The following is a 52,756-nucleotide window of genomic DNA, read 5'->3' as shown; positions in this document are numbered from 1 at the left end:
CGCCGGCGCCGGCCAGCCCGCCCCGCGCCGCTTCGGTGCCCCCGGCCGCCCCGGCGGCCCCCGCTGGAGGAGCCCGCTGATGGTGGTGGTCGCCCGTTCGCGCAACGGCTGGTTCGTCTGGTTCACCCTGCTGCTCGGCCTGCTGCTCAGCGTGGCGCCGATGCCCGAGTTCATGCAGGTCGGCCGGCCGCTGTGGATCGGCCTGCTGGTGGCCTACTGGTCGCTGGCGGCGCCGCAGCGCATCGGCATGACCCGCCTGTGGCTGCTCGGCCTGGCCGCCGACGTGCTCTATGGCACGCCCTTGGGGCAGAATGCCCTGGTGCTGGCGCTGATCGTGTTCATGCTGATGTCGCTGCACCAGCGCCTGCGCATGTTCCCGGTCTGGCAGCAGAGCCTGGTGCTGCTGGTGGTGTTCGGCCTGGTCCAGCTGGTCCAGTTGTGGCTCAACACCCTGACCGGCAACCGGCCGCCGACCCTGCTGTTCCTGTTTCCCGCGCTGGTCAGCGCGCTGCTCTGGCCCTGGGTGTTCACCGTCATGCGCTGGTTCAGCGTGCGTCTGCACATCCACTGAGGCCGGCCGGGCGCCCATCCGCCACGCTCCCGGAGGATTTCGCACGTGAGCCAGCTCCATCTCGCTTCCGCCTCGCCGCGCCGCCGCGAACTGCTGCTGCAGATCGGCGTTCCCCACCGCCGCGTCGACGCGCCCGTCGACGAAAGCGTGCTGCCCGGCGAAGCGCCGACCGCCTATGTCGAGCGCCTGGCGCGGGCCAAGGCCGCCGCCGGCCTGGCCGCGCTGGACGGCCAGGGCTGCGTGCTGGGCGCCGATACCGCGGTGGTGCTCGACGGACGCATCCTCGGCAAGCCGGCGGACCGCGCCGACGCCCTGGCCATGCTCGCCGCGCTGTCCGGGCGCAGCCACGAGGTGCTCACCGCCGTGGCGGTGGCCGACGCGACCCGCTGCCTGGCCCGGGTGGTGAGCAGCCGTGTGCACTTTCGCCCAATCACCGCCGGCGAAGGCGATGCATACTGGAATACCGGCGAGCCGCAGGACAAGGCCGGCGGCTACGCGATCCAGGGCCTGGCGGCGATCTTCGTCGAGCGCCTGGAGGGCAGCTATTCGGCCGTGGTCGGCCTGCCGCTGGCCGAGAGCGCGGCGCTGCTCGCCGAGTTCGGCATCGCCTGCTGGCAGTCCGCCGCCGACGCGTGAGCCGCCGACCGCTCCCCTTTCCCGCCACGAGAACGACAACTACATGAGCGAAGAGATCCTGATCAACATCACCCCGATGGAGTCCCGCGTGGCGGTGGTGGAAAACGGTGTGCTGCAGGAAGTGCACGTCGAGCGCACCCAGCGCCGCGGCATCGTCGGCAACATCTACAAGGGCAAGGTGGTGCGCGTGCTGCCGGGCATGCAGGCGGCCTTCGTCGACATCGGCCTGGAGCGCGCCGCCTTCATCCACGCCTCGGAAATCTCCAGCCGCGAGGGCCATGCGGTGGAGAGCATCAGCGCCCTGGTCCACGAGGGGCAGAGCCTGGTGGTGCAGGTGACCAAGGACCCGATCGGCACCAAGGGCGCGCGGCTGACCACCCAGCTGTCGATCCCCTCGCGCTACCTGGTGTACATGCCGCGCACCAGCCACGTCGGCATCTCGCTGAAGATCGAGGGCGAGGCCGAGCGTGAGCGGCTCAAGCAGGTGGTGGCCAGCTGCGTGGCCGCCGAGGGTATCGAGGAACAGGGTGGTTTCATCCTGCGCACCGCCGCCGAGGGCGCCGGCTACGACGAGATCCTCGCCGACATCCGCTACCTGCGCCGCCTGTGGGAGCAGATTTCCAGCCAGATGCAGAGCGCCGGCGCGCCCTCGGTGATCTACGAGGACCTGTCGCTGGCCCTGCGCACCCTGCGCGATCTGGTCAGCCCGCGCACCGAGAAGATCCGCATCGACTCGCGGGAGACCTTCCAGAAGGTCGGCCTGTTCGTCGGCGAGCTGATGCCGGAGGTGGCCGACCGCCTCGAGCACTATCCCGGCGAGCGGCCGATCTTCGACCTGTACGGCGTCGAGGACGAGATCCAGAAGGCGCTGGAGCGCAAGGTGCTGCTCAAGTCCGGCGGCTACCTGATCATCGACCCGGCCGAGGCGATGACCACCATCGACGTCAACACCGGCGCCTTCGTCGGCCATCGCAACCTCGAGGAAACCATCTTCAAGACCAACCTCGAGGCGGCCACCGCCATCGCCCGCCAGCTGCGCCTGCGCAACCTCGGCGGGATCATCATCATCGACTTCATCGACATGGAAGACGAGGAGCACCGCCGCCAGGTGCTGCGCACCCTGGAGAAGATGCTCGAGCGCGACCATGCCAAGACCAACATCATCGGCATCACCGAGCTGGGCCTGGTGCAGATGACCCGCAAGCGCACCCGCGAGAGCCTGCAGCAGGTGCTCTGCGAGCCCTGCCCGAGCTGCCAGGGACGCGGCCAGCTGAAGACCGCGGAGACCGTGTGCTACGAGATCTTCCGCGAGATCCTGCGCGAGGCGCGCGCCTACCAGGCCGAAGGCTACCTGGTGCTGGCCAACGACAAGGTGGTGGGCCGCCTGCTCGACGAGGAGTCGGGTAACGTCGCCGATCTGGAGGCCTTCATCGGCCGGCCGATCCGCTTCCAGGTGGAAAGCGAGTATTCCCAGGAGCAGTTCGATGTGGTGCTGCTCTGAGGGGAACACCTGACATGTCCGTCGGCGGCCGCTGGCTGGCCCGGCTGCTCGACGCCCTGTTCGTCGGCGTGGCGCTGGCGCTGCTGCTGACCGCGCTCTACGTCAGCCTCGGCCGCGCGCTGGTGCCGCTGGTGGCCGAATACCGCGGCGAGCTGGAGCGCCGGGCCGGCGCCGCGCTCGGCCAGCCGCTGCACGTCGGCGCCCTCGAGGGCCGCTGGCAGGGACTGGCGCCGCTGCTGGTGCTGCGCGACCTGCAGCTGCAACTGGACGGCGAGGCGCTGCACCTCGACCAGCTGCGCGTGGTGCCGGACGTGCTGGCCAGCCTGCGCACGCGCAGCCTGCGCATCGCCCGCCTGGAGCTGGAGGGGCTGCAGCTCGGCCTGCAGGAGCAGGCCGACGGCCGCTGGCGGCTCAAGGGGCTGCGCCCGCTCGATCCGGCGGCGCCGCCGCTCGATCCGGCGAAGATCCTCGCCCTGCTGCTGGCGCCGGGCGAGGTGCGCCTGCTCGACAGCCGGCTGAGCATCGAGACCCGCCGCGGCGGGGTGCTCGCCCTCAACTACCTCGGCTTCACTCTCGAGAACCGGGGCAGCGCCCAGCGGCTCGACGGCCGCCTGCTGCTGCCCGACGGCCAGCCGCTGAGCTGGCGACTGCACAGCCGCCTGCGCGCCGAGGACTGGCGCGCGGCCTCCGCGCAGCTCTACCTCAGCCTGCCGCAGAGCGACTGGGCGCCCTGGCTGGCCGAGCGCCTGCCCGCCGGCTGGCAGCTGCCGCGCCTGCAGCTCGGCGGCGAGCTGTGGCTGGACTGGGCCGCCGGCCAGGCCCAGCGCGCCGCGCTGCGCTTGCATGCCCCGCAGCTCGACGTGCGGCCTGCGCAGCGCAGCCTGGCCGAATTCCGCGACCTGGCGCTGACCGCCCACTTCGCGCGCGAGGCGCAGGGCTGGCGCCTGCTGGTCGAGGAGCTGGCCGGCAGTTTCGCCGGCGAGCGGCTCAATCCCGGCCAGCTGCAGCTGCGTCGTCTCGCGGCGGACGATACCTGGCTGCTGCAGGCCGAGCGGCTCAACCTCGCGCCGCTGGCCAGCCTGGTCCGCGGCCTGGCGCCGCTGCCGGACAAGGCGGTGGAGATCCTCGCCAGTCTGGCGCCGCACGGCCGGCTGCGCGACCTGCGCGCCGAAGTTCGCCCGCGGGGCGAGGGTCTGCCGGAGGTCGAGTACGACCTGCGCCTGGACCGGGTCGGTGTCAGCGCCTGGCATGGCGTGCCGGCGCTGGAAAACGTCAGCGGCAGCCTCAGTGGCAGTCTCGCCGGGGGCGAGCTGCGCCTGGACGCCAACGACTTCATGCTGCACCTCGACACCCTGTTCCCCGAGCCCTGGCGCTACCGGCGAGCCCGGGCGCGGCTGGAGTGGCGCCTGGATGCCGAGGCCTTCACCCTGTCCAGCGCGCTGATGCGCCTGTCGGGCGAGGAGGGCGAGCTGGCCGGCAACATGCTGATCCGTCTGCGCCGCGACCCGGCCGCCGAGGACTACATGGACCTGCAGGTCGGTCTGCGCCAGGGCGATGCGCGCTACACCGGGCGCTACCTGCCGACCCGCTCGCCGGGCCTGAGTGCGCCGCTGGCCGAGTGGCTGCAGACGGCGATCAAGGGCGGGGCGATCGAGCAGGGGCTGTTCGTCTACCAGGGCTCGCTGAACAAGGGCGCCTCGCCGCAGGCGCGCGCGCTGGGTCTGTACTTCCAGGTGCGCGATGCCGAGCTGGCCTACCAGCCCGCCTGGCCGCCGCTGCGCCAGCTCGACGGCGAGGTGTTCGTCGAGGACAGCGGCGTGCGCGTGCGTGCACCGACCGCGCGGGTGCTCGACAGTCGGCTGCGCGACGTGCAGGCGCAGGTGAAGCTGGGCAGCCGGCGCGGGCCGCGCCTGACGGTCGACGGCCAGGTGCACGCCAGCCTCGGCGATGGCCTGAAGATCCTCCAGGACACCCCGCTGGGCGAGCGGCAGACCTTCGCCGGCTGGCAGGGCGAGGGCCCGCTGGACGGCCGCCTGCAGCTGGACATCCCGCTGGCGCGCCAGGCCGGCGCCCTGCGTGCGGTGGTCGACTTCGCCACCGAGAATGCGCGCCTGCAGCTGCCGCAGCCGGCGCTGGAGCTGCAGCAGCTTCGCGGCAGCTTCCGCTACGACACGGCCCGCGGCCTGAGCGCGGCGGATATCCGCGGCCGCGCCTTCGACCGCCCGCTGCGGGCGGCGATCGAGGCGCGCGGCCAGCCCGGCAAGCCGCTGTCACGGCTGGACGTGCGCAGCAGCATCGCCGTCGAGCGTCTGGCCAGTTGGCTGGGCGCTGCGCCGGCGGAGGTTCCCGCCAGTGGCGAGCTGCCCTATCGGCTGTGGCTGGATCTCGATTTCGGCGAAGCCAGCCAGTTGCGGGTCAGCTCCGACCTGCGCGGCACCCGCATCGATCTGCCGGCGCCGCTGGGCAAGCCGGCCGAGGAGACGCGCAGCGCCAGCTGGAGCATGACCCTGGGCGGCGCCGAGCGCCGCTACGAGCTGAGCTACGCGGGACTGGCCAGCCTCGCCCTGGTCGCGCCGCCCGGCCGGCTGGCCGGTGGGCGTGGCGAGCTGCGTCTGGGCGGCGAGGCCGCGCAGATCCCCCGCGAGCTGGGCCTGCACGTCCGCGGCCGGCTGAGCGAATTCGACTGGCCGGCCTGGCAGGCGCTGCAGGCGCGCCGGGGCGGCGGGCCGGCGGGCGAGCTGCTGCAGTCGGCCGAGCTGGAACTGGCGCGCTTCACGGCCGGCAGCCTGAGCCTCGAGCTGCTCAGGGTCGGCCTGCGGCGCGGCGGACGCAACTGGCGTCTGCGTCTGGAGAATCCGCAGCTGCTCGGCGAGGTGGTGATTCCGCCGGCCGCCAGCGCGCCGCTGCGCATCGAGCTGCAGCGCCTGCGCCTGCCGGCGCGCGAGTCGGCGGTGGAGAGGGCCAGGCGCGAGGCGGCCGGTATCGCCGCCAGCGACCCGCTGGTCGCGCTCGACCCGCGCAGCCTGCCGGCGATGGACGTGAGCATCCAGGCCCTCTACCTCGGTGAGGAGCGCCTCGGCCGCTGGCATTTCCGCAGCCGCCCGAGCGGCAGCGGCGCGCGCTTCGACCAGCTCGACCTCGATCTCAAGGGCCTGCGCCTGGACGGCAGCCTCGACTGGCAGGGCACGGGCATGGCCAGCCGCACCGCGTATCGCGGTTGTCTGAGCGGCGGCGACCTGAGCGACGTGCTGCTGGCCTGGGGGTATGCGCCGAGCATCACCAGTCGCGACTTCCAGGTCGACATCGACGGCAGTTGGCCGGGCTCGCCGGCCATGGCCGGGCTCAGGCACTTCAGCGGCAGCCTGGCGGCGCAGGCGCGCCAGGGCCAGTTGCTCGAGGTGGAGGGCGGTGCCGCGGCGCTGCGGGTGTTCGGTCTGCTCAACTTCAACGCCCTCGGCCGGCGCCTGCGCCTGGACTTCTCCGACCTGCTCGGCCGCGGGCTGGCCTACGATCGCATCGGGGGGAGTCTGGCGGGCAGCGACGGCGTGCTGCTGACCCGCGAGCCGCTGGTGCTCGACGGGCCGTCGACCCGCCTGGAGCTGGACGGCCAGCTGGACATGGCCCAGGACCGCATCGCTGCCAAGTTGCGGGTGACCCTGCCGCTGTCCAACAACCTGCCGCTGGCCGCGCTGCTGGCTGGCGCGGCGCCGGTGGCCGGCGCGCTGTTCATCGTCGACCAGCTGGTCGGCGACCGCCTATCCCGGGTGGCCAGCGTCGACTACCGGGTCGACGGCCCCTGGCAGGACCCGCAGATCAGCCTGTTCGGCAGGCCGGCGAGGGACGCACGTTGAGGCGAATCCGGGTTAGGATGAAATCATGAGGCAGCAGGAGACGAGCATGGGCCGGGTGGCAGTCATCCAGATGGTCAGTCAGGCCGACGTGGCGAGCAATCTGGCGCGCGCCCGGGTGCTGCTCGAGCAGGCGGCGCAGGAGGGGGCGCGGCTGGCCGTGCTGCCGGAGAACTTCGCCGCCATGGGCCGGCGCGATCTGGCCGAACTCGGCCGCGCCGAGGCCGCCGGCGAGGGGCCGCTGCTGCCCTGGCTCGCGGCCTGCGCCCGCGAGCTGGGCCTGTGGCTGGTGGCCGGCACCCTGCCGCTGCTGCCGGAAGGGCAGCGCGACGGCAAGCCGCACGCCTGCTCGCTGCTGATCGACAGCGACGGCCAGGTCGCCGCGCGCTACGACAAGCTGCACCTGTTCGACGTCGAGGTGGCCGACAGCCGCGGCAGCTACCGCGAGTCCGACGACTTCGCCCACGGCGAGCGCCTGGTGCTGGCCGACACCCCGGTGGGGCGCCTGGGCCTGACCGTGTGCTACGACCTGCGCTTTCCCGAACTGTACGGCGCCCTGCGCGCGGCCGGCGCCGAGCTGATCAGCGCGCCCTCGGCGTTCACCGCGGTGACCGGCGCGGCGCACTGGGAGATCCTCGTGCGCGCGCGGGCCATCGAAACCCAGTGCTACCTGCTGGCTGCCAACCAGGGTGGCCTGCACCCGGGGCCGCGGGAAACCTTCGGCCATTCGCTGATCGTCGATCCCTGGGGCGAGCCCCTGGCCCGCCAGCCGCGCGGCGAGGCGGTGCTGCTGGCCGATCTCGACCGCCCGGCGCAGGCGGCCATCCGCCGGCGCATGCCGGTGCATGCCCATCGCCGCCTGCATCCCGGGGCGCTGCAAACCAAGACCAAGGAGTCCCCATGAACACCCTGTCCTCCGTCAGCGCCCAGCTGCTGACTCCCGGTGGCCTCGATCTCGAGCGCCTGCCGGTGCTGCTCGGCGAGCTGGCCGGCCCCGGCATCGATGCCGCCGACCTGTACTTCCAGAGCCAGGTGTCCGAGTCATGGCTGCTCGAGGACGGCATCGTCAAGGAAGGCAGCTTCCACCTCGACCAGGGCGTCGGCGTGCGCGCCCAGTCCGGCGAGAAGACCGGTTTCGCCTACAGCAACAGCATCGAGGAGCACGCCCTGCGCCAGGCCATCGGCGCCGCCCGCTCGATCGCCCGCGCCGGCCAGCAGGGCCGCGTGCACACGCCGGCAGTGCAGGTGCCGCCGCGCCTGTACGGCGCCGACAACCCGCTGGAAGTGCTCAGCCGCGCCGAGAAGGTCGAGCTGCTCAAGCGCGTCGACCAGGCCACCCGCGCCCTCGATCCGCGCATCTCGCGGGTCACCGTCAGCCTGGCCGGCACCTGGGAGCAGGTGCTGGTGGCGGCGACCGACGGCAGCCTGGGCGCCGACGTGCGCCCGCTGGTGCGCTTCAACGTCAGTGTGATCGTCGAGCAGGGTGGCCGCCGCGAGCGCGGCGCCCACGGCGGCGGCGGGCGTACCGACTACCGCTACTTCCTCGAGCACGACCGCGCCATGGACTACGCCCGCGAGGCGGTGCGCCAGGCGCTGCTCAACCTCGAGGCGATCCCGGCGCCGGCCGGCAGCCTGCCGGTGGTGCTCGGCAACGGCTGGAGCGGCGTGCTGCTGCACGAGGCGGTCGGCCACGGCCTGGAAGGCGACTTCAACCGCAAGGGCAGTTCGGCCTACAGCGGCCGGGTCGGCCAGTCGGTGGCCTCGAGCCTGTGCACCATCGTCGACGACGGCACCCTGGCGGGCCGTCGCGGCTCGCTGAGCCTCGACGACGAGGGCACGCCGACCCAGTGCACCACGCTGATCGAGAACGGCGTGCTCAAGGGCTACATGCAGGACAAGCTCAATGCCCGCCTGATGGGCGTGAAGCCCACCGGCAACGGCCGGCGCGAATCCTACGCGCACCTGCCGATGCCGCGCATGACCAACACCTACATGCTGGCCGGACAGAGCGAGCCGGAAGAGATCATCCGTTCGGTGAAGCGCGGCCTGTACTGCGCCAGCCTCGGCGGCGGCCAGGTGGACATCACCAGCGGCAAGTTCGTGTTCTCCACCAGCGAGGCCTACCTGATCGAGGACGGCCGCATCACCGCACCGGTCAAGGGCGCGACCCTGATCGGCAACGGTCCGGAGGCGATGAGCCGGGTGTCGATGGTCGGCAACGACCTGGCGCTGGACAGCGGCGTCGGCACCTGCGGCAAGGACGGCCAGTCGGTGCCGGTGGGCGTCGGCCAGCCGACTCTGAAGATCGAGGCGATCACCGTCGGCGGCACCGGCGGCTGACACGTGGGGTGGGCAACTCGCGCAGCGATTGCCCAGCGGATGGGGCGGTGGAAGATCGCTGCGCGAGTCTTCCACCCTGCGATGTGACTGGGGGCGGTGCTCAGCGCAGGCCGCGCTTGACCTCGTCGAGGTCGCGCAGGTACTTGAACACCTTGCGCGCCGCCGCCGGCGGCTTGTTGTGCGCCGCCTCGTGCTGGGCGTGGCGGATCAGCTGGCGCAGGTGCTGGACGTCGGCCTCGGGATATTCGCCGAGCAGCGCCTCGAGGTCGCTGTCGCCACCGCCGACCAGACGGTCGCGCCAGCGCTCGAGGGCGTGGAAGCGCTCGTTGTACTGGCGGGTGGAGGCGTCCATCTGGTCGAGCAGACCGGTGATGGCTTCGAGGTCCTGGCTGCGCATCAGCTTGCCGATGTACTGGATGTGGCGTTTGCGCGCGGCGTGGGCCTTGTGCTTGGGCGCCTCGAGCAGTGCCTTGAGCAGCATGTCGGAGAGCGGCAGGCGCTCGAGCTGCTCGGGCTTGAGGGTGGTCAGGCGCACGCCGAGGTCCTGCAGCGCATGCAGTTCGCGCTTGACCTGGGTTTTGCTCTTCTCTCCGGAGAAGTCGTCGTCGAATTGTTCAGACATGGGGCGGGTCCGCTGGGAAACGCCGCCATGATAACCACTCAAGGGGCCGCTTGTCCGGCCCGGCCGGCACGCCGGCGGGAAAACAGGAGCAGGACATGAATTCAGCCGTGGAAAGCGTGGGGCCGCAGGCCCTGCCGGGATTGCAGGAGCAGGTCGAGGCGATCCTCGCCGAGGCGCGCCGCCAGGGCGCCAGCGCCTGCGAGGTGGCGGTGTCGCTGGAGCAGGGGCTGTCCACCAGCGTGCGCCAGGGCGAGGTGGAGACGGTCGAATTCAACCGCGACCGTGGCTTCGGCATCACCCTCTACCTCGGCCAGCGCAAGGGTTCGGCGAGCACCTCGGCGCAGGGCGAGAGCGCGATCCGCGAGACCGTGGCGGCGGCGCTGGCCATCGCCCGTCACGCTTCCGAGGACGACTGCGCAGGCCTTGCCGACGCCGCACTGATGGCCCGCGAACTGCCCGATCTCGATCTGTACCATCCCTGGGCGATCGACCCGGAGCAGGCCATCGAGCAGGCGCTGGCCTGCGAGGCGGCGGCCTTCGCCGCCGATCCCAGGGTCACCCGCGCCGACGGTACCACCCTCAACACCCACCTGGGCTGCCGGGTGTACGGCAACAGCCACGGCTTCGTCGGCGGCTACGCCTCCAGCCGGCACAGCCTGAGCTGCGTGATGATCGCCGAGGGCGAAGGGCAGATGCAGCGCGACTACTGGTACGACGTCAGCCGCATCGGTGGCGAACTGGCCAGCGCCGAGTCGATCGGCCGGCGCGCCGCCGAGCGCGCGGTGGCGCGCCTTGGCGCACGGCCGGTGCCGACCTGCGAGGTGCCGGTGCTGTTCGCCGCCGAACTGGCCACCGGGCTGTTCGGCCACTTCCTCGCGGCGATCTCCGGCGGCAGCCTGTACCGCAAGGCCTCCTTCCTCGAGGGCGCGCTGGGCCAGACGCTGTTCCCCGACTGGCTGAGCCTCGACGAGCGTCCGCACCTGTCGCGCGGCATGGGCAGCGCCAGCTTCGACGGCGACGGCCTGGCCACCTATGCCAAGCCCTTCGTCGAAGGCGGCAAGCTGGTCTCCTATGCCCTCGGCACCTATTCCGGACGCAAGCTGGGCATGCCGAGCACCGCCAACGCCGGCGGCGTGCACAACCTGTTCGTCAGCCACGGCAGCGAGGATCAGGCGGCGCTGATCCGCCGCATGGATCGCGGCCTGCTGGTCACCGAGCTGATGGGGCAGGGCCTCAACCTGGTCACCGGCGACTACTCGCGCGGTGCGGCGGGCTTCTGGGTGGAGAACGGGGTGATCCAGTTCCCGGTGCAGGAGGTGACCGTCGCCGGCAACCTGCGCGACATGTTCAGGGGCATCGTGGCGGTCGGCAGCGACCTGGAGACGCGCGGCAACGTGCGCAGCGGCTCGGTGCTGATCGGGAAGATGACCGTCGGTGGCAGCTGAGGCCGTTGTGGGTTAGGGCGGCGTTCGTAGGGTGGATGGCCACCCCGTGGAAGACTCGCGCAGCGATCTTCCACCTCGGGCTTCGCACACGTTAGACAAGTCTGAGCCGTTGCTTGGTCTGCGCAGTCAGGCTGATCGATACACGCGTAGGGTACGCCGTGCGCACCGGTTGCTGGTGCGCACGGCGCACCCTACGAGACTCACTCGCCTTCGTCGAAGTAGTTGTCGATCAGGGCGACCAGCGCCTGCAGGGCTTCGTCTTCCTGCTCGCCTTCGGTGTGCAGGTGGATCGGGGTGCCCTTGCCGGCGGCCAGCATCATCACCGACATGATGCTCTTGCCGTCCACCAGGCTGTCCGCCGAGCGACCGACCCGCACCTGGCAGGGGAAGCGCCCGGCCACGCCGACGAACTTGGCGGCGGCGCGGGCATGCAGGCCGAGCTTGTTGATGATGGTGACGTCGCAGGCTGGCATCGGGCGGGAAGTGTCCTGGTTACTTGAGGTCGCGGTGACGGATCTGCAGGTTGCCCAGGCTGTCGCGCAGCGCGGCGCCCAGGCGCTCGGCGAGGTACACCGAGCGGTGGTGGCCGCCGGTGCAGCCGATGGCCACGGTGACGTAGGCGCGGTTGCTGGCGGCGAAGCGCGGCAGCCACTTGCTGAGGTAGGCGAGCAGGTCCTGGTACATCTCCTCGACGTCCGGCTGGGCGTCCAGGTAGTCGCGCACCACCGCCTCGAGGCCGCTGTACTCGCGCAGGTCCGGCTTCCAGTAGGGATTGGGCAGGCAGCGCACGTCGAACACCAGGTCGGCGTCCACCGGCATGCCGCGCTTGAAGCCGAACGACTCGATCAGGAAGGCGGTGCCCGGCTGCGGCTTGTCCAGCAGGCGCAGCTTGAGGGTATCGCTGAGCTGGTAGAGGTTGAGGTTGGCGGTGTCGATCTTCAGGTCGGCCAGGTCGGCGATCGGCGCCAGCAGCTGGCGTTCGTCGTCGATCGCCTCGCTCAGCGAGCGCTCATCGCTGGTCAGCGGGTGGCGCCGGCGGGTTTCCGAGAAGCGCTTGAGCAGGGTGGCGTTGTCGGCGTCCAGGTACAGCACGTCGCACTGGATGTTGCGCTGGCGCAGCTGGTCGAGCAGCTCTGGGAAACGGCGGAGCTGGCTGGGCAGGTTGCGTGCGTCGATGGATACCGCGACCTTGGGCTGCAGCAGTTCGGTCTGCAGCAGGGCGCGCTCGCCGAGGTCGGGCAGCAGGCTGGCGGGCAGGTTGTCGATGCAGTAGAAGCCGTTGTCCTCGAGTACGGCCAGGGCAGTGCTCTTGCCCGAGCCGGAGCGGCCGCTGACGATCACCAGGCGCATGGCTCAGCGTCCGTCCACGGTATCGAGCACCACCTGGTAGAGGTCGAATCCATCCCTGGCCTGGCGCAGGCGCTCGCGCACGTCGGCACGGTCGAGCAGGCCGGCGATCTGGCGCAGCAGCTCGAGGTGTTCCTCGGTGGCGGTTTCCGGCACCAGGAGGACGAACAGCAGGTCCACCGGCGCGCCGTCGAGGGCGTCGAAGTCCACCGGGGCATCCAGGCGCAGCAGGGCGCTGACCGGCACCGAGCAGCCGGCCAGGCGGCAGTGGGGGATGGCGATGCCATTGCCGAAGCCGGTGGAGCCGAGCTTCTCGCGGGCCACCAGGCTTTCGAAGATGTCATGTGCGTCGAGCCCGGGAATGTCCCGGGCTACGAGGTTGGCGATCTGCTCGAGAACGCGCTTCTTGCTGCCTCCCGGCACGTTCACCTGGGAACGGCCGGGGGTCAGGATGTGCTCTAGTCGAATCATCGGGGAATGATCAGCGGGCAGCGGCGCCCTGTTCGCGTTCGATCTGTTTTTCCTTGTGCTTGATCAGCTGGCGGTCCAGCTTGTCGGCCAGCAGGTCGATGGCGGCGTACATGTCCTCGTGCTCGGCATTGGCGACCACTTCGCCGCCGGCAATATGCAGGGTCGCTTCGATCTTCTGCTTCAGTTTCTCCACCTGCATGATCACCTGGACGTTGGTGATCTTGTCGAAATGGCGCGCCAGGCGCTCGAATTTCTCGTTGACGTAGTCACGCAGAGTGTCGGTCACTTCCAGGTGTTGGCCACTGATATTGACTTGCATACCGCTTCTCCTTATTACCTACGTTGCTGGCGGGATGTTCCCCGCCACCTGAATTCTGCTGCTCGAACGCTACACCAGTCGCTTGCGCTCGCTGGAGGGTGCAATGCCGAGGGACTCCCGGTATTTGGCGATGGTCCGGCGGGCCACTTGAATCCCCTGCTCTTCCAGTAAACCAGCGATCTTGCTGTCACTCAATGGCTTTTTCGGGTTTTCCGCCGCCACCAGTTTCTTGATGATGGCGCGGATCGCCGTCGACGAGCATTCGCCGCCCTCGGCGGTGCTGACGTGGCTGGAGAAAAAGTACTTGAGTTCGTAGATGCCGCGCGGGGTGTGCATGTACTTCTGCGTGGTGACCCGCGAGATGGTCGACTCGTGCATGCCCACCGCCTCGGCGATGTCGTGCAGCACCAGCGGCTTCATCGCCTCCTCGCCGTACTCGAGAAAGCCGCGCTGCTGCTCGACGATCTGGGTGGCGACCTTCATCAGCGTCTCGTTGCGGCTGAGCAGGCTCTTGATGAACCAGCGCGCTTCCTGCAGCTGGTTGCGCATGTAGGTGTTGTCGGCGCTGGAGTCGGCGCGGCGTACCAGGCCGGCATAGTGCGGGTTGACCCGCAGGCGCGGCATGGCGTCGGGGTTGAGCTCGACCAGCCAGCGCTCGTTGTCCTTGCGCACGATCACGTCGGGGACCACGTACTCGGCCTCGCCGGCCTCGATCTGGGCGCCGGGACGCGGGTTGAGGCGCTGGATCAGCTCGACCACCTGGCGCAGCTCGTCCTCCTTCAGGCGCAGGCGCCGCATCAGCTGGGCGTAGTCGCGGCTGCCGAGCAGGTCGAGGTGGTCGCGGGCGACGCGGCGCGCCTCGTCCAGCCAGGGGGTGTCGGCCGGCAGCTGCTTCAGCTGCAGCAGCAGGCACTCGCTGAGGTCGCGTGCGCCGATGCCCAGCGGCTCGAACTGCTGCACGCGGTGCAGGACCATTTCCACCTCGTCCAGCTCGATGCCCAGCTCAGGGTCGAGGGAGTCGAGGATCTCCTCGAGGCTTTCCTCGAGATAGCCGTCGTTGTTGATGGCGTCGATGATCGACATGGCGATCAGCCGGTCGCTGTCGCTCATCGGCGCCAGGTTGAGCTGCCAGAGCAGGTGGCTGTGCAGGCTCTCGCCGGAGGAGGTGCGGGCGGTGAAGTCCCACTCGTCGTCCTCGCTGCTCGGCAGGCTGCTGGCGCTGGTCTGGTAGATGTCCTCCCAGGCGGTATCCACCGGCAGCTCGCTGGGGATGCGCTCCTCCCACTGGCCCTCGTCGAGACTGTCGGGGTCGCGCTCGGTGGTGGCGACCGTGCTGTCGTGGCTGGCGCCGGAGGAGGGGCCTTCGCTCTCTGCCAGCGGGTCGCTGCTGTCGAAGTCGTCGCCGTCTTCCTGTCGCTCGAGCATCGGGTTGGAGTCGAGGGCTTCCTGGATTTCCTGCTGCAGGTCGAGGGTCGACAGCTGGAGCAGACGAATGGCTTGTTGCAGCTGCGGTGTCATCGTCAGCTGCTGGCCCATCTTGAGGACTAGCGAGTGTTTCATGGCTTGGGAGTTGGCACCTTGGGTCTGCCAGCGCCTGCGCGCTGTCCACTGCTGGGCGCCGGGGCGCCGCGGTTAGCAAATTATATGCCCGATATTTGCGGCTTTGCCTAGGCTTGACAGTCGCCCGAAAAGGCGCAGTCGGGTGGGGGCGCCCGGCAGAGGGCGGGCGCGGACGGGGTGCGCTGCCGGCGGCCTACAGGCGGAACTCGTGGCCCAGGTAGACGTCCTTGACCAGCTGGTTGGCGAGGATGCTCTCGGCATCGCCTTCGGCGATCAGCTGGCCGGCATTGACGATGTAGGCGGTCTCGCAGATGTCCAGGGTCTCGCGCACGTTGTGATCGGTGATCAGCACGCCGATGCCGCGTTCCTTGAGGTGGTGGATGATCTGCTTGATGTCGCCCACCGAGATCGGGTCGACCCCGGCGAAGGGTTCGTCGAGGAGGATGAACTTGGGATCGCTGGCCAGGGCGCGGGCGATCTCCACCCGGCGGCGTTCGCCGCCGGACAGGCTCATGCCCAGGCTGTCGCGGATGTGGCTGATGTGGAACTCCTGCAGCAGGCTTTCCAGCGCCTCGCGCCGTGCGGCGCGGTCGAGGTCCTTGCGCGTCTCGAGGATGGCCATGATGTTGTCGGCCACCGTCAGCTTGCGGAAGATCGACGCCTCCTGCGGCAGGTAGCCGATGCCGGCGCGGGCGCGGCCGTGCATCGGCAGGTGGGTGACGTCCTGCTCGTCGATCAGCACGCGACCCTGGTCGGCATGCACCAGGCCGACGATCATGTAGAAGCAGGTGGTCTTGCCGGCGCCGTTGGGTCCGAGCAGGCCGACGATCTGCCCGCTGTCGATCGACAGGCTGACGTCGCGCACCACGGCGCGTCCCTTGTAGCTCTTGGCCAGGTGCTGGGCGATCAGGGTGCTCATGGGGTGTTCTGCTCCGGCTCGGCCTTCTTGCGCGGCTGGATGACCATGTCGATGCGCGCGCGCGGCGTGGTCACCTTGCTGCCGGTGGCGCGCCCGGCGTTGACGATCTGGCGCTGGGTGTCGTAGACGATCTTCTCGCCTTCGAAGGTGTTGCCTTCCTGGACCACCTTGGCCTGGTCGATCAGCACGATGCGCTCGTTGGCGGCGAAGTACTGGATGGTCAGGCCGTAGGCCTTGACCAGCGGCTTGTCGGCGGCCGGCTGCTGCTCGTAGTAGGCCGGCTTGCCGGTCGCGGTGAACACCTCGATGTCGCCGCTCTTGTCCTGGGTGATGGTCACGGTGTCGCCGGTGATCTTCAGGCTGCCCTGGGTGATCACCACGCCGCCGCGGTACACGGCGACGCCCTGGGCGTCGTCCAGCTCGGCGCTGTCGGCCTGCACGCGGATCGGCTGGTTGCGGTCGCTCGGCAGGGACCAGGCCGGCGCGCCGGCCAGCAGGATGCCCAGACCGAAGAGGAGGGGAAGGGGGTTAGCGAACCTCATGCTGTCCTCGCACATTGGATTTCAGGAGCATCCGGCTTTCGTTGAGATAGGCCTGCAGGCCGGAGGCGGTGGTCACGCCGTTGGCGGCCTCGATACGCACCGGCTGGGACGTCTCGGCGTACTCCCGCTCGGGAAACACGCTCAGACGGGATGTGGTGAGCAGGATGGGGCGGCCCTTGGCGTCGCTGCGCTCCACGCGCACGCCGTCGAGCAGGTCGACCTGCACGCCGCCGGGCGACACCTCGCCGCGCTCGCTCAGCACGTGCCAGGGGTAGGCACTGCCGCGGTACAGGCGCAGTTCCGGGCGGGTCAGGCGGGTGACGTCGCTGCTCTGCAGGTGTTCCAGGTGCTCGGCGCTCAGGCGGTAGTGCAGGGCGCCGTCGGCCTGGAACTGCACGCTGCGGGCGTTCTCCGCATAGAAGTCGATGGCGTCCTCGGCCGGCGCGGGGACGCTGCGGGTCATGAAGCTTTCCGGGCGGATGTTCCAGTAGCCGATGGCCGCCAGCAGGGCGGCCAGCAGGGCGAACGGCAGGAAGGTGCGCAGGGTGGGATTCATCGGGGATCCGTCACAGGTAGGCGGCCTGGGCCGCCTCCAGCGTGCCCTGGGCGCGCATGATCAGTTCGCAGAACTCGCGGGCGGCTCCTTCGCCGCCGCGGGCCTGGGTCACCGCCGCCGCATGCTGGCGGACGAAGGCGTCGGCGCTGGCCACCGCCATGCCGAGGCCGACCCGGCGGATCACCGGCAGGTCGGGCAGGTCGTCGCCCAGATAGGCGACCTGCTCGTATGAGAGTCCCAGTTCGGCCAGCAGTTCATCGAGTACCACCAGCTTGTCCTCGCGGCCCTGCACCAGGTGCTGGATGCCGAGGTTCTTCGCCCGCCGCTCGACCACCGGAGCGGTACGGCCGCTGATGATGGCGGTGCGCACCCCGGAGTTGATCAGCATCTTGATGCCGTGGCCGTCGAGGGTGTTGAAGGTCTTGAACTCGCCGCCCTCGGGCAGGAAGTACAGCTTGCCGTCGGTCAGCACACCGTCGACGTCGAAGATCGCCAGGCGGATGGCGCGGGCGCGTTGCAGCAGTTCGTCGTTCATCACATCACTCCGGCGCGCAGCAGGTCGTGCATGTTCAGGGCGCCGACGGCGCGCTGGTCCGCGTCCACCGCCACCAGGGCGCTGATGCGGTTGTCCTCCATGATCTTCAGCGCCTCGGCGGCGAGCATGTCCGGGCGCACGGTCTTGCCGCCGGCGGTCATCAGTTCGTCGATCGACGCCTGGCGCACGTCGACGCCGCGGTCCAGGGCGCGGCGCAGGTCGCCGTCGGTGAAGATCCCGGCCAGGCGGCCGTCGGGCTCGGTGATCACCGTCATGCCCAGGCCCTTGCGGGTCATCTCCAGCAGTGCCTCGCGCAGCGGCGTGCCGCGCGGCACGCAGGGCAGGCGGTCGCCGTCGTGCATGATGTTCTCCACCTTGAGCAGCAGGCGGCGGCCCAGGGCGCCACCCGGATGGGAGAAGGCGAAGTCCTCGGCGGTGAAGCCGCGCGCTTCCAGCAGGGCGATGGCCAGGGCGTCGCCGAGCACCAGCGAGACGGTGGTCGAGGAGGTCGGCGCCAGGTTCAGCGGGCAGGCCTCCTGGGCCACGCCGGCATCCAGGTTGACCGCCGCGGCCTGGGCCAGCGGCGAGTCGGGGTTGCCGGTCATGCTGATCAGGGTGATGCCCAGGCGCTTGATCAGCGGCAGCAGGGTGACGATCTCGGCGGTGCTGCCCGAGTTGGACAGCGCCAGCACCACGTCGTCGCGGGTGATCATGCCCATGTCGCCGTGGCTGGCCTCGGCGGGGTGGACGAAGAAGGCGGTGGTGCCGGTGCTGGCCAGGGTCGCGGCGATCTTGCGGCCGATGTGGCCGGACTTGCCCATGCCGACCACCACTACGCGGCCCTTGCAGGCCAGCAGCAGTTCGCAGGCGCGCACGAAGTCGCCGTTGATCCGCGCAAGCAGGTCGTTCACGGCGTCCAGCTCCATACGGATGGTGCGCTGGGCGGATTGGATGAAGGACGGCGTCTGGGGCATGGGCGCAGGCACGGTTGGCTGATCAAGCGGACGATTATACCGACAAACCGGCGACCGCTCATCATCTGCCGTTGCCTCGGCGGCGCGGTGCTTGGGCGCGTCCGGCCGGCGGTGTATAGTGCGCGCCTATTCGGCCAGCGGCTGCCGGATGTCCCTGCCTAGGGTTCGGGCGTCTGCACGGAAGGCCGGCACGCAAGGAGTTCCGATGACTAGCGACAACGCGTATGCCGTCGAGCTGAAGGGGGTGACCTTCAGGCGCGGCACGCGCACCATCTTCGATAATGTGAACCTGAGCATCCCGCGCGGCAAGGTCACCGGCATCATGGGCCCCTCCGGCTGCGGCAAGACCACCCTGCTGCGCCTGATCGGCGCCCAGCTGCGCCCGGCCAGCGGCCAGGTGATCGTCAACGGCCACAATCTGCCGCAGCTGTCGCGCCGCGAACTGTTCGACATGCGCAAGCAGATGGGCGTGCTGTTCCAGAGCGGCGCGCTGTTCACCGATCTCGACGTGTTCGAGAACGTCGCCTTCCCGCTGCGCGTGCACACCCGCCTCCCCGAGGAGATGATCCGCGACATCGTGCTGATGAAGCTGCAGGCGGTCGGCCTGCGCGGCGCCATCGAACTGATGCCCGACGAGCTGTCCGGCGGCATGAAGCGCCGCGTGGCGCTGGCGCGGGCGATCGCCCTGGACCCGCAGATCCTCATGTACGACGAGCCCTTCGTCGGCCAGGATCCCATCGCCATGGGGGTGCTGGTGCGCCTGATCCGCCAGCTCAACGATGCCCTCGGGCTGACCAGTATCGTGGTGTCCCACGACCTGGCCGAGACCGCCAGCATCGCCGACTACCTGTACGTGGTCGGCGACAGCCAGGTGCTCGGCCAGGGCACTCCGGCCGAACTCATGGAGTCCGATAACCCGCGCATCCGCCAGTTCATGCAGGGCATCGCCGACGGGCCGGTACCCTTCCACTATCCCGCGGCCGACTACCGCCGCGACCTGCTGGGAGAGCCCTGATGCGCAGGACTCCGTTGATCGAGCGCGTGCGCCTGCTCGGTCGCTCCGGCCTCGACGTGCTCGAGGCCCTCGGCCGCTCGACCCTGTTCCTCGGCCATGCCCTGTTCGGCCGCAACGGCGCCGGCAGTTTCCTGCAGCTGCTGGTCAAGCAGCTGTATGCGGTCGGCGTGCTGTCGCTGGCGATCATCATCGTCTCCGGCATCTTCATCGGCATGGTGCTGGCCCTGCAGGGCTACAACATCCTGGTGGACTTCGCCTCCGAGGAGGCGGTCGGCCAGATGGTCGCCCTGACCCTGCTGCGCGAGCTGGGCCCGGTGGTCACCGCGCTGCTGTTCGCCGGGCGTGCCGGCTCGGCGCTGACCGCCGAAATCGGCAACATGAAGTCCACCGAGCAGCTGTCCAGCCTGGAGATGATCGGCGTCGACCCGCTCAAGTACATCATCGCCCCGCGCCTGTGGGCCGGCTTCATCTCCATGCCGCTGCTCTCGGCGATCTTCACCGTGGTCGGCATCTGGGGTGGGGCGATGGTCGCGGTGGACTGGCTCGGCGTCTACGAGGGCTCCTACTGGGGCAACATGCAGCGCAGCGTGGAGCTCCAGGGCGACGTGCTCAACGGCGTGATCAAGAGCCTGGTGTTCGCCGTGGTGGTGACCTGGATCGCGGTGTTCCAGGGCTACGACTGCGAGCCGACCTCCGAGGGCATCAGTCGCGCCACCACCCGCACCGTGGTCTACGCCTCGCTGGCCGTGCTCGGCCTCGACTTCATCCTTACCGCTCTGATGTTTGGAGACTTCTGATGCAATCCCGCTCCCTGGAAATCGGCGTCGGCCTGTTCCTCCTCGCCGGCCTGCTGGCCCTGCTGCTGCTGGCCCTGCGCGTCAGCGGTCTGACCATCGGCTCGGCGCAGGACACCTACCGCGTCTACGCCTACTTCGACAACACCGCCGGGGTCAGCCCGCGCGCCAAGGTGACCATGGCCGGGGTGACCATCGGCAAGGTGGTGGCCGTCGATCTCGACCACGACAGCTTCATGGGGCGTGTGACCATGGAACTCGACGGGCGCGTCAACAATCTACCTACCGATTCCACCGCGTCGATCCTCACCGCCGGGCTGCTCGGCGAGAAGTACATCGGCATCAGCATCGGTGGCGAGGAGCAGGTGCTGGCCGACGGCGGGGTGATCCGCGATACCCAGTCGGCCCTGGTGCTGGAGGATCTGATCGGCAAGTTCCTGCTCAACTCCGTCAACAAAGAACCCGCCAAGCAATAAAGGACATCCGTCATGCTCAAGATCCTGCGACGCAGCCTGCTGGTGCTGCTGGCCTGCCTGCCCTTCGCCGGCCATGCCGCCGCCACTCCGCAACAGGTGGTGCAGGCCACCACGGACAAGGTGCTGGGCGAGCTGAACAGCAAGCGCGAGCAGTTCAGGCAGGACCCGGAGGCCTTCTACCAGGCCCTCGATGGCATTCTCGGCCCGGTGGTCGACTTCGACGGCTTCGCCCGCGGGGTGATGACCGTGCGCTACAGCCGCCAGGCCTCGCCGCAGCAGATGCAGGCCTTCGTCGACAACTTCAAGCGCAGCCTGGTGAAGTTCTACGGCGGCGCCCTGCTCGAGTACGACAACCAGGAGATCCGCATGCTGCCGGCGGTGGCGTCCCGCGAGCCGGGGCGCGCCTCGGTGAACATGGAGGTGGTCGGTCGCACGGGCGCCATCTACCCGGTGACCTACACCCTGGAGCAGAAGGACGGCGCCTGGAAGGTGCGCAACGTGATCATCAACGGCATCAACATCGGCAAGCTGTTCCGCGACCAGTTCGCCGAGTCGATGCGCAGCAACGGCAACGATCTGGACAAGGTCATCTCCACCTGGGGCGACGCCGTGGCGCGCGCCCAGGAGTCCGTCAACGTCAAGGGCGACCAGCAGTGAGTCCGGGCGCGCTGCGGGCGGTGCCGCCGGACGGGCTGGCCCTGGACGGCGTGATCGACATGCACGTGGGCAGCGAGCTGCGCGCCGCCGGCCGCCGCCTGCTGGCCGACAGCCCGGCCGGCCGCGTCTGGATCGACTGTGCCGGCATCACCCACAGCAGCAGCGTCGGCCTCTCGCTGCTGCTGTGCCTGCTGCGCGATGCCCGGGCGACCGGCAAGACCCTGCAGATCCGCAACCTGCCCGAGGACATGCGGCAGATCGCCGAGGTCTACGGGGTGCTCGAGCTGCTGCCGCTCGCCGGCTGAGCGGGCGGGCGCAGGGTTCGCAGGCCAAGGGCTTTTTTGTATGATGGCCGGCTCCCATGCCGGTCCCCAAGCGAGGTTGAGTTATGCAGGCCGAAGACGTCAAACGCCATCTTGAAGAAAACCTGCCCGGCACCACCGTGGTGGTCGAAGGCCAGGGCTGCGACTTCCAGCTGAACCTGATCAGCGACGAGCTGGCCGGCCTCAGCCCGGTCAAGCGCCAGCAGCAGGTCTACGCCCACCTCAACGACTGGATCGCCAATGGCAGCATCCACGCCGTGACCATGAAATTCTTCTCCCAGGCCGCCTGGGCCGAGCGCGCCTGAGCGCCCCGCCCGAGATACCCCATGGACAAACTGATCATTACCGGTGGTGCCCCGCTCGACGGGGAGATCCGCATCTCCGGCGCGAAGAACTCGGCCCTGCCGATCCTCGCCGCCACCCTGCTGGCCGACGAGCCGGTCACCGTGCGCAACCTGCCGCACCTGCACGACATCACCACCATGATCGAGCTGTTCGGTCGCATGGGCGTGCAGCCGGTGATCAACGAGAAGCTCGACGTCGAGGTCGACGCCACCACCATCAAGACCCTGGTGGCGCCCTACGAGCTGGTCAAGACCATGCGCGCCTCGATCCTGGTGCTCGGCCCGATGGTCGCCCGCTTCGGCCAGGCCGAGGTGGCCCTGCCCGGCGGCTGCGCCATCGGCACCCGTCCGGTCGACCTGCACATCCGCGGCCTCGAGGCCATGGGTGCGGTCATCGACGTCGAGGGCGGCTACATCAAGGCCCGCGCTCCCGAGGGCGGCCTGCGCGGCGCGCACTTCTGCTTCGACACCGTCAGCGTCACCGGCACCGAGAACATCCTGATGGCCGCCACCCTGGCCAACGGCCGCAGCGTGCTCGAGAACGCCGCGCGCGAGCCTGAGGTGGTCGATCTGGCCAACATGCTGATCGCCATGGGCGCGAAGATCCAGGGTGCCGGCACCTCGACCATCACCGTCGACGGCGTCGAGCGCCTGGGCGGCGCCAGCTACGCGGTGATGCCCGACCGCATCGAGACCGGCACCTTCCTGGTGGCGGCCGCCGCCAGCCGCGGCCGGGTCAAGCTCAAGGACACCGATCCGACCATCCTCGAGGCCGTGCTGCTCAAGCTGCAGGAAGCCGGCGCCGAGATCACCACCGGCGACGACTGGATCGAGCTGGACATGAAGGGCAAGCGGCCGAAGGCGGTCAACATCCGCACCGCGCCCTACCCGGCGTTCCCCACCGACATGCAGGCGCAGTTCATCGCCATGAATGCGGTGGCCGAGGGCACCGGCACGGTGATCGAGACCATCTTCGAGAACCGCTTCATGCACGTGCTGGAGATGCAGCGCATGGGGGCGCAGATCCAGATCGAGGGCAACACCGCCATCGTCACCGGCGTGCCGCGCCTGAAGGCCGCACCGGTGATGGCTACCGACCTGCGCGCCTCGGCCAGCCTGGTGATCGCCGCCCTGGTCGCCGATGGCGATACCCTGATCGACCGCATCTACCACATCGACCGCGGCTACGAGTGCATCGAGGAGAAGCTGCAGCTCCTCGGCGCCAAGATCCGTCGCGTGCCGGGCTAGGGGCAAGTCATGCTGACCATCGCGCTGTCCAAGGGCCGCATCCTCGACGACACCCTGCCGCTGCTCGCCGCGGCCGGCATAGTGCCGACCGAGAATCCGGACAAGAGCCGCAAGCTGATCATCCCGACCACCCAGGAAGACGTGCGCCTGCTGATCGTGCGCGCCACCGACGTGCCGACCTACGTCGAGCACGGCGCCGCCGATCTCGGCGTGGCCGGCAAGGACGTGCTGCTCGAGTACGGCGGCCAGGGCCTCTACGAGCCGCTGGATCTGCAGATCGCCCGCTGCAAGCTGATGACCGCCGGCAAGGTCGGCGCGCCGGAGCCTTCCGGGCGCCTGCGCGTGGCCACCAAGTTCGTCAACGTGGCCAAGCGCTACTACGCCGAGCAGGGCCGCCAGGTCGACATCATCAAGCTCTACGGCTCCATGGAGCTGGCGCCGCTGGTGGGCCTGGCCGACAAGATCATCGACGTGGTCGACACCGGCAACACCCTGCGTGCCAACGGTCTGGAGCCCCAGGAGCTGATCTGCCACGTGACCTCGCGGCTGGTGGTCAACAAGGCGTCGATGAAGATGCAGCATGCGCGCATCCAGGCGCTGATCGATACCCTGCGCCAGGCCGTGGCTGCCCGCCAGAGCGCCTGATGCGGGCGCAGGAGGCCGGTTGCGACTGTCGGTCTCCTGCGCAAGTCCTGCGACCGCCGGTCGCGATCGTCTATCCGCGTCATAGCCACAATTGCCGGGTGCCCGCGCGGAAGGCCTGATAATCTAGCGGCGCCCGAATCTGCCAATCATGAGGCCCGTTATGACCGCACCGTTCGCCATCCGCCGACTCGACGCCGCCGATCCCCAGTTCGCCCGCCACCTGGATCATCTGCTGAGCTGGGAAAGCGTGTCCGACGATGCGGTCAACCAGCGCGTGCTGGAGATCATCAAGGGCGTGCGCGAGCGCGGCGATGCGGCGGTGGTGGAGTTCACCCGGCGCTTCGACGGTGTCGAGGCCACCGCGATGGCCGAACTGATCCTGCCGCGCGAGCGCCTGGAGCTGGCGCTGACCCGCATCAGCGCCGAGCAGCGCGAGGCGCTGGAAAAGGCCGCCGAGCGCGTGCGCCTGTACCACGAGCGGCAGAAGCAGGACTCCTGGACCTACACCGAGGCCGACGGCACCGTGCTCGGCCAGCAGGTCACTCCGCTGGACCGCGCCGGCCTGTACGTGCCAGGCGGCAAGGCCGCCTACCCGTCCTCGGTGCTGATGAACGCCATTCCGGCCAAGGTCGCCGGCGTCGCCGAAGTGGTGATGGTGGTGCCGACCCCGCGCGGCGAACTCAACGAGCTGGTGCTGGCCGCCGCCTGCGTGGCCGGCGTCGACCGCGTGTTCACCATCGGCGGCGCCCAGGCCGTGGCCGCGCTGGCCTACGGCACCGAGAGCGTGCCGCAGGTGGACAAGATCGTTGGCCCGGGCAACATCTACGTGGCCACCGCCAAGCGCCACGTGTTCGGCCAGTGCGGCATCGACATGATCGCCGGTCCCTCGGAGATCCTCGTGGTCTGCGACGGCCAGACCGATCCGGACTGGATCGCCATGGACCTGTTCTCCCAGGCCGAGCACGACGAGGACGCCCAGTCGATCCTGGTCAGCCCGGATGCCGCCTTCCTCGACCGGGTGGCCGAGAGCATCGCCAGGCTGCTGCCGACCATGGAACGCGCCGAGATCATCCGCACCTCGCTGGAAGGCCGCGGCGCGCTGATCCAGGTCGCCGACATGCAGCAGGCCATCGCCGTGGCCAACCGCATCGCTCCCGAGCACCTCGAACTGTCGGTGGCCGACCCGCAGCAGTGGCTGCCGCAGATCCGCCACGCCGGCGCGATCTTCATGGGCCGCTACACCGCGGAAGCGCTGGGCGACTACTGCGCCGGCCCCAACCACGTGCTGCCGACCTCCGGCACCGCGCGCTTCTCCTCGCCGCTGGGGGTCTACGACTTCCAGAAGCGCTCGTCGATCATCTTCTGTTCGGCCGAGGGCGCTTCCGCGCTGGGCAAGACCGCCTCGGTGCTGGCGCGCGGCGAGTCGCTGACCGCCCACGCGCGCAGCGCCGAGTACCGCATCAAGTAAGCCGCAGGGTGGAAAACGGCCGTCGGCCTTTTCCACCCGACGTCACTCGGTGGAAAACGCTGCGCGGTTTTCCACCCTACGCCAAGCAGATCGAATTCGAGGAGAGAAGGGCGTGAGCAAATTCTGGAGCCCCTTCGTCAAGGACCTGGTGCCCTACGTGCCGGGCGAGCAGCCCAAGCTGGCCAGACTGGTCAAGCTCAACACCAACGAGAATCCCTACGGCCCGTCGCCGAAGGTGCTCGAGGCGATCCGCGCCGAGCTGGACGACAGCCTGCGCCTGTACCCCGATCCCAGCGGCGAGCGCCTCAAGCAGGCCGTTGCCGACTACTACGGCGTGCAGCCGGGCCAGGTGTTCCTCGGCAACGGCTCCGACGAGGTGCTGGCCCACGTGTTCCACGGCCTGTTCCAGCACGGCAGGCCGCTGCTGTTCCCCGACGTCACCTACAGCTTCTATCCGGTGTACTGCGGCCTGTACGGCATTCCCTTCGAGGCCGTGCCGCTGGACGGGCGCTTCCGCATCAATGTCGACGACTACGCGCGGCCCAACGGCGGGATCATCTTCCCCAATCCCAACGCGCCGACCGGCTGCCTGCTGCCGCTCGCCGCGATCCGCCGCCTGCTGGAGGCGAACGCCGAGTCGGTGGTGGTGGTCGACGAGGCCTACGTCGACTTCGGCGGCGAGAGCGCGATCAGCCTGGTCGACCAGTATCCCAACCTGCTGGTCACCCAGACCCTGTCCAAGTCGCGCTCGCTGGCCGGCCTGCGCGTCGGCCTGGCGGTCGGTCACCCGGATCTGATCGAGGCGCTGGAGCGGATCAAGAATAGCTTCAACTCCTACCCGCTGGATCGCCTGGCGCTGGCCGGCGCGGTGGCGGCCTTCGAGGACCAGGACTACTTCGAGCAGACCTGCCAGGCGGTGATCGCCAGCCGCGAGCAACTGGTCAGCGAGCTGGAGGGCCTCGGTTTCGAGGTGCTGCCGTCGGCCGCCAACTTCGTGTTCGCCCGCCACCCGCGCCACGATGCCGCCACCCTGGCCGCGGCCCTGCGCGAGCAGGGGGTGATCGTCCGCCACTTCCGGCAGGCGCGCATCGACCAGTTCCTGCGCATCACCATCGGCACCGCCGAGCAGAACATGGCGCTGCAGGAAGCGCTGACGCCGCTGGTGCAGTGAGCGCGGCAGGATGAACGACGACGGCGCCCGCGGGCGCCGTCGTCGTTTCGGGGATATCAGCTGCTCGCCGGTGGACGCAGGCCGACCTCGGCCTGCAGTTCGTGACGCTCGCCGCCGCGCACCACGCTGATGCGCACGGTTTCGCCCGGGCGCTTGCGTGCCACCTGGTTCATCGCCCGGCGGCCGTCGCTGGCCGGTTCGCCGTCGATGGCGAGGATCACGTCGCCCGGCTGCAGGCCGGCGCGCAGCGCCGGACTGTCGCGGTAGATGCCGGCGACGATGATGCCGCCCTGGCCCTGCAGGCCGATGGACTCGGCCAGTTCGGCGGTCAGCGGCTGCACCTCGAGGCCCAGCCAGCCGCGGATCACCTGGCCGTGGGCGATGATCGCCTCCATCACTTCCTGGGCCAGCTTGGTGGGGATGGCGAAGCCGATGCCCTGCGAGCCGCCGGAGCGGGAGAAGATCGCCGTGTTGATGCCGATCAGGTTGCCGTGGGCGTCGACCAGCGCGCCGCCGGAGTTGCCCGGGTTGATCGCCGCGTCGGTCTGGATGAAGTCCTCGTAGGTGTTGAGGCCGAGCTGGTTGCGTCCGGTGGCGCTGATGATGCCCATGGTCACCGTCTGGCCGACGCCGAACGGGTTGCCGATGGCCAGGGCGACGTCGCCGATGCGGATCTCGTCGGAGCGGCCGAGGGTGATCGCCGGCAGCTCGGCCAGGTCGATCTTGAGTACGGCGAGGTCGGTCTCCGGATCGCTGCCGACCACCCGCGCCAGGGTCTCGCGGCCGTCCTTGAGCGCCACCACGATCTGGTCGGCGCCGGCGACCACATGGTTGTTGGTCAGCAGGTAGCCCTTCGGGCTCATGATCACCGCCGAGCCCAGGCTCGACTCCATGCGCCGCTGGCGCGGCAGGTTGTCGCCGAAGAAGCGGCGGAACTGCGGGTCGTCGAACAGCGGATGGCTGGGCTTGTCGACCACCTTGGTGGTGTACAGGTTGGCCACCGCCGGGGCGGCCAGCTCCACGGCATCGCTGTAGGACACCGGGCCGAGTGCCGGCAGGCCGATGGCCGGCGCCTGGCGCAGCTCGAGATCCTGGCGGTCGCGGCCGACCCACTGCGGGAACAGCTGGATCAGCAGCAGGGCCAGCAGCAGGCCGGCGATCACCGGCCAGCCGAGAAAGCGCATCGCCTTGTACATCGGGGAATCCTTGGGGTTGCGGGGGCCGGGGGCGGCTATTAAGGTGGCCGGCATTATACGAGGCCGGCGCGCCAGGCGCAGTCGCCAACTGTTACGGAGCATCACCATGGCCATTGCCCTCAATACCCTGGTCGCCGAGATCGACCGCCATCTGGATGCCGCGCGCATCAGCGACTACTGCCCCAACGGCCTGCAGGTCGAGGGGCGCGCCGAGGTGCGCCGCATCGTCAGCGGGGTGACCGCCAGCCAGGCCTTGCTGGATGCGGCGGTGGCGTGGGGCGCCGACCTGGTGCTGGTGCACCACGGCTATTTCTGGAAGAGCGAGAATCCCTGCGTGGTCGGCATGAAGCAGCGCCGCCTGAAGACCCTGCTGAGCCACGACATCAGCCTGCTCGCCTATCATCTGCCGCTGGACGTGCATCCCGAGCTGGGCAACAACGTGCAGCTCGCCCAGCGTCTCGGCCTGGCGGTGGAGGGGCCGCTGGAGCCGGGCAATCCGCGTTCGGTGGGGCTGCTCGGCAGCCTGGCCGAGCCGCTGGCGCCCGCCGAGTTCGCCGCCCGTGTCGCCCAGGCGCTGGGTCGCGAGCCGCTGCTGGTCGCCGGCACGCGGCCGATCCGCCGGGTCGGCTGGTGCACCGGCGCGGCGCAGGGCTACATCGAGCAGGCGATCGCCGCCGGCGTGGATGCCTACCTGACCGGCGAGGTGTCCGAGTCCACCGTGCACAGCGCGCGGGAGAACGGCATCAGCTTCCTCGCCGCCGGTCATCACGCCACCGAGCGCTACGGCGTGCAGGCGCTGGGCGAGTGGATCGCCAGTCGTTTCGGCGTCGAGCACCGTTTCGTCGACTGCGACAACCCGGTCTGACCGGCAACGGTTGGGCATATTTATAGAATGATTGGGTCTATGCTGGCGCCTTATTAGAAGCGGGACAGCATGGTATCGTGCGCCAACGTCCGCGGCCCGTAGGCCGCTCTTGTCCTTTGTGAGTAGCCATGGTCGACAAACTGACGCATCTGAAACAGCTGGAGGCGGAAAGCATCCACATCATCCGCGAGGTGGCCGCCGAGTTCGACAACCCGGTGATGCTGTACTCGATCGGCAAGGATTCCGCCGTGATGCTGCATCTGGCGCGCAAGGCGTTCTTCCCCGGCAAGCTGCCGTTCCCGGTGATGCACGTCGACACCCAGTGGAAGTTCCGGGAGATGTATGCCTTCCGCGACAAGATGGTCGCCGAGATGGGCCTGGACCTGATCACCCACGTCAACCCGGAAGGCGTGGCGCAGGGCATCAACCCGTTCACCCACGGCAGCGCCAAGCACACCGACATCATGAAGACCGAGGGCCTCAAGCAGGCGCTCGACAAGTACGGCTTCGACGCCGCCTTCGGCGGTGCGCGCCGCGACGAGGAGAAGTCGCGCGCCAAGGAGCGCGTCTACTCGTTCCGCGACAGCAAGCACCGCTGGGACCCGAAGAACCAGCGTCCCGAGCTGTGGAACGTCTACAACGGCAAGGTCAAGAAGGGCGAGTCGATCCGCGTGTTCCCGCTGTCCAACTGGACCGAGCTGGACATCTGGCAGTACATCTACCTGGAAGGCATCCCGATCGTGCCGCTGTACTTCGCCGCCGAGCGCGAGGTGATCGAGAAGAACGGCACGCTGATCATGATCGACGACGAGCGCATCCTCGAGCACCTGTCCGACGAGGAGAAGGCGCGCATCGAGAAGAAGATGGTGCGCTTCCGTACCCTCGGCTGCTACCCGCTGACCGGCGCCGTGGAGTCCACCGCCGCCACCCTGCCCGAGATCATCCAGGAAATGCTCCTGACCCGCACTTCCGAGCGCCAGGGCCGCGTCATCGACCACGATGGCGCCGGCTCCATGGAAGAAAAGAAACGTCAGGGCTACTTCTAAGGTTTCCGCATCATGTCGCACCAATCCGAACTGATCAGCGAGGACATCCTCGCCTACCTGGCCCAGCACGAGCGCAAGGAACTGCTGCGTTTCCTGACCTGCGGCAACGTCGACGACGGCAAGAGCACCCTGATCGGCCGCCTGCTGCACGACTCCAAGATGATCTACGAGGACCATCTCGAGGCGATCACCCGCGACTCCAAGAAGGTCGGCACCACCGGCGACGAGGTCGACCTGGCGCTGCTGGTCGACGGCCTGCAGGCCGAGCGCGAGCAGGGCATCACCATCGACGTGGCCTACCGCTACTTCTCCACCGCCAAGCGCAAGTTCATCATCGCCGACACCCCGGGGCACGAGCAGTACACCCGCAACATGGCCACCGGCGCCTCGACCTGCGACCTGGCGATCATCCTGATCGACGCCCGCTACGGCGTGCAGACCCAGACCCGCCGGCACAGTTTCATCGCCTCCCTGCTGGGCATCAGGCACATCGTGGTCGCCGTCAACAAGATGGACCTGATGGACTTCGACCAGGGCGTGTTCGAGGCGATCAAGGCCGACTACCTGCAGTTCGCCGAGCGCATCAACCTCAAGCCCAGTTCGCTGCACTTCGTGCCGATGTCGGCGCTCAAGGGCGAGAACGTGGTCAACAAAAGCGAGCGCGCGCCCTGGTACCAGGGGCCGACGCTGATGGAGATCCTCGAGACCGTCGAGATCGCCGCCGACCGCAACCTGACCGACATGCGCTTCCCGGTGCAGTACGTCAACCGGCCGAACCTGAACTTCCGCGGCTTCGCCGGCACCCTGGCCAGCGGCATCGTGCACAAGGGCGACGAGGTCGCCGTGCTGCCGTCGGGCAAGACCAGCAAGGTCAAGTCCATCGTCACCTTCGACGGTGAGCTGGAGCAGGCGATCCCCGGCCAGGCGGTGACCCTGACCCTGGAAGACGAGATCGACGTGTCGCGCGGCGACATGCTGGTGCACGCCGACAACCGCCCGCAGGTCACCGACAGCTTCGACGCCATGCTGGTGTGGATGGCCGAGGAGCCGATGCTGCCGGGCAAGAAGTACGACATCAAGCGCGCCACCAGCTACGTGCCGGGCAACATCGCCGCCATCGAGCACCGCGTCGACGTCAACAGCCTCGAGCAGCTGCCGGCCAGCGAGCTGAAGCTCAACGAGATCGGCAAGGTGCGCGTCAGCCTGGATGCGCCCATCGCCCTCGACGGCTACGCGCACAACCGCACCACTGGCGCGTTCATCGTCATCGACCGCCTGACCAACGGCACCGTCGGCGCCGGCATGATCATCGCCGAGCCGCTGGCCGGGCAGAACACCGTCGGTCACCACGGTCGCCTGGCCCACGTCAGTGCCGAGGAGCGTGCCGCGCGCTTCGGCCAGTTGCCGGCCACCGTGCTGTTCTCCGGCCTCTCCGGCGCCGGCAAGAGCACCCTGGCCTACGCTGTCGAGCGCAAGCTGTTCGACAGCGGCCGCGCGGTCTACGTGCTGGACGGGCAGAACCTGCGCCACGACCTCAACAAGGGCCTGCCGCTGGATCGTGCCGGCCGCGCCGAGAACTGGCGCCGCGCCGCCCAGGTGGCCCGGCAGTTCAACGAGGCGGGCCTCTTGACCCTGGCGGCCTTCGTCGCCCCGGACGCCGAGGGCCGCGAGCAGGCCCGGGCCATCGTCGGTGCCGAGCGGCTGATCACCGTCTACGTGCAGGCTTCGCCGCAGGCCTGCCGCGAGCGCGATCCGCAGGGCCTGTACGCCGCCGGCGAGGACAACATCCCCGGCGAGTCCTTCGCCTACGACGTGCCGCTGGATGCCGACCTGGTGATCGACACCCAGTCCACTCCGGTGGAGGAGGGGGTCAGGCAGGTGCTGGCGCTGCTGCGTTCGCGCGGCGCGATCTGATCCCGGCAGACTGAAACAGCAAGGCCCCGGCAACTGCCGGGGCCTTGCTGTTTTCGGCAGGCAAAAAGAAGCCCCGCCTGGGCGGGGCTGCTCGTTGACGTCGGGGTCAGGCCTTCTTCAGCACTTCCTCGTCGCTCAGTACGCCGGAGTGGCCGGGGGCGTAATCCTTCGGCGGCTCGGTGCTGGCGACGCTGGCGATGCGCTCGCGGGCCGGCTGGGCGGACTCGCTGAGGGCGGCCAGCAGGCGCTGGCGGGTCAGCTCGTCGAGGGCCAGGCGGTTGGCGCCCTCGGAGAGGTGCGACTGGATGTCCTGGTAGTTCTGGGTGAGCTTCTGCATCAGGCTGGCGGTGGTGTTGAAGTGGCTGACCACTTCGCTCTGGTAGCTCTCGAAGCGCTCCTGCATCTCGTCCAGCTTGTGCTGGACGCCCCCGGGGGCGGCGCCGGGCAGCAGGCGGGCCAGCAGGAAACCGATGGCCACACCGACGACCAAGGCCAGGGCTGGCAGCAGCCAGGCAGCGAATGACTGTTCCACGAATCCTTCCTCTATAGACGGGATTTGCATTACGTTAACGGCTTGTGCCTGCGCTGTATAGCGCCGGCGGTGCAATGCTAGACGAGTCCCCGCGCGGCGGGGTCACGGAGTCCCTGTGTCTTTGACCGAAATTCCCCTGCTGCTCGACGGGCCCTGCGGCGCCCTCGAGGCCCTCCATCTCGATCATCCCGAGGCCCGCGGTGTGGCGCTGATCTGCCATCCGCACCCGCTGCACGCCGGCAGCATGCTCAACAAGGTGGTGGCCACCCTGCAGCGCACGGCGCGCGACGCCGGCTACGCCACCCTGCGCTTCAACTTCCGCGGCGTCGGCCAGAGCGTGGGCGAGCACGCCCACGGCGAGGGCGAGATCGACGACGCCGAGGCCGCCGCACGCTGGCTGCTGGCCAGGCACCCCGGCCTGCCGCTGACCCTGATGGGCTTTTCCTTCGGCGCCTGCGTGGCGGCCTGTCTGGGCGGGCGTCTGGAAGCGCAGGGCGTCGCCGTCGAGCGGCTGTTCATGCTGGCGCCGCCGGTGATGCGTTTCGCCGTGGATGGCCGGCTGCCCCGGCAGGGTGCGCTGACGGTGATCCAGCCTGCGAGCGACGAGGTGGTCGAGCCGGCGGCCGTGCATGCCTGGTCGGCGCAGCTTTCGCGTCCCCACGAGCTGCTCGAAGTGGCAGAATGCGGGCACTTCTTCCATGGCCGGCTGACCGAGCTGAAAGCACTGGTCCTGCCGCGCCTCCAATCCTGATGCAGCACGACAAGCGATCGACCATGACCACCCGTATCCTTACCGGCATCACCACCACCGGCACCCCGCACCTGGGCAACTACGCCGGTGCCATCCGCCCGGCGATCATCGCCAGCCGCGCGGACAACGTGGACTCCTTCTACTTCCTCGCCGACTACCACGCGCTGATCAAGTGCGACGACCCGCAGCGCATCCAGCGCTCGCGTCTGGAGATCGCCGCCACCTGGCTGGCCTGCGGCCTGGACCCGGAGCGGGTGACCTTCTACCGCCAGTCGGACATCCCCGAGATTCCCGAGCTGACCTGGCTGCTCACCTGCGTGGCGGGCAAGGGCCTGCTCAACCGCGCCCACGCCTACAAGGCCGCGGTCGACCAGAACGTGGCCAGGGGCGAGGACCCGGACGCCGGGGTGACCATGGGCCTGTTCAGCTATCCGGTGCTGATGGCCGCCGACATCCTGATGTTCAACGCCCACCAGGTGCCGGTCGGCCGCGACCAGATCCAGCACGTGGAGATGGCGCGCGACATCGGCCAGCGCTTCAACCACCTGTTCGGCAACGGCCGCGAGCTGTTCACCCTGCCCGAGGCGCTGATCGAGGAGAGCGTGGCGACCCTGCCGGGCCTCGACGGGCGCAAGATGAGCAAGAGCTACGACAACACCATCCCGCTGTTCGGCACCAGCAAGCAGCTCCGGGAAGCGGTGGCGCGCATCGTCACCGACTCGAAGCTGCCGGGCGAGCCCAAGGATGCCGAGGGCTCGCATCTGTTCACCCTCTACCAGGCCTTCGCCACGCCCGCGCAGAGCGCCGAGTTCCGCGCCGCGCTGGAAGGCGGCCTGGCCTGGGGCGAGGCCAAGCAGCGCCTGAGCGAGCTGCTGGAGGGCGAGCTGGGCGAGGCCCGCGAGCGCTACAACGCGCTGATCGCCCGCCCGGCCGATCTCGAGGACATCCTGCTGGCCGGCGCCGCCAAGGCGCGCAAGGTCGCCACGCCGTTCCTCGGCGAGCTGCGCGAGGCGGTGGGGCTGCGCTCGTTCCGCAACGAGGTGCAGGTGGCCGGCGGGGCGAAGAAGAAGGCCGCCAAGGGCGCCCGCTTCGTCAGCTTCCGCGACGACGACGGCAGCTTCCGCTTCCGCCTGCTGGACGCCGACGGCAGCCAGCTGCTGCTCTCGGTGAGCTTCGCCGACGGCAAGAGCGCCGGCGCGGCGAGCAAGCGCCTGCAGGCCGGCGAGCTGGACCTGCGCGCCGAGGGCGAAGGGTTTGCCCTGTGGCTGGACGACGCGCCGGTGGCGCACAGCCCGGCCTTCGCCGAGGGTGCCGAGCGCGAGGCCGCCATGGCGCGCCTGGCCGAGGCGCTGGCGCCGCAGGACGCCTGAGCCGTGCCATCCGCCCGGCGGCAGCCTGCCGCCGGGCGCAACCGCTACGCCCGGGGGAGGCGCCTGCCTGCCTTCGGTCCCCGCAAGAGGGCGTCCGTGCTGAACGCTCCGAGTAAATTGCCAACCGCCGAGGCCGCCGCTAAAGTGTCGACCCCGTTTGCCTAACCCGACGCCGCCATGACTCCGCTCGAACGCTACCAGGCCGATCTGAAACGTCCCGACTTCTTCCACGATGCCGCGCAGGAAAACGCCGTGCGTCACCTGCAGCGCCTGTACGACGACCTGGTCAATGGCGGTCAGCAGGACTCCGGGTTGCTGGGCAAGCTGTTCGGCCGCAAGAAGCCGCAGGGGCCGATCAAGGGCATCTACTTCTGGGGCGGCGTGGGCCGCGGCAAGACCTACCTGGTCGACACCTTCTTCGACGCGCTGCCGTTCAAGCAGAAGATGCGCACGCACTTCCACCGTTTCATGAAGCGCGTGCACGAGGAGATGAAGACCCTCAAGGGCGAGAAGAACCCGCTGACCATCATCGCCAGGCGCTTCGCCGACGAGGCGCGGGTGATCTGCTTCGACGAGTTCTTCGTCTCCGACATCACCGACGCCATGATCCTCGCCACCCTGCTCGAGGAGCTGTTCAAGAACGGCGTCAGCCTGGTGGCCACCTCCAACATCGTGCCCGACGGCCTGTACCGCGACGGCCTGCAGCGCGCGCGCTTCCTGCCTGCGATCGCCCTGCTCAAGGAGCACACCGAGATCGTCAACGTCGACAGCGGCATCGACTACCGTCTGCGCGCCCTCGAGCAGGCCGAGCTGTACCACTTCCCGCTGGACGCCGAGGCCGAAGAGAGCCTGAGCCGCAGCTTCCAGAGCCTGCTCACCGAGAACTGCCACGTGGTGGAGAACGAGGTGCTGCTGATCGAGAACCGCGAGATCCGCGCGCGCAAGACCGCCAACGACGTCGCCTGGTTCGAGTTCCGCGAGCTGTGCGACGGCCCGCGCAGCCAGAACGACTACATCGAGCTGGGCAAGATCTACGGCGCGGTGCTGCTGGCCAACGTCGAGCAGATGAACGTCACCAAGGACGACATCGCCCGCCGCTTCATCAACCTGGTGGACGAGTTCTACGACCGCAACGTCAAGCTGATCATCTCCGCCGAGGTCGAGCTCAAGGACCTGTACACCGGCGGTCGCCTGGAGTTCGAGTTCCAGCGTACCCTCAGCCGCCTGCTGGAGATGCAGTCCCACGAGTTCCTCAGCCGGCCGCACAAGCCGTGATCGAGTAGAGGAGGGCGCCGGCGGCGCCCTCGTCGTTTCCGCCGCCGCCGCGGCTGGGTATACTGCCGCGCATTTCCCGTCCAACTCCCGGAGAGATCGACATGCTGCCCCGCCTGCTGCTTGGCCTGTTCGCCGCTGCCAGCCTGACCCTGGCCGGCTGTGCCCACAGCCCGCAACACCTGAGCCTGCAACCGATGGTCACCGCCCAGCTCAACCCGGTCGGCCAGGGCCAGCCGGTGGTGGTGCGCGTGGTCGACGGTCGTCCCTCGCCGGTGCTCGGCACCCGCGGCGGCCTGTATCCGGAGACCAGTGCGATCAGCGTGGCCAGCCAGGATCTGCTGCCCAAGCTGCAGGGCCAGGCCGAGGCCGCCGTGCGCCTGCTCGGCTTCACCCCGACGCCCAATGCCTACAATGCGCCGCAGCTGACCCTGACCGTGACCGACATGAAGTACCAGTCGCCGAAGGATGGCAGCTACGTCACCGAGGCCAACATCAGCGCCACCATCCGCGCCGATGTGCAGAACAGCGTGCGCCGCTACAGCGGCCGCTACGGCGCGACCCTCAACCAGCGCTTCGGCATGGCGCCCAACCAGCAGACCAACACCAAGCTGGTCAGCGACGTGCTCAGCGATGCGCTGACCCGGGTGTTCAAGGATCCGACCATCGGCCAGTTGCTCAACAACCAGTGAGCTGAGCGGCAGACGAAAAAAGGCGGTGGCATTGCCACCGCCTTTTTTCTGCCCGGCGGTCGGTGCGCCGGTCGGAAAGGCGCTGAGCGGGGCGGGGGCGAGGGAGTAGACTGCGGCGTTTGCTGCGGCTGCCGTCACCGAAAGAGGGCGCGCAGCGCCCGATTGCCAACTCTTCTGTGCGGGAGGTCGTGGATGTCGTTGCAGGTGTTGTGGTCGTTGTGCCAGAGCTATCCGGCGCAGGTGGTCAACGGTCTGGCGCTGTTCCTCGCGCTGGCTGGTGGCTGGCTGCTGCTGGCCACCCGGCTGCGCGAGCAGCGCGCGCAGGCGCGCCCGCTGCTCGAGGGCGAGCTGTCCGGGATGACGGCGGATGCGCTGGCGGGGGATGTCCAGGTCGCCCGTCTGAACCGCTTCTTCTACGCCTTCGGCAGCGCCTGCCTGGCGGCGGCGCTGGGGCTGTCCTGGCTGAGCACCGGCCTGCAGGCCGCGCTCTGAAGCCTGCGGCGCGCCTGGGGCGCGCCGCTTCCTCCCTTACAGCGCTCCGGCGCGGCTGCGGTACTGGTTGCGCACCGGGTTGGCGTACTGCATGACCAGGTACGGGCGCTGCTCGGCCGGGCAGGCGTCCAGGCGGCGCTGCCATTCGGCCTGGGTGCGTGCCAGTTCGGCGGCGTCGAACAGCTCGCCGGCCGCCGGCACCGCCAGCTGCGCATCGCGCTCCTCCCACATGGCGTAGGCCAGGTAGTTGACCGGGAACAGCCGGTAGTGGCCGAGGATCGCCTGGTCGATGCGCTGGGCCAGCTGCCTGGCGTCGTCGTCCGGCGTGGCGATCTCGGCGCCGAAGTGTAGGTGCACGCGGCCCTTGTGGCCGGTGATGCCCTGGGCGATGCTGGCGTCGTCCTCGCCCGGCGCCTTGCTGTAGCTGCCGGTGCTGGCGCGGATGTACAGCTCGCGGGCCTTGGCCAGGTCGCAGGGGTCGTATTCGTAGCTGATCGAGATCGGCACCAGGTGCAGGTCGGCCATCACCTGGGCGAATGCCTCGTCCTTGCGGCTCATGTGGAACATCTTGAGGATCGCCGGGTCGGTGCGGTCGTCGCCGTCCTTGGCGCGGCCCTCGGCCTGGGCGATCCAGATCGAGGCCTGCTCGTCGCGGATCGAGTGGTTGATGTAGGCGGACAGGGTCTGGAAGGCCGCCAGCTTCTCGCGTCGGCCGCTGATCGAGCGGTGCACGATGAAGCTCTTGTTCAGGCGCATCAGGTCGCTGACGAAGGGCTTCTGCAGCAGGTTGTCGCCGATGGCCAGGCGCGGGGTGGGGTGCGCGGCATGGTACAGCGCGTAGTTGACGAACGCCGGGTCCATCACGATGTCGCGGTGGTTGCTGAGGAACAGATAGGCGCGGCCCTTGTGCAGGTTCTCCAGGCCCGAGTAGCTGATGCCGTCGCTGGCCTTCTCGATGCTGCGGTCGACGTAGGGCTCGATGCGCGTCTGCAGGGCGGCGACGCTGTCCACACCCTGGATCTCGCGGCGCAGATAGTGGGCGAGGACTGGCCGCAGCAGCCAGCCGAGTGGCCCGGCCAGGCGCGGGAAGCGGTAATGGGTGAGGGTGGAGAGGAAGGCCTCGTCGGCGAGCAGGCGCTCGAGGACGGGACGCACTTCCGCGTCGGCATAGGGTCGGATGGCTTCGAACTCGCCCATTGGTGTCTCTTGACCAGGGAATCGGTGAGGGCGGCAACTGGAACTTCCGCCGGGTGGGGCGACAATTATAAACGAAGAGCATGGAGGGACGTGGATGCTGCAGAGCGAGCCCTACGAATGTCCCTGGTGCGGCGAGCCGGGCGAGGCGCTGCTCGACCTGTCGGGCGGCGATCAGTGCTACGTCGAGGATTGCGCGGTGTGCTGTCAGCCGATCGTCTTCGAGTTGCATACCGACGGGGTCCGCTGGACCCTGGAGCTGCGCCGGGAGGGCGACTGATGCAGCGGATTCACGAGCCGGTGAACCTGGGCGAGGGCGAACTGCTGGTCGCCATGCTGGCCAGCGAGGGCATCCGCGCCCACCTGTTCGGTCAGCACCTGCTGGGGGCGCTGGGCGAGCTGCCGGTGGCCGGCCTGCTGGCGATCGGCGTGGAGGATGCGGATGCGCCGCGGGCGCGGGCGCTGATTGCCGCGTACAATGCCGCGCAGCCCCTGGCGGGCGAGCCGCCGCTCGAGGATGCGTCCGGCAGTCTGCCGGATGTGCTGTTGTGCTGACCCTCTTCTGCTGCAGGTAGCTCCTTTCCCATGTGCGGACGTTTTGCCCTGTTTCGCTGGCCGCCGACGCTCGCCGCGCTGCCCGGCTTTCCCGAGCGCCTCGAGCCGCGCTGGAACATCGCCCCGGGTCAGCAGGTGCTGCTGCTGCGCGCCGAGGCTGGCCGGCGTGTGGCGGCGCAGGTGCACTGGGGGCTGACGCCGGCCTGGCTGCGCGATCTGTCGCGCGCCCCGGCCCAGGCCCGCGCGGAAACCCTGGCCGAGCAGCCGCTGTTCCGCGAGGCCTTCGCCAGCCGCCGCGGCCTGCTGCCGGCCAACGGCTTCTACGAGTGGCGAGGGCCGCGTCGCCGGCCGTTCTGGATGAGTGCGGAGCAGCCGCTGCTGTCGCTGGCGGCGCTGTGGGAAGCCTATCCGGTCGGCGAGCGGGTTTATCTGAGCGCCGCGGTGGTCACCGTGGCGGCCGGGCAGCAGCGCCGGCCGCTGCTGCTGGATGACGCCGGCGAGGCGCTGTGGCTGGACCCGGCAGCCGCGCCGGAGGACCTGCAGGCGCTGCTGGCGGCGCCGCCGCTGCCGCTGCGCGAGCGGCTGCTCGCCGGGCTGGGCAACAGCCCGCGGGAGGAGGGGCCGCAGTGTCTGACTCCGGCGTGAACTCGGCTGCGCCAGGCTGGTCTGATGCTGGGCCGGTGTTACGATGAATCCCCTGTGCTTTCGGGAGTGTCCTTGCATGAGTCGTGTCTTTCGTCTTGCCGCTCTGGCGGGTGCGCTGCTGCTGGCCGGCTGTCAGGCGGTCAATACCACCAGCGGCGGAGCGGTCGGTGTGAATCGCCAGCAGTACATGTTCACCATGCTGTCCAGCCAGGAGCTGGACCAGATGTACGCCAAGTCCTACCAGCAGACCCTGAGCAATGCCGCCACGGCCGGCAAGCTGGACAAGAGCAGCGCCCTGGCGCAGCGGGTGAACAACATCACCCGCCGGCTGATCGCGCAGACCCCGGTGTTCCGTCCGGACGCCGCCAGCTGGAACTGGCAGACCGCCCTGATCCGCAGCGACGAGCTGAACGCCAACGTCGGCCCGGGCGGCAAGATCATCGTCTACAGCGGTCTGGTCGAGAAGCTCGCCCTGACCGATGACGAGCTGGCGGCGGTGCTCGGCCACGAGATTTCCCATGCCCTGCGCGAGCACAGCCGCGAGGCCATGTCCAAGGCCTATGGCGCCGAGCTGGCCAAGCAGACCGCGGTGGCCCTGCTCGGCCTGGGCCAGGCCGGTGGCCAGCTCGCCGACGCCGCGGTGCAGTACGGCATGACCCTGCCCAACAGTCGCGGCAACGAGAACGAGGCCGACCTGATCGGCCTGGAGCTGGCGGCGCGTGCCGGCTACGACCCCAATGCGGCGCTGACCCTGTGGGACAAGATGGCCCGGGCGGGCAACGGAGCACCGCCGGAGTTCATGAGCACCCACCCCTCGTCGTCGACCCGCATGGCCAATCTGCGCGCAGCGATTCCGCGGGTCATGCCGCTGTACCAGCAGGCGCGCGGGCAGCGCTGAGATGTGGAGAATGCGGCTTGTGTTTTTCGGCGAACTCGGTAAAATTCGCCAGCTTTCGTGACGGGGGATGCCTAGCCCGTCCTGCTCGGCGGGAATGCCTAACCTGCCGATTTTGCCGAAGCAGACGCACTGACCCGAGCCCCCCCCGATTTAGTGTCTGCAGAGGCTGCCGTTGCCTTGAAAGAGGCAAGTACTGTCCAGTAAGATTCGCCGCTTGATTATCAGGCGGCCTCTGAGGCTATAACCAATGAAAACTTTCTCTGCGAAACCGGAAACCGTCAAGCGCGACTGGTACGTTGTCGACGCTGCTGGCAAGACCCTGGGTCGTCTTGCCACTGAAATCGCCAGCCGTCTGCGCGGCAAGCACAAGCCCGAGTACACCCCGCACGTGGATACCGGCGACTACATCGTCGTGATCAACGCCGAGCAGGTGCGTGTCACCGGTGCCAAGAGCTCCGACAAGATGTACTACCATCACTCCGGTTTCCCGGGCGGCATCAAGTCGATCAACTTCGAGAAGCTGATCGCCCGTGCTCCCGAGCGCGTGATCGAGACCGCCGTCAAGGGCATGCTGCCGAAGAACCCGCTGGGTCGCGACATGTATCGCAAGCTGAAGGTCTATGCCGGTGCCAGCCACCCGCACACCGCTCAGCAGCCCCAAGAACTGAAGATTTAACGGAGTAGGCTCAATATGTCGGCGACTCAAAACTACGGCACCGGCCGTCGCAAGACCGCTACCGCGCGTGTATTCCTGCGTCCGGGTACTGGCAAGATCTCGATCAACAACCGCAGCCTGGAGCAGTTCTTCGGCCGCGAGACCGCCCGCATGGTGGTTCGTCAGCCGCTCGAGCTGACCGAGAACACCGAAAAGTTCGACATCTACGTCACCGTCGCCGGTGGTGGTGTCAGCGGTCAGGCCGGTGCGATCCGCCACGGCATCACCCGCGCACTGATCGAGTACGACGAGACCCTGCGCAGCCCGCTGCGCAAGGCCGGCTACGTCACTCGCGATGCCCGCGAGGTCGAGCGTAAGAAGATCGGTCTGCGCAAGGCGCGCAAGCGTCCGCAGTACTCGAAGCGTTAATCGACTACGCTTCAGCGAACGCCCAGATTCCCCAGGGATCTGGGCGTTTTTTTATGTGCCGGATTTGTCTGCGACAGTCTGTCGCAGTCCGGAAAGTCTTGTGCTGCAAGGGTTTGCCGGTATTTGTTGCCAGTTATTGCCTTGTCAGAAAAGGGGCTTTTCATTACCATCTGGCGGATTTTTTGCGCAGCTGGTTTTAACTAGAGTGCCTGCCCGGGCAGGTCACAGAAAGCTGATGGGAGACGACTGAATGAGTAATGACGGCGTGAATGTGGGCCGGCGTCGGTTCCTCGTCGCCGCCACTTCGGTGGTGGGGGCGGCGGGAGCTGTCGGTGCTGCGGTCCCGTTCGTGGGGTCATGGTTCCCCAGTGCCAAGGCCAAGGCCGCTGGTGCTCCGGTGAAGGTGAACGTGGGCAAGATCGAGCCGGGGCAACAGATCGTTGCCGAATGGCGCGGCAAGCCGGTGTTCATCGTTCGCCGCACCGACGAGATCCTGGCCAACCTGGTCAAGATCGAAGGCTCCATGGCGGATCCGGAGTCCAAGGCCTCCGTGCAACCGACCTACGTGGACCCCAAGGTTCGCTCGATCAAGCCAGAACTGCTGGTCGTCGAAGGCCTGTGCACCCACCTGGGCTGCGCGCCGTCCTTCCGTCCCGAAGTCGCCCCGGCCGATCTGGGTGCCGACTGGGTGGGTGGCTATTTCTGTCCCTGCCATGGTTCCCGCTACGACCTGGCTGGCCGCGTGTACAAGGCGCAGCCGGCGCCGCTGAACCTGCCGGTGCCGCCGTACTCCTTCGAGACCGATGACGTCATCATCATCGGCGTGGATCAGGAGAAAGCCTGATGAGCAAATTCATGGAATGGGTGGACGCCCGCTTCCCCGCCACCAAGATGTGGGAAGATCATCTGAGCAAGTACTACGCTCCGAAGAACTTCAACTTCTGGTACTTCTTCGGCTCCCTGGCGCTGCTGGTGCTGGTCAACCAGATCCTCACCGGTATCTGGCTGACCATGAGCTTCGAGCCCTCCGCCGAAGGCGCCTTCGCCTCCGTCGAATACATCATGCGTGATGTGGAGTACGGCTGGATCCTGCGCTACATGCACTCCACCGGCGCCTCGGCGTTCTTCGTGGTGGTGTACCTGCACATGTTCCGCGGCCTGCTGTACGGCTCCTACCAGAAGCCGCGCGAGCTGGTGTGGATCTTCGGCATGCTGATCTACCTGGCGCTGATGGCCGAAGCCTTCATGGGCTACCTGCTGCCGTGGGGCCAGATGTCCTACTGGGGCGCCCAGGTGATCATCTCCCTGTTCGGCGCGATCCCGGTGATCGGTGCCGACCTGACCCAGTGGATCCGCGGTGACTACCTGATCTCCGGCATCACCCTGAACCGCTTCTTCGCGCTGCACGTGATCGCCCTGCCGATCGTCATCCTGGGCCTGGTCGTGATGCACATCATCGCGCTGCACGAAGTGGGCTCGAACAACCCGGATGGCATCGACATCAAGAAGAAGAAGGACGCCAACGGCATTCCGCTGGACGGCATCCCGTTCCACCCGTACTACACCGTCAAGGATATCGTCGGTGTGGTGGTGTTCCTGTTCGTGTTCTGCACCGTGATCTTCTTCTTCCCGGAGATGGGCGGCTACTTCCTCGAGAAGCCCAACTTCGAGACCGCGAACCCGTTCAAGACCCCGGCGCACATCGCCCCGGTGTGGTACTTCACCCCGTTCTACGCCATCCTGCGCGCCGTTCCGGACAAGCTGCTCGGCGTGATCGCCATGGGCGCGGCCATCGCCGTACTGTTCGTGCTGCCGTGGCTGGACCGCAGCCCGGTGCGCTCGATGCGCTACAAGGGCTGGCTGAGCAAGATCTGGCTGCTGGTGTTCTGCGTGTCCTTCGTGATCCTCGGCGTGCTGGGCGTGCTGTCGCCGACCCCGGGCCGCACCCTGCTGTCCCAGGTCTGCACCATTCTGTACTTCGCTTTCTTCATCCTGATGCCGTTCTACACCCGGATGGAGAAGACCAAACCGGTTCCGGAAAGGGTGACTGGCTGATGAAAAAGCAATTTGCTGCACTGATTCTTGCGCTACTGCCGACCTTTTCGTTTGCCGCTGGCGTTCTGGAATACCCGCTGGACAAGGTCGAGGTCGACCTGACTGACAAGGCTGCTCTGCAGGATGGCGCGCGTACCTTCGCCAACTACTGCATGGGTTGCCACGGCGCCCAGTTCCAGCGCTACGAGCGCGTAGCCAATGATCTCGGCATCCCCGAGCAGGTGATGATGGAGAACCTGGTCTTCACTGGCGCCAAGATCGGCGACCACATGAAGACCGGCATGCAGCCGCAGGATGCCAAGGTCTGGTTCGGCGCCGCGCCGCCGGATCTGACCCTGGTGGCCCGCGTGCGTGGCAACGACTGGCTGTACACCTACCTGCGTACCTTCTATGAAGATCCGGCGCGCCCGTACGGTGTGAACAACAAGGTGTTCCCGAACGTCGGCATGCCCAACGTGCTGAGCAGCCTGCAGGGCCGTCAGGTCATCGGCTGCAAGCAGGTCCAGGTGGTCGAGCACGGCAAGAAGGTGTTCGATCCGCTGACCGGTACCCCGGTGACCGAGGAAGGCTGCGACCAGCTGACCATCGTGCCGAAGACCGGCGAGCTGAGCGAGGCCGAGTTCGACGAGAAGGTCAAGAACCTGGTCAGCTTCCTGGCCTACTCGGCCAACCCGGTGAAGCTGGAAAGCCAGCGTATCGGTACCTACGTGCTGCTGTTCCTGGCGTTCTTCTTCGTGTTCGCCTACCTGCTCAAGCGTGAGTACTGGAAAGACGTGCACTGAGCACCCTTTCCTGTCTGAAGCATGCGCGCCCTCCGGGGCGCGCATGTGTTTCTGCCGCATGAAAATGTCCTGACTGGAGGGAGCCCATGGCTGCGCTCAATCGCCTGGCCTGCTATTCCGATCCCGCCGATCACTACTCGCACCGGGTGCGCATCGTCCTCGCCGAGAAGGGCGTGGAGGCCGAGATCATCGAGGTGCTGCCCGGCCAGCTGCCGGTGCAGCTGGCCGAGGTCAACCCCTACGCGAGTCTGCCGACCTTGGTCGATCGCGACTTGGCCCTGTACGAGCCGGGCGTGGTGATGGAGTATCTGGACGAGCGCTATCCGCATCCGCCATTGTTGCCGGTGTATCCGGTGGCGCGTGGCAACAGCCGCCTGCTGATGCACCGCATCCAGCGCGACTGGTGCACTCTGGTCGATCGCGTGCTCGATGCGCGCACGCCGGAAGCTGCCCGGGCGCAGGCGCGCAAGGAACTGCGCGAGAGCCTGACCGGCGTAGCGGCGCTGTTCGGCGGCCAGCCGTTCTTCCTCAGCGAGGAGTTCAGCATGGTCGACTGCTGCCTGTTGCCGATTCTCTGGCGTCTGCCGCTGCTCGGCATCGAGCTGCCGCGCCAGGCCAAACCGCTGCTGGACTACATGGAGCGGCTGTTCGCCCGCCCCGCCTTCCAGGCCAGCCTGACTGCCACCGAGCGCGCGATGCGCTGAGGAGCCCGATGATGAATTCCAGTCGCCCCTATCTGCTGCGTGCGCTCTACGAGTGGATCGTCGACAACGACTGCACTCCGCACATCCTGGTCGCCGCCGAGTACCCCAATACCCGCGTACCGGCGGGCTACGCCAAGGATGGACAGATCGTGCTGAACATCTCGCCCAGCGCGGTGCGCTATCTGGAGATGGGCAGCGAGGCGCTGACCTTCGAGGGTCGCTTCGGCGGTGTGGCGCAGAGCCTGTATGTCCCGGTCGCCGCCGTGCTGGCCATCTACGCTCGCGAGAACGGCCAGGGCATGGCCTTCGAGCTGGACGAACCCGAGGAGGGCGAGGAGCTCGACGAGGAGCCGTCCGGTGACGACGAGCCGCCGCGTCCCAGCGGGCGGCCCAGCCTCAAGGTGGTCAAGTAGACTGCGCGGTAAACAAAAAAGGCGATCCTAGGATCGCCTTTTTTGTCGCTGGCTGTCCGCTCAGTCGACGTACTCGAACAGGCGTACGATGCCCTGCACGCCGCCGACGCCCTGGACCACGGCCGTGGCGCGGTTGGCCTCGGCGCGGGTGACCAGGCCGAGCAGGTAGACCATGCCGTTCTCGGTGACCACCTTGATCTTGGTGCTCGGCACGGTGTTGTCGGCGAGCATGGCGGTCTTGATCTGGGTGGTCAGTGCGGCGTCGGTGCTGCGTGCCAGCGGCGAGGAGGGCGGAAGGACCTGCAGATGGTTGTGCACCAGCTTCACCCCCTGGGCGCGGCGGGCAGCCTGCTCGGCCAGGGCTTTCAGGTCGGCGCGCGGCGTCTGGCCGGCGAGCAGAACCACGCCGTTGTAGCTGGTCACCACCACGTGGGAGGTGGTGTCGTTGAGGTCGGCATGGCTGCTGCGGATCTCGCTGGCGACCCGTCCGGGGATGAACTGGTCGTCGATCTTGTTGCCGATGCTGCGTGCGCCGCAGCCGGCCAGCAGCAGGCTCAGGCCGAGGGCGGCGAGGAGCAGGGGGGAACGCTTCATTCTTCACTCCCGAATAGTTGACGGTCGATCAGGTCGCACAGGCAGTGGATGGCCAGCAGGTGGACTTCCTGGATGCGCGCGGTGACGCGCGCCGGCACGCGGATCTCGACGTCCTCGGGCAGCAGCAGCGAGGCCATGCCGCCGCCGTCGCGGCCGGTCAGCGCCACCACGGTCATCTCGCGGTCGTGGGCGGCCTGGATGGCCTGGATCACGTTGCCGGAGTTGCCGCTGGTGGAGATCGCCAGCAGCACGTCGCCGGGCTGGCCGAGGGCGCGGATCTGCTTGGAGAACACCTCGTTGTAGCTGTAGTCGTTGGCGATCGAGGTGATGGTCGAGCTGTCGGTGGTCAGAGCTACCGCCGGCAGGCTCGGGCGTTCGCGCTCGAAGCGGTTGAGCAGCTCGGAGGAGAAGTGCTGGGCATCGCCGGCGGAGCCGCCGTTGCCGCAGGAGAGGATCTTGCCCTCGCTGAGCAGGGCATGGACCATCACCTGGCTGGCCTGTTCGATGTGCGGGATCAGCACTTCCATGGCCTGGCGCTTGGTTTCGATGCTGTCCAGGAAAAGCTGGCGGATACGGGATTGCATGTCCATGGGGTGACCTTCGGTTGGGCGCTGTTCAGGCGTCGAACGCGCTGCGGATCCAGTTCAGTCGCGCAGGAGCGCTGTGCTCGGCGGGGCCGATGGCGATCACGTCGAAGCGGCAGGGGCACTGGCTCCAGCGCGACTGCTGTTGCAGGAAAACCTGGGCGGCGGCGCTGACGCGGGCGCGCTTGCGTGCGTCGACGCTGCCTTCGGCGCCGCCCCAGGCGCTGTGGCGCCGGTAACGCACTTCGACGAATACTACGGTATCGCCGTCGAGCATGACCAGATCCAGCTCGCCGAGGCGGCAGCGCCAGTTGCGCGCCAGCAGGCGCAGGCCGTGCTCCTCCAGGTGGGTCAGCGCCCAGCCTTCGGCGGCCTGCCCGGCGCTCTGGCGTGTGTCGCTCACTGGGCGGCTGCCTCCAGGCGATAGACCTGGCCGTTGCGGTACTCCGCCCACGGCAGGCTGCGCGCGACGCGCTGGCCGGGAGCCAGCTGCAGGCTGCCGGACAGGCCCTCCAGGCGGGTGCCCGGCAGGGTCTGCAGCTGGCCGAGGCGCGGCGCCAGGCGATAGGCATCGGCACCCATGGCGTACAGGCGGCCGAGGCTGCCGGCGGCGGCCGGCCACTGGCCGACCACCTGCTCGCGCAGCGGGTCGGCCTCGCCCAGCAGCCAGGGGGTTTCGCAGAAGCGGATGCCGTCGAGGTCGAGATCCTGGCTCGGGTCGTTGCTGCCGGTGAACAGGTGCGAGGTGGCGTACACCGGCAGGTCGCCGGCGTACTGGAAGGCCAGGGTCGGCTTGATCTGCCGGGCCTGCGCCGGGGTGGCGGCGAGGAACACGAAGTCGACGTCCTGGCGGCGTGCCGGCTGCGCCTCTACCTCGCTGCCGAGGCTGTCGCGCAGGCGCTTGGCGCGTGCTTCGCTGTCGCGCAGCTTGAGCAGGTCGGCGATCTGCTGGGCCAGGCGCACCGGCTGATCGACGTGCTCGGCCGCGATCAGGCTGCCGCCGCGCGCCTGCCAGTCCTTGCTGAAGGCGGCCAGGACGCGGTTGCCCCATTCACCGCTGGGCACCAGCGCCACGGCGCGGCGCATGCCGTCCTGCCACGCCCGTTCGGCGACCGCGCGAGCTTCGTCCTCGGCGGCCAGGCCGAACTGGAACAGCTGGGCCGGGCCCTCGCCGACGTTCTCGCTGTAGTTGAGCGCCAGGGTGGCGACCGGCAGCTGTTCGCGACGGTTGAGCTGGTTGACCAGCGGCTTCTCCAGCGGGCCGACCACCAGTTGCACGCCGTCGGCCTGGGCCTGGCGATAGAAGGCATCGAGATCGGTCAGATGGCTGCTGTCGTGCAGGCTGATGTGCAGTTCGCTGTTGCCGCTCTGGTAGTGCGCGGCGAGGAATCCGTCGCGCAGGGCCTGGGCGGCACTGGCCAACTGCCCCTGCTGGGGCAGCAGCAGGGCGACGCGGGTCAGCGGGCGGGCGGCGATTTCCTGCAGCTGGACCAGTGCCTGCGGCAGCTGGCGGGCTGCGGGGTGTTGCGGGTGCTGGGCCTGCCATTCGGCGATGCGCGTCACCTGCTGCGCGGGGGTGGCGTTGCTGCGCGCCAGGCGAGCGAGCTCCAGCCAGCCGCCGAGGTCGGCCTCGGGGCTGCTGGCGCTGGCCAGCTGGCTGGCGGACAGGTTGCCGAGCAGGCTCCAGATCGCCTCGTGGTTGGCGGCAGCGCTCTGGCCCTCCAGCAGCGGGGCGACGTACACCCGCTCGCGGGCGGCGGCCAGCGGCTGGCCGTCGGCCTGCAGGGCCTTGGCGCGGGTGAGCTGGCTGCGCACCTGCTGGCCGACCGGCAGTTCGCCGAGGCGCTCGAAGCTGGGATGCTGCAGCGCCTGCAGGGCGGCCTTGGGCTTGCCGCGGGCCAGGGCCAGCTCGGCCTGCAGGGTGCTGGCGAAAACCTGCTGGGCCGGCAGCAGCTCGTCGAGCTTGAGCAGGTCGAGGATCTGCTGGGTCTGCGCCAGATTGCCCTGGCGCAGGGACTGATCGGCGGCGGACAGGCGCAGCAGCGTGGCCTGTGCCGGCTTGACCTGCGCCGCCTGCTGCAGCAGCTGCTCGGCGCTGGCCTGGGACGGGACCGGCAGCTCACCGAGGCCGGACGTCTGCTGGCCGGCGCAGGCGGTCAGCAGGCCGACCAGGCAAAGGACGGAAAGGGGGCGCAGTCGGGCGATCATGTCAGTAATTCCGATTCGCAGGCTGGAAAGGGGCAATTGTACCCAAGCCCCGGCGGCGGTGCGATCTTGGCACGGTGAAACCCGCTACAATGCCGCATTTGGGCTGGCAGCGGGATGGCGATGTGAACACTCCGGGGACTCTTTATGTGGTGGCTACACCGATCGGCAACCTCGAGGACATCAGCGCGCGGGCGCTGCGGGTGCTGCGCGAGGTCGCGCTGATCGCCGCCGAGGACACCCGCCACAGTGCCCGCCTGCTGCAGCACTTCGGCATCAATACGCCGCTGGCTGCCTGCCACGAGCACAACGAGCGCGAGCAGGGTTCGCGCCTGGTGCAGCGCCTGCTGGCCGGCGACGACCTGGCGCTGATCTCCGACGCCGGCACGCCGCTGATCTCCGATCCCGGCTATCACCTGGTGCGCAACGCGCGGGCCGCCGGGGTGCGCGTGGTGCCGGTGCCCGGCGCCTGTGCGCTGATCGCCGCGCTGTCGGCTTCCGGGCTGGCCTCCGACCGCTTCGTCTTCGAGGGCTTCCTGCCGGCGCGCGCGACGGCGCGGCGGCAGCGTCTGCAGGCGCTGCTCGAGGAGCCGCGCACGCTGATCCTCTACGAGGCGCCGCACCGCCTGCTGGAGTGTCTCGCCGACCTTAGCGAGCTGTTCGGCGTCGAGCGTCCTGCGGTGCTGGCGCGCGAGCTGAGCAAGACCTTCGAGACCATCAAGGGGGCGCCGCTCGGCGAGCTGCACGACTGGGTGGCGGCTGACAGCAACCAGCAGCGTGGCGAATGCGTGCTGCTGGTGGAAGGTTGGCAGGCGCCGGAGGGCGAGGAGGCGCTGAGTGCCGAGGCGCTGCGCGTGCTCGACCTGCTGCTGGCCGAGTTGCCGCTCAAGCGGGCGGCGGCGCTGGCGGCGGAGATCACCGGGGTGCGCAAGAATCTGCTCTACCAGCAGGCGCTGGGGCGACAGAAAGCCGAGGATTGAGCTTGTTATCCGGGCGCGCAGTGAGTACCCTGCGCGCCGGAGAGTCGGCTGGACAGTCGCTGCCCTGCTTGCAGGGGGGAGGAAAGTCCGGGCTCCACAGGGCAGAGTGCCAGGTAACGCCTGGGAGGCGCGAGCCTACGGAAAGTGCCACAGAAAACAACCGCCTAAGCGCGCAAGCGCCGGTAAGGGTGAAAAGGTGCGGTAAGAGCGCACCGCACGACTGGCAACAGTTCGTGGCTAGGTAAACCCCACTCGGAGCAAGACCAAATAGGGATCCATTGGCGTGGCCCGCGCTGGATCCGGGTAGGTTGCTTGAGGTCGTCAGCGATGGCGATCCTAGAGGAATGACTGTCCTCGACAAAACCCGGCTTACAGGCCGGCTCTCCTTCCTTCCGCTTTCTTCTCTTTCATTATCGGCGGCAGTTTTTAATTTCGAATCGCTATTGCTCTTGATAAAGAACTTTAAGTTCGAGAGCTGGCATGCCGATATCCCTCGATTTTTTCTCCCGGTTTACCACTCCTAATTCCCGCCTGTCGGTCTCTTCTCTAAGTTGCGGTCCAGTAAGGATTTTTCCTGTCGGGCTCGCCTTGACTGGGTCGCTGGGGCGTTCCTATAGTGTGTAAGGGTGGGGGAAAGTGGGTGAAAGTGGGGATTCCAGCCGTGAAACACAGCTCTTGGCGGCTGAGCACAACGGGGATGCGCAGCCGTGTTTCGCGGAGCCAATGTCATAAGTCTTGACGCCAAGGGCCGCCTGACGATGCCGAGCCGGTATCGCGACGAGTTCATGGCGCGCTGCGCCGGTCTGCTTGTGGTGACCATCGACACCATCGACTCCTGCCTGTGTGTCTATCCCCTCGATGAATGGGAACTGATCGAAGCCAAGTTGCGCGAACTGCCGTCGCTGCGCGAGGAAAACCGTCGCCTGCAGCGCCTGCTGATCGGCAATGCGGTGGATCTGGAACTGGATGCCGCCGGACGTTTCCTCGTGCCGCCGCGTCTGCGCGATTACGCCGGGCTGGACCGCCGTGCGGTGCTGGTCGGCCAGCTCAACAAGTTCCAGTTGTGGGACGAGGCGGCCTGGGACCTGCGTTGTACGCAGGACCTCCAGGCCATCAAGGAACCCGGCGCGTTGCCGGAAGAATTACGCAACCTGATACTTTGATATGAATGCAGCCACCTTCAGCCATGTGACCGTCCTGCTCCGCGAAGCCGTCGAGGCGCTCGCCGTGCGCGCCGACGGCTGCTATCTGGATGGCACCTTCGGTCGCGGCGGTCACAGCCGCGAAGTGCTCCGCGCACTCGGCCCGGCCGGCCGCCTGCTGGGCTTCGACAAGGATCCGCTGGCGATCGCCACCGGTCGCGAACTGGCGGTGGCGGATGAGCGCTTCCAGATCGTCCAGCGCAGTTTCGCCGAACTGGGCGAGGAGGTCGCCGCGCGCGGCCTGAGCGGCAAGGTCGACGGCGTCCTCCTCGATCTCGGCGTATCCTCGCCGCAGCTGGACGACCCCGAGCGCGGTTTCAGCTTCATGAACGACGGCCCGCTGGACATGCGCATGAATCCGGATGCCGGGGTCAGCGCCGCGGACTGGATCGCCTCCGCCAGCGAGGAAGAGATTGCCCGGGTGTTCTACGAGTACGGCGAGGAGCGCTTCTCGCGGCGCATGGCGCGCGCCATCGTGCAGCGCCGCGGCGAGTGCCCGTTCACCCGTACCGCCGACCTCGCCGAGGTGATCGCCGCCGCCAATCCGGCCTGGGAGAAGGGCAAAAACCCGGCCACCCGTGCCTTCCAGGGCCTGCGCATCCACATCAACAACGAGCTGGGCGATCTCGAGCGGGGCCTCGGGGCGGCCCTCGAGGCGCTCGCCGTCGGCGGCCGCCTGGTGGTGATCAGTTTCCACTCGCTGGAGGATCGCATCGTCAAGCAGTTCATGCGCCGCCAGGTGAAGGGCGAGGCCGACAACCTGCCGCGCGATCTGCCGGTGCAGGTGGCCCGCTTCGAGCCGCGCCTGAAGCTGCTGGGCAAGCCTCAGTACGCGTCGGCCGAGGAACTCAAGGCCAACCCGCGCTCGCGCAGCGCGGTCATGCGCGTGGCGGAGAAGCTGAGATGATCCGCGGCGCCCGCGACGGCATGCCCAGCGGCAGTCTGCTGATGCTGGTGCTGTTCGGCCTCGTGCTGTGTTCGGCCGTGGCCGTGTCGTGGAGCGCGCACTGGAATCGCAAGCTGCTCAACCAGCTGTATGCCGAACTCAGCGTGCGCGACAAGGCGCAGGCCGAATGGGGCCGGCTGATCCTCGAGCAGAGCACCTGGACCGCACACAGCCGCATCGAGGCGCTGGCCAGCGAGCAGCTGCAGATGCGCATCCCCGAGCCCGGCGAAGTGCGGATGGTGGCGCCATGATCAGTCTCGAGGGGGCCCTCTACCCCTGGCGCTTTCGTCTGGTGCTCGGCGTCCTGTTCGCCATGGTGGCGGTGATCGTCTGGCGCATCGTCGATCTCCACGTGTTCGACCATGACTTCCTCAAGGCCCATGGCGATGCACGCAGCGTGCGGCACATTCCGATCCCGGCGCACCGCGGGCTGATCACCGACCGCAACGGCGAGCCGCTGGCGGTCAGTACCCCGGTCACCACCCTGTGGGGCAACCCCAAGGAGCTGATGGGCGCGCGCCAGCACTGGCCGACCCTGGCCGCGGCGCTGGGCCTGGATCCGCAGGCGCTCAGCGCGAAGCTGCAGCAGAATGCCGGGCGCGAGTTCCTCTACCTGGCCCGCGGTCTGACCCCCGAGCAGGGCGAGGCGGTGCTGGCGCACAAGATTCCCGGGGTCTACAGCATCGAGGAGTTCCGCCGCTTCTATCCGGCCGGCGAGGTGACTGCCCACCTGATCGGCTTCACCGACATCGACGATCGCGGACGCGAGGGGGTCGAGCTGGCCTTCGAGCAGTGGCTGGCCGGCATGCCCGGCCAGCGCGAGGTGCTCAAGGATCGCCGCGGCCGCCTGATCAAGGACGTCGGCGTGGCGCGCAACGCCAAGCCGGGCAAGGAGCTGGCGCTGTCCATCGACCTGCGCCTGCAGTACCTGGCGCACCGCGAGCTGCGCAACGCCCTGGTGGAGAACAAGGCCAAGGCCGGCAGTCTGGTGATCCTCGACGTGCAGACCGGCGAGGTGCTGGCCATGGTCAACCACCCCACCTACAACCCCAACAACAAGCGCACCCTGCAACCGCAGGCGATGCGCAACCGCGCGCTGATCGACGTCTTCGAGCCGGGCTCGACGGTGAAGCCGATCTCGATGATGGCGGCCCTGGAGAGCGGGCGCTGGAAGCCCACCGACACCGTCGAGGTCTGGCCGCACAGCCTGCGCATCGGCCGCTACACCATCCGCGACGTGTCGCGCGGCGGCGGCCCGGTGCTCGACCTTACCGGCATCCTGATCCGTTCCAGCAACGTCGGCATCAGCAAGATCGCCTTCGACATCGGCGGCGAGGCGATCTACCACAAGATGCAGCAGCTCGGCCTCGGCCAGGACACCGGTCTGGGCTTCCCCGGCGAGCAGGTCGGCAACCTGCCCAACCACCGCAAGTGGCCGCAGGCGGAGACCGCGACCCT

59 protein-coding genes and 1 other RNA gene (1 of these 60 cut by a window edge) are annotated in these 52,756 nt (G+C 68.5%); 42 read left to right on the top strand and 18 right to left on the bottom strand.

The window, feature by feature from the left end; genetic code table 11:
* Positions 1 to 79: 79 nt before the first annotated feature.
* From mreD to tldD, 6 genes are read left to right on the top strand one after another with little or no spacing between them, the layout of a single operon-like run.
* The gene (gene mreD, locus E5198_RS01635) at positions 80 to 571 is read left to right on the top strand and encodes a rod shape-determining protein MreD (protein ID WP_136488276.1); all 492 of its coding nucleotides are present in this window, start codon (positions 80 to 82) and stop codon (positions 569 to 571) included.
* 45 nt (positions 572 to 616) lie between these two features.
* Positions 617 to 1,207 carry a nucleoside triphosphate pyrophosphatase gene (locus E5198_RS01630; RefSeq protein WP_136488275.1) on the top strand — a complete coding sequence of 197 codons (591 nt, stop codon included), beginning with the start codon at positions 617 to 619 and terminating at the stop codon, positions 1,205 to 1,207.
* A 43-nt stretch (positions 1,208 to 1,250) separates the two neighbouring features.
* Positions 1,251 to 2,708: a ribonuclease G gene (gene rng, locus E5198_RS01625; protein WP_136488274.1), complete on the top strand. Its 1,458-nt coding sequence runs from the start codon at positions 1,251 to 1,253 to the stop codon at positions 2,706 to 2,708.
* A 14-nt stretch (positions 2,709 to 2,722) separates the two neighbouring features.
* A complete protein-coding gene (locus E5198_RS01620; protein ID WP_136488273.1) occupies positions 2,723 to 6,559 on the top strand; it encodes a YhdP family protein in 3,837 nt (1,278 codons plus the stop codon).
* A 46-nt stretch (positions 6,560 to 6,605) separates the two neighbouring features.
* Complete coding sequence (locus E5198_RS01615) at positions 6,606 to 7,460, top strand: carbon-nitrogen hydrolase family protein (RefSeq protein ID WP_136488272.1); 855 nt, start codon at positions 6,606 to 6,608, stop codon at positions 7,458 to 7,460.
* On the top strand, positions 7,457 to 8,896 hold the full coding sequence (gene tldD / locus E5198_RS01610) for a metalloprotease TldD (protein ID WP_136488271.1): 1,440 nt from the start codon (positions 7,457 to 7,459) through the stop codon (positions 8,894 to 8,896). The genes E5198_RS01615 and tldD overlap by 4 nt, the downstream gene beginning before the upstream one ends.
* Positions 8,897 to 8,996: 100 nt before the next feature.
* Here the strand turns inward: tldD and yjgA are convergent, their stop codons facing one another.
* Positions 8,997 to 9,518, bottom strand: coding sequence for a ribosome biogenesis factor YjgA (yjgA, locus tag E5198_RS01605; RefSeq protein WP_136488270.1), 522 nt, complete (start codon positions 9,516 to 9,518; stop codon positions 8,997 to 8,999).
* Between the two features lie 95 nt (positions 9,519 to 9,613).
* Between yjgA and pmbA the strand changes: the two genes are divergently transcribed.
* Positions 9,614 to 10,963 carry a metalloprotease PmbA gene (pmbA, locus tag E5198_RS01600; protein WP_136488269.1) on the top strand — a complete coding sequence of 450 codons (1,350 nt, stop codon included), beginning with the start codon at positions 9,614 to 9,616 and terminating at the stop codon, positions 10,961 to 10,963.
* Between the two features lie 200 nt (positions 10,964 to 11,163).
* Here the strand turns inward: pmbA and E5198_RS01595 are convergent, their stop codons facing one another.
* The 10 genes from E5198_RS01595 to E5198_RS01550 all read right to left on the bottom strand — a co-directional run bounded on the left by E5198_RS01595 (position 11,164) and on the right by E5198_RS01550 (position 18,186).
* Positions 11,164 to 11,436 carry an HPr family phosphocarrier protein gene (locus E5198_RS01595; RefSeq protein WP_136488268.1) on the bottom strand — a complete coding sequence of 91 codons (273 nt, stop codon included), beginning with the start codon at positions 11,434 to 11,436 and terminating at the stop codon, positions 11,164 to 11,166.
* A gap of 19 nt (positions 11,437 to 11,455) precedes the next feature.
* Entirely contained in the window at positions 11,456 to 12,313 is an 858-nt protein-coding gene (rapZ, locus tag E5198_RS01590) for an RNase adapter RapZ (protein ID WP_136488267.1), read from the bottom strand.
* A gap of 3 nt (positions 12,314 to 12,316) precedes the next feature.
* Positions 12,317 to 12,781, bottom strand: coding sequence for a PTS IIA-like nitrogen regulatory protein PtsN (gene ptsN / locus E5198_RS01585; protein WP_136488266.1), 465 nt, complete (start codon positions 12,779 to 12,781; stop codon positions 12,317 to 12,319).
* Between the two features lie 10 nt (positions 12,782 to 12,791).
* Positions 12,792 to 13,100 (bottom strand): ribosome hibernation-promoting factor, HPF/YfiA family, encoded by a 309-nt coding sequence (gene hpf / locus E5198_RS01580; RefSeq protein WP_136488265.1) that lies wholly within the window; start codon positions 13,098 to 13,100, stop codon positions 12,792 to 12,794.
* 69 nt (positions 13,101 to 13,169) lie between these two features.
* Positions 13,170 to 14,660: an RNA polymerase factor sigma-54 gene (locus E5198_RS01575; RefSeq protein WP_136488264.1), complete on the bottom strand. Its 1,491-nt coding sequence runs from the start codon at positions 14,658 to 14,660 to the stop codon at positions 13,170 to 13,172.
* A gap of 193 nt (positions 14,661 to 14,853) precedes the next feature.
* A complete protein-coding gene (gene lptB / locus E5198_RS01570) occupies positions 14,854 to 15,579 on the bottom strand; it encodes an LPS export ABC transporter ATP-binding protein (protein WP_136488263.1) in 726 nt (241 codons plus the stop codon).
* Positions 15,576 to 16,121 carry a lipopolysaccharide transport periplasmic protein LptA gene (lptA, locus tag E5198_RS01565; RefSeq protein WP_136488262.1) on the bottom strand — a complete coding sequence of 182 codons (546 nt, stop codon included), beginning with the start codon at positions 16,119 to 16,121 and terminating at the stop codon, positions 15,576 to 15,578. The genes lptB and lptA overlap by 4 nt, the downstream gene beginning before the upstream one ends.
* Complete coding sequence (lptC, locus tag E5198_RS01560) at positions 16,108 to 16,677, bottom strand: LPS export ABC transporter periplasmic protein LptC (protein ID WP_136488261.1); 570 nt, start codon at positions 16,675 to 16,677, stop codon at positions 16,108 to 16,110. The genes lptA and lptC overlap by 14 nt, the downstream gene beginning before the upstream one ends.
* Positions 16,678 to 16,687: 10 nt before the next feature.
* Complete coding sequence (locus tag E5198_RS01555; protein WP_136488260.1) at positions 16,688 to 17,212, bottom strand: HAD family hydrolase; 525 nt, start codon at positions 17,210 to 17,212, stop codon at positions 16,688 to 16,690.
* Complete coding sequence (locus E5198_RS01550; RefSeq protein ID WP_136488259.1) at positions 17,212 to 18,186, bottom strand: KpsF/GutQ family sugar-phosphate isomerase; 975 nt, start codon at positions 18,184 to 18,186, stop codon at positions 17,212 to 17,214. The genes E5198_RS01555 and E5198_RS01550 overlap by 1 nt, the downstream gene beginning before the upstream one ends.
* Positions 18,187 to 18,391: 205 nt before the next feature.
* Here E5198_RS01550 and E5198_RS01545 point away from each other — a divergent pair, with 205 nt between their 5' ends.
* The 10 genes from E5198_RS01545 to hisC all read left to right on the top strand — a co-directional run bounded on the left by E5198_RS01545 (position 18,392) and on the right by hisC (position 26,327).
* Positions 18,392 to 19,201 carry an ATP-binding cassette domain-containing protein gene (locus tag E5198_RS01545; protein ID WP_136488258.1) on the top strand — a complete coding sequence of 270 codons (810 nt, stop codon included), beginning with the start codon at positions 18,392 to 18,394 and terminating at the stop codon, positions 19,199 to 19,201.
* Entirely contained in the window at positions 19,201 to 19,998 is a 798-nt protein-coding gene (gene mlaE, locus E5198_RS01540) for a lipid asymmetry maintenance ABC transporter permease subunit MlaE (RefSeq protein WP_136488257.1), read from the top strand. Before E5198_RS01545 ends, mlaE begins: the two co-directional genes overlap by 1 nt.
* The gene (mlaD, locus tag E5198_RS01535; protein ID WP_136488256.1) at positions 19,998 to 20,471 is read left to right on the top strand and encodes an outer membrane lipid asymmetry maintenance protein MlaD; all 474 of its coding nucleotides are present in this window, start codon (positions 19,998 to 20,000) and stop codon (positions 20,469 to 20,471) included. Before mlaE ends, mlaD begins: the two co-directional genes overlap by 1 nt.
* Before the next feature lie 12 nt (positions 20,472 to 20,483).
* Positions 20,484 to 21,128 carry a phospholipid-binding protein MlaC gene (locus E5198_RS01530; protein ID WP_136488255.1) on the top strand — a complete coding sequence of 215 codons (645 nt, stop codon included), beginning with the start codon at positions 20,484 to 20,486 and terminating at the stop codon, positions 21,126 to 21,128.
* Positions 21,125 to 21,433: a lipid asymmetry maintenance protein MlaB gene (locus tag E5198_RS01525; RefSeq protein ID WP_256658931.1), complete on the top strand. Its 309-nt coding sequence runs from the start codon at positions 21,125 to 21,127 to the stop codon at positions 21,431 to 21,433. Before E5198_RS01530 ends, E5198_RS01525 begins: the two co-directional genes overlap by 4 nt.
* Positions 21,434 to 21,516: 83 nt before the next feature.
* A complete protein-coding gene (locus E5198_RS01520) occupies positions 21,517 to 21,756 on the top strand; it encodes a BolA family protein (protein WP_136488254.1) in 240 nt (79 codons plus the stop codon).
* 21 nt (positions 21,757 to 21,777) lie between these two features.
* Positions 21,778 to 23,043, top strand: a complete 1,266-nt coding sequence (gene murA / locus E5198_RS01515) for a UDP-N-acetylglucosamine 1-carboxyvinyltransferase (RefSeq protein WP_136488253.1) — start codon at positions 21,778 to 21,780, stop codon at positions 23,041 to 23,043.
* Positions 23,044 to 23,052: 9 nt separating this feature from the next.
* Complete coding sequence (hisG, locus tag E5198_RS01510) at positions 23,053 to 23,688, top strand: ATP phosphoribosyltransferase (protein ID WP_136488252.1); 636 nt, start codon at positions 23,053 to 23,055, stop codon at positions 23,686 to 23,688.
* 160 nt (positions 23,689 to 23,848) lie between these two features.
* Entirely contained in the window at positions 23,849 to 25,156 is a 1,308-nt protein-coding gene (gene hisD, locus E5198_RS01505) for a histidinol dehydrogenase (RefSeq protein ID WP_136488251.1), read from the top strand.
* A 112-nt stretch (positions 25,157 to 25,268) separates the two neighbouring features.
* Positions 25,269 to 26,327 (top strand): histidinol-phosphate transaminase, encoded by a 1,059-nt coding sequence (hisC, locus tag E5198_RS01500; protein ID WP_136488250.1) that lies wholly within the window; start codon positions 25,269 to 25,271, stop codon positions 26,325 to 26,327.
* 56 nt (positions 26,328 to 26,383) lie between these two features.
* On the opposite strand, the gene algW is transcribed toward hisC, so the two are convergent.
* Positions 26,384 to 27,523, bottom strand: coding sequence for a Do family serine endopeptidase AlgW (algW, locus tag E5198_RS01495; RefSeq protein WP_136488249.1), 1,140 nt, complete (start codon positions 27,521 to 27,523; stop codon positions 26,384 to 26,386).
* Positions 27,524 to 27,629: 106 nt separating this feature from the next.
* On the opposite strand from algW, the gene E5198_RS01490 reads away from it, so the two are divergent.
* The 3 genes from E5198_RS01490 to cysN all read left to right on the top strand — a co-directional run bounded on the left by E5198_RS01490 (position 27,630) and on the right by cysN (position 31,348).
* The gene (locus tag E5198_RS01490) at positions 27,630 to 28,388 is read left to right on the top strand and encodes a Nif3-like dinuclear metal center hexameric protein (protein WP_136488248.1); all 759 of its coding nucleotides are present in this window, start codon (positions 27,630 to 27,632) and stop codon (positions 28,386 to 28,388) included.
* 128 nt (positions 28,389 to 28,516) lie between these two features.
* The gene (gene cysD / locus E5198_RS01485; protein ID WP_136488247.1) at positions 28,517 to 29,434 is read left to right on the top strand and encodes a sulfate adenylyltransferase subunit CysD; all 918 of its coding nucleotides are present in this window, start codon (positions 28,517 to 28,519) and stop codon (positions 29,432 to 29,434) included.
* A 12-nt stretch (positions 29,435 to 29,446) separates the two neighbouring features.
* Positions 29,447 to 31,348: a sulfate adenylyltransferase subunit CysN gene (cysN, locus tag E5198_RS01480; RefSeq protein ID WP_136488246.1), complete on the top strand. Its 1,902-nt coding sequence runs from the start codon at positions 29,447 to 29,449 to the stop codon at positions 31,346 to 31,348.
* Between the two features lie 106 nt (positions 31,349 to 31,454).
* Here cysN and E5198_RS01475 read toward each other — a convergent pair whose 3' ends face one another.
* Positions 31,455 to 31,880, bottom strand: coding sequence for a YhcB family protein (locus E5198_RS01475; RefSeq protein ID WP_136488245.1), 426 nt, complete (start codon positions 31,878 to 31,880; stop codon positions 31,455 to 31,457).
* Between the two features lie 115 nt (positions 31,881 to 31,995).
* Between E5198_RS01475 and E5198_RS01470 the strand changes: the two genes are divergently transcribed.
* From E5198_RS01470 to E5198_RS01450, 5 genes are all read left to right on the top strand, one after another.
* Positions 31,996 to 32,631 (top strand): alpha/beta hydrolase, encoded by a 636-nt coding sequence (locus E5198_RS01470; RefSeq protein WP_136488244.1) that lies wholly within the window; start codon positions 31,996 to 31,998, stop codon positions 32,629 to 32,631.
* 23 nt (positions 32,632 to 32,654) lie between these two features.
* Positions 32,655 to 34,001, top strand: coding sequence for a tryptophan--tRNA ligase (locus tag E5198_RS01465; RefSeq protein WP_136488243.1), 1,347 nt, complete (start codon positions 32,655 to 32,657; stop codon positions 33,999 to 34,001).
* Positions 34,002 to 34,178: 177 nt separating this feature from the next.
* Positions 34,179 to 35,276 (top strand): cell division protein ZapE, encoded by a 1,098-nt coding sequence (gene zapE, locus E5198_RS01460; RefSeq protein WP_136488242.1) that lies wholly within the window; start codon positions 34,179 to 34,181, stop codon positions 35,274 to 35,276.
* A gap of 101 nt (positions 35,277 to 35,377) precedes the next feature.
* A complete protein-coding gene (locus E5198_RS01455) occupies positions 35,378 to 35,965 on the top strand; it encodes a YajG family lipoprotein (RefSeq protein ID WP_136488241.1) in 588 nt (195 codons plus the stop codon).
* A gap of 192 nt (positions 35,966 to 36,157) precedes the next feature.
* Positions 36,158 to 36,457 (top strand): hypothetical protein, encoded by a 300-nt coding sequence (locus E5198_RS01450; protein ID WP_136488240.1) that lies wholly within the window; start codon positions 36,158 to 36,160, stop codon positions 36,455 to 36,457.
* 36 nt (positions 36,458 to 36,493) lie between these two features.
* Here the strand turns inward: E5198_RS01450 and E5198_RS01445 are convergent, their stop codons facing one another.
* Complete coding sequence (locus E5198_RS01445; protein ID WP_136488239.1) at positions 36,494 to 37,654, bottom strand: 1-acyl-sn-glycerol-3-phosphate acyltransferase; 1,161 nt, start codon at positions 37,652 to 37,654, stop codon at positions 36,494 to 36,496.
* A gap of 94 nt (positions 37,655 to 37,748) precedes the next feature.
* On the opposite strand from E5198_RS01445, the gene E5198_RS01440 reads away from it, so the two are divergent.
* The 11 genes from E5198_RS01440 to E5198_RS01390 all read left to right on the top strand — a co-directional run bounded on the left by E5198_RS01440 (position 37,749) and on the right by E5198_RS01390 (position 44,787).
* Positions 37,749 to 37,931, top strand: a complete 183-nt coding sequence (locus E5198_RS01440; protein WP_136488238.1) for a CPXCG motif-containing cysteine-rich protein — start codon at positions 37,749 to 37,751, stop codon at positions 37,929 to 37,931.
* Entirely contained in the window at positions 37,931 to 38,206 is a 276-nt protein-coding gene (locus E5198_RS01435; protein ID WP_136488237.1) for a putative signal transducing protein, read from the top strand. Before E5198_RS01440 ends, E5198_RS01435 begins: the two co-directional genes overlap by 1 nt.
* Positions 38,207 to 38,236: 30 nt before the next feature.
* The gene (locus tag E5198_RS01430; protein WP_136488236.1) at positions 38,237 to 38,851 is read left to right on the top strand and encodes an SOS response-associated peptidase; all 615 of its coding nucleotides are present in this window, start codon (positions 38,237 to 38,239) and stop codon (positions 38,849 to 38,851) included.
* Between the two features lie 76 nt (positions 38,852 to 38,927).
* Positions 38,928 to 39,749: a M48 family metallopeptidase gene (locus tag E5198_RS01425; RefSeq protein ID WP_136488235.1), complete on the top strand. Its 822-nt coding sequence runs from the start codon at positions 38,928 to 38,930 to the stop codon at positions 39,747 to 39,749.
* Between the two features lie 247 nt (positions 39,750 to 39,996).
* Positions 39,997 to 40,425, top strand: a complete 429-nt coding sequence (gene rplM / locus E5198_RS01420; RefSeq protein ID WP_090211330.1) for a 50S ribosomal protein L13 — start codon at positions 39,997 to 39,999, stop codon at positions 40,423 to 40,425.
* A gap of 15 nt (positions 40,426 to 40,440) precedes the next feature.
* Positions 40,441 to 40,833, top strand: a complete 393-nt coding sequence (gene rpsI, locus E5198_RS01415; RefSeq protein WP_136488234.1) for a 30S ribosomal protein S9 — start codon at positions 40,441 to 40,443, stop codon at positions 40,831 to 40,833.
* Between the two features lie 250 nt (positions 40,834 to 41,083).
* On the top strand, positions 41,084 to 41,677 hold the full coding sequence (petA, locus tag E5198_RS01410) for a ubiquinol-cytochrome c reductase iron-sulfur subunit (protein WP_136488233.1): 594 nt from the start codon (positions 41,084 to 41,086) through the stop codon (positions 41,675 to 41,677).
* On the top strand, positions 41,677 to 42,888 hold the full coding sequence (locus tag E5198_RS01405) for a cytochrome bc complex cytochrome b subunit (RefSeq protein WP_136488232.1): 1,212 nt from the start codon (positions 41,677 to 41,679) through the stop codon (positions 42,886 to 42,888). The genes petA and E5198_RS01405 overlap by 1 nt, the downstream gene beginning before the upstream one ends.
* On the top strand, positions 42,888 to 43,670 hold the full coding sequence (locus E5198_RS01400; RefSeq protein ID WP_136488231.1) for a cytochrome c1: 783 nt from the start codon (positions 42,888 to 42,890) through the stop codon (positions 43,668 to 43,670). Before E5198_RS01405 ends, E5198_RS01400 begins: the two co-directional genes overlap by 1 nt.
* 86 nt (positions 43,671 to 43,756) lie before the next feature.
* Positions 43,757 to 44,374, top strand: a complete 618-nt coding sequence (locus E5198_RS01395) for a glutathione S-transferase N-terminal domain-containing protein (protein WP_136488230.1) — start codon at positions 43,757 to 43,759, stop codon at positions 44,372 to 44,374.
* An 11-nt stretch (positions 44,375 to 44,385) separates the two neighbouring features.
* A complete protein-coding gene (locus E5198_RS01390; RefSeq protein ID WP_136488229.1) occupies positions 44,386 to 44,787 on the top strand; it encodes a ClpXP protease specificity-enhancing factor in 402 nt (133 codons plus the stop codon).
* A gap of 60 nt (positions 44,788 to 44,847) precedes the next feature.
* On the opposite strand, the gene E5198_RS01385 is transcribed toward E5198_RS01390, so the two are convergent.
* Genes E5198_RS01385 through E5198_RS01370 form a run of 4 tightly spaced genes read right to left on the bottom strand, consistent with a single transcriptional unit; the run spans position 44,848 to position 48,173 of the window.
* Positions 44,848 to 45,381: a BON domain-containing protein gene (locus E5198_RS01385; protein WP_136488228.1), complete on the bottom strand. Its 534-nt coding sequence runs from the start codon at positions 45,379 to 45,381 to the stop codon at positions 44,848 to 44,850.
* On the bottom strand, positions 45,378 to 45,971 hold the full coding sequence (locus E5198_RS01380) for a phosphoheptose isomerase (RefSeq protein WP_136488227.1): 594 nt from the start codon (positions 45,969 to 45,971) through the stop codon (positions 45,378 to 45,380). The genes E5198_RS01385 and E5198_RS01380 overlap by 4 nt, the downstream gene beginning before the upstream one ends.
* A gap of 25 nt (positions 45,972 to 45,996) precedes the next feature.
* Positions 45,997 to 46,368: a YraN family protein gene (locus E5198_RS01375; protein ID WP_136488226.1), complete on the bottom strand. Its 372-nt coding sequence runs from the start codon at positions 46,366 to 46,368 to the stop codon at positions 45,997 to 45,999.
* A complete protein-coding gene (locus tag E5198_RS01370) occupies positions 46,365 to 48,173 on the bottom strand; it encodes a penicillin-binding protein activator (protein ID WP_136488225.1) in 1,809 nt (602 codons plus the stop codon). The genes E5198_RS01375 and E5198_RS01370 overlap by 4 nt, the downstream gene beginning before the upstream one ends.
* A gap of 89 nt (positions 48,174 to 48,262) precedes the next feature.
* Between E5198_RS01370 and rsmI the strand changes: the two genes are divergently transcribed.
* The 6 genes from rsmI to E5198_RS01340 form a co-directional block, all read left to right on the top strand.
* Positions 48,263 to 49,150: a 16S rRNA (cytidine(1402)-2'-O)-methyltransferase gene (gene rsmI / locus E5198_RS01365; RefSeq protein WP_136488224.1), complete on the top strand. Its 888-nt coding sequence runs from the start codon at positions 48,263 to 48,265 to the stop codon at positions 49,148 to 49,150.
* A 40-nt stretch (positions 49,151 to 49,190) separates the two neighbouring features.
* An RNA gene (rnpB, locus tag E5198_RS01360) (RNase P RNA component class A) lies at positions 49,191 to 49,538 on the top strand.
* Between the two features lie 319 nt (positions 49,539 to 49,857).
* A complete protein-coding gene (gene mraZ / locus E5198_RS01355) occupies positions 49,858 to 50,313 on the top strand; it encodes a division/cell wall cluster transcriptional repressor MraZ (RefSeq protein ID WP_136488223.1) in 456 nt (151 codons plus the stop codon).
* 1 nt (position 50,314) lies between these two features.
* Complete coding sequence (rsmH, locus tag E5198_RS01350) at positions 50,315 to 51,259, top strand: 16S rRNA (cytosine(1402)-N(4))-methyltransferase RsmH (protein WP_136488222.1); 945 nt, start codon at positions 50,315 to 50,317, stop codon at positions 51,257 to 51,259.
* The gene (gene ftsL / locus E5198_RS01345; RefSeq protein ID WP_136488221.1) at positions 51,256 to 51,549 is read left to right on the top strand and encodes a cell division protein FtsL; all 294 of its coding nucleotides are present in this window, start codon (positions 51,256 to 51,258) and stop codon (positions 51,547 to 51,549) included. The genes rsmH and ftsL overlap by 4 nt, the downstream gene beginning before the upstream one ends.
* A protein-coding gene (locus E5198_RS01340; protein WP_136488220.1) for a penicillin-binding protein 2 crosses the window boundary here: on the top strand, positions 51,546 to 52,756 show its 5' portion. The gene runs 526 nt beyond the window's last position; the window shows 1,211 of its 1,737 coding nt (coding positions 1-1,211); the start codon lies at positions 51,546 to 51,548; its stop codon lies beyond the right edge, outside the window. The genes ftsL and E5198_RS01340 overlap by 4 nt, the downstream gene beginning before the upstream one ends.

This window comes from Pseudomonas sp. A-1 (genome assembly GCF_004801855.1).
Taxonomy (GTDB): Bacteria; Pseudomonadota; Gammaproteobacteria; order Pseudomonadales; family Pseudomonadaceae; genus Geopseudomonas.
The sequence above is the reverse complement of the archived record's forward strand: the minus strand, read 5'-3'. Positions and strand labels throughout refer to the sequence as shown.

Excerpts from the sequence above, each read along its gene's own strand:
- E5198_RS01440 (WP_136488238.1), top strand. The coding sequence starts at position 37,749 with ATGCTGCAGAGCGAGCCCTACGAATGTCCCTGGTGCGGCGAGCCGGGC.
- E5198_RS01435 (WP_136488237.1), top strand. The coding sequence starts at position 37,931 with ATGCAGCGGATTCACGAGCCGGTGAACCTGGGCGAGGGCGAACTGCTG.
- murA (WP_136488253.1), top strand. The coding sequence starts at position 21,778 with ATGGACAAACTGATCATTACCGGTGGTGCCCCGCTCGACGGGGAGATC.
- E5198_RS01390 (WP_136488229.1), top strand. The coding sequence starts at position 44,386 with ATGAATTCCAGTCGCCCCTATCTGCTGCGTGCGCTCTACGAGTGGATC.
- E5198_RS01615 (WP_136488272.1), top strand. The coding sequence starts at position 6,606 with ATGGGCCGGGTGGCAGTCATCCAGATGGTCAGTCAGGCCGACGTGGCG.
- rapZ (WP_136488267.1), bottom strand. The coding sequence starts at position 12,313 with ATGCGCCTGGTGATCGTCAGCGGCCGCTCCGGCTCGGGCAAGAGCACT.
- E5198_RS01520 (WP_136488254.1), top strand. The coding sequence starts at position 21,517 with ATGCAGGCCGAAGACGTCAAACGCCATCTTGAAGAAAACCTGCCCGGC.
- ptsN (WP_136488266.1), bottom strand. The coding sequence starts at position 12,781 with ATGATTCGACTAGAGCACATCCTGACCCCCGGCCGTTCCCAGGTGAAC.
- E5198_RS01430 (WP_136488236.1), top strand. The coding sequence starts at position 38,237 with ATGTGCGGACGTTTTGCCCTGTTTCGCTGGCCGCCGACGCTCGCCGCG.
- rsmH (WP_136488222.1), top strand. The coding sequence starts at position 50,315 with ATGAATGCAGCCACCTTCAGCCATGTGACCGTCCTGCTCCGCGAAGCC.
- E5198_RS01385 (WP_136488228.1), bottom strand. The coding sequence starts at position 45,381 with ATGAAGCGTTCCCCCCTGCTCCTCGCCGCCCTCGGCCTGAGCCTGCTG.
- E5198_RS01400 (WP_136488231.1), top strand. The coding sequence starts at position 42,888 with ATGAAAAAGCAATTTGCTGCACTGATTCTTGCGCTACTGCCGACCTTT.
- rng (WP_136488274.1), top strand. The coding sequence starts at position 1,251 with ATGAGCGAAGAGATCCTGATCAACATCACCCCGATGGAGTCCCGCGTG.
- lptB (WP_136488263.1), bottom strand. The coding sequence starts at position 15,579 with ATGAGCACCCTGATCGCCCAGCACCTGGCCAAGAGCTACAAGGGACGC.
- E5198_RS01530 (WP_136488255.1), top strand. The coding sequence starts at position 20,484 with ATGCTCAAGATCCTGCGACGCAGCCTGCTGGTGCTGCTGGCCTGCCTG.
- E5198_RS01395 (WP_136488230.1), top strand. The coding sequence starts at position 43,757 with ATGGCTGCGCTCAATCGCCTGGCCTGCTATTCCGATCCCGCCGATCAC.
- E5198_RS01425 (WP_136488235.1), top strand. The coding sequence starts at position 38,928 with ATGAGTCGTGTCTTTCGTCTTGCCGCTCTGGCGGGTGCGCTGCTGCTG.
- petA (WP_136488233.1), top strand. The coding sequence starts at position 41,084 with ATGAGTAATGACGGCGTGAATGTGGGCCGGCGTCGGTTCCTCGTCGCC.
- rpsI (WP_136488234.1), top strand. The coding sequence starts at position 40,441 with ATGTCGGCGACTCAAAACTACGGCACCGGCCGTCGCAAGACCGCTACC.
- hpf (WP_136488265.1), bottom strand. The coding sequence starts at position 13,100 with ATGCAAGTCAATATCAGTGGCCAACACCTGGAAGTGACCGACACTCTG.
- E5198_RS01380 (WP_136488227.1), bottom strand. The coding sequence starts at position 45,971 with ATGGACATGCAATCCCGTATCCGCCAGCTTTTCCTGGACAGCATCGAA.
- mreD (WP_136488276.1), top strand. The coding sequence starts at position 80 with ATGGTGGTGGTCGCCCGTTCGCGCAACGGCTGGTTCGTCTGGTTCACC.
- E5198_RS01620 (WP_136488273.1), top strand. The coding sequence starts at position 2,723 with ATGTCCGTCGGCGGCCGCTGGCTGGCCCGGCTGCTCGACGCCCTGTTC.
- cysN (WP_136488246.1), top strand. The coding sequence starts at position 29,447 with ATGTCGCACCAATCCGAACTGATCAGCGAGGACATCCTCGCCTACCTG.
- lptC (WP_136488261.1), bottom strand. The coding sequence starts at position 16,677 with ATGAATCCCACCCTGCGCACCTTCCTGCCGTTCGCCCTGCTGGCCGCC.
- ftsL (WP_136488221.1), top strand. The coding sequence starts at position 51,256 with ATGATCCGCGGCGCCCGCGACGGCATGCCCAGCGGCAGTCTGCTGATG.
- hisG (WP_136488252.1), top strand. The coding sequence starts at position 23,053 with ATGCTGACCATCGCGCTGTCCAAGGGCCGCATCCTCGACGACACCCTG.
- E5198_RS01405 (WP_136488232.1), top strand. The coding sequence starts at position 41,677 with ATGAGCAAATTCATGGAATGGGTGGACGCCCGCTTCCCCGCCACCAAG.
- rsmI (WP_136488224.1), top strand. The coding sequence starts at position 48,263 with ATGCCGCATTTGGGCTGGCAGCGGGATGGCGATGTGAACACTCCGGGG.
- E5198_RS01550 (WP_136488259.1), bottom strand. The coding sequence starts at position 18,186 with ATGCCCCAGACGCCGTCCTTCATCCAATCCGCCCAGCGCACCATCCGT.
- algW (WP_136488249.1), bottom strand. The coding sequence starts at position 27,523 with ATGTACAAGGCGATGCGCTTTCTCGGCTGGCCGGTGATCGCCGGCCTG.
- yjgA (WP_136488270.1), bottom strand. The coding sequence starts at position 9,518 with ATGTCTGAACAATTCGACGACGACTTCTCCGGAGAGAAGAGCAAAACC.
- E5198_RS01490 (WP_136488248.1), top strand. The coding sequence starts at position 27,630 with ATGGCCATTGCCCTCAATACCCTGGTCGCCGAGATCGACCGCCATCTG.
- E5198_RS01455 (WP_136488241.1), top strand. The coding sequence starts at position 35,378 with ATGCTGCCCCGCCTGCTGCTTGGCCTGTTCGCCGCTGCCAGCCTGACC.
- mlaE (WP_136488257.1), top strand. The coding sequence starts at position 19,201 with ATGCGCAGGACTCCGTTGATCGAGCGCGTGCGCCTGCTCGGTCGCTCC.
- pmbA (WP_136488269.1), top strand. The coding sequence starts at position 9,614 with ATGAATTCAGCCGTGGAAAGCGTGGGGCCGCAGGCCCTGCCGGGATTG.
- hisD (WP_136488251.1), top strand. The coding sequence starts at position 23,849 with ATGACCGCACCGTTCGCCATCCGCCGACTCGACGCCGCCGATCCCCAG.
- cysD (WP_136488247.1), top strand. The coding sequence starts at position 28,517 with ATGGTCGACAAACTGACGCATCTGAAACAGCTGGAGGCGGAAAGCATC.
- tldD (WP_136488271.1), top strand. The coding sequence starts at position 7,457 with ATGAACACCCTGTCCTCCGTCAGCGCCCAGCTGCTGACTCCCGGTGGC.
- rplM (WP_090211330.1), top strand. The coding sequence starts at position 39,997 with ATGAAAACTTTCTCTGCGAAACCGGAAACCGTCAAGCGCGACTGGTAC.
- E5198_RS01465 (WP_136488243.1), top strand. The coding sequence starts at position 32,655 with ATGACCACCCGTATCCTTACCGGCATCACCACCACCGGCACCCCGCAC.
- E5198_RS01545 (WP_136488258.1), top strand. The coding sequence starts at position 18,392 with ATGACTAGCGACAACGCGTATGCCGTCGAGCTGAAGGGGGTGACCTTC.
- E5198_RS01575 (WP_136488264.1), bottom strand. The coding sequence starts at position 14,660 with ATGAAACACTCGCTAGTCCTCAAGATGGGCCAGCAGCTGACGATGACA.
- E5198_RS01595 (WP_136488268.1), bottom strand. The coding sequence starts at position 11,436 with ATGCCAGCCTGCGACGTCACCATCATCAACAAGCTCGGCCTGCATGCC.
- E5198_RS01555 (WP_136488260.1), bottom strand. The coding sequence starts at position 17,212 with ATGAACGACGAACTGCTGCAACGCGCCCGCGCCATCCGCCTGGCGATC.
- zapE (WP_136488242.1), top strand. The coding sequence starts at position 34,179 with ATGACTCCGCTCGAACGCTACCAGGCCGATCTGAAACGTCCCGACTTC.
- E5198_RS01450 (WP_136488240.1), top strand. The coding sequence starts at position 36,158 with ATGTCGTTGCAGGTGTTGTGGTCGTTGTGCCAGAGCTATCCGGCGCAG.
- E5198_RS01445 (WP_136488239.1), bottom strand. The coding sequence starts at position 37,654 with ATGGGCGAGTTCGAAGCCATCCGACCCTATGCCGACGCGGAAGTGCGT.
- E5198_RS01370 (WP_136488225.1), bottom strand. The coding sequence starts at position 48,173 with ATGATCGCCCGACTGCGCCCCCTTTCCGTCCTTTGCCTGGTCGGCCTG.
- lptA (WP_136488262.1), bottom strand. The coding sequence starts at position 16,121 with ATGAGGTTCGCTAACCCCCTTCCCCTCCTCTTCGGTCTGGGCATCCTG.
- mlaD (WP_136488256.1), top strand. The coding sequence starts at position 19,998 with ATGCAATCCCGCTCCCTGGAAATCGGCGTCGGCCTGTTCCTCCTCGCC.